Origin of the sequence: Pseudomonas sp. TWP3-2 (assembly GCF_049897765.1) — a bacterium.
Taxonomy (GTDB): domain Bacteria; phylum Pseudomonadota; class Gammaproteobacteria; order Pseudomonadales; family Pseudomonadaceae; genus Aquipseudomonas.
Genome location: NZ_JAFCWW010000027.1, coordinates 1 through 57,671, shown reverse-complemented (window position 1 = coordinate 57,671; position 57,671 = coordinate 1). Strand labels below are relative to the sequence as shown.

Here is a 57,671-nt window from a genome sequence, read left to right as displayed (position 1 = left end):
GGCCCATGCACTGGCGAGTCAGCTCTTTATCGAGGCGATAAATGATCGAAGACGTCAGCGCAGTGAACGTCGCCTGTGAAGGCGTATCCGCCAGAATACTCTGCTCACCCATCACCTCGCTCGGGCCCATGCGCCCGGCTTCAGCCTGGCCGTTGCCGTCGGTCACCGTTGCGCTGACCACGCCCGTGGCAATCACAAACAGACTGTCCGGCACTTCATTCAGATCGAGCACCACTTGGCCGGCGCTGTACTGCTGCGCGACCATCGATTCGGCCAGGCGATCACGTTCATCAGGGCTCAAAGAACGGAAGATTTTCACTTCGTCGAGCAACGCACGGGCGCGGGTCGAAGGTTCGATCACGCCGTCGGGATGGCGGGAAATTCCCGCGGCTTCGAGATGGCGGTGGGCGAGGTCAAACAGTTGATTGCGCACTTCGCTTTTCTTGCCCAGCTCGGCGATAAAACCGCTGGCCACGTATTCGGACATTTCCTCGCCGGCCTCTTTCAACACGACTTTGGGTGCAGGCGACAACAACAGACTGCTGCTGCCTTGCAACGTGCGGTCGAGGGCATCGAGTACGCGGCGCGGGCGGATGTGGTTCGGCACTTTGATGCTGATCGACACGCCATGCATGTTGTTCGGGCGGCTCAGGTTGACGATCTTGGCCTTGGCCGCCACCGAGTTCGGCACCACGGCCATGGTCCCGGCGCTGGTCAGCAAATGCGTGGCGCGCCAATCGATGTCGAGCACCTTGCCTTCGACGCCGTCGATCACCACGAAATCGTCCACCTGATACGGCTTGGTGGTGTTGAGCACGATCCCGGAAAACACGTCAGCCAAAGTACTTTGCAACGCGAGACCGACGACGATGGCGACCACGCCGGAGGTTGCGAGCAAGCCTTTGACCGGCAGTTCGAGCACGTAACCTGCAGCAGCGACGATGGCCACCAGAAACACCAATGCACCGATCACATCTTGCAGCAAGCGACCGCTGTGACCGATGCGCCGCATCAGCAACAGGCCAATCACTTCAGTCAGCACGCGCGCCGCGTACAGCCACCAGAGAATTCCCAAGGCCGTCGCACCGAGTTGCGCCACACGGTCATCTGCGAACAACGGAGCCTGCAACGGGCTGACGCCGGCATTGATGATCAGCGCACTGAACGCCAGAAACAGCACCAACCGCAGACCGACCCGCGGCGCGCGATGCTTGAACGGAGCGAGGTGCCAGAGTGCGGTGTCGAGCACCAGCAGCAGGGCGCTCCAGGACAGCAGGTGGGTGTAGAAGAAGGACATGGGGATTCTCCGAGCCGGATGGAAATCTGTGGCGAGGGAGCTTGCTCCCGCTTGAGTGCGCAGCACTCACAAAATCTCCAATGTTTTGTAGATTCTGGGGTCGCTTCGCAACCCAGCGGGAGCAAGCTCCCTCGCCACAAAAAGCAGCTTTGCCACACACAGGTGGCAAAGCCTTGGGACTCAGTTCAGATGAGTCTTGAGTTCAGCTGCAGCCTGACGTACCGCCGCTTTCACTTCAGGAATCTGACTCAGCGGATTCAGCAGACCGAAGTCATGAATCATCCCGTTGTAGCGCACCGAAGTCACCGGTACACCCGCCGCGTCGAGGTGGCGAGCGTAACCTTCGCCTTCATCACGCAGCACGTCGAACTCTGCGGTCTGCACCAGCGCGGCGGGCAGGCCTTTGAGCTGTTCGGCGCTGGCGTTCAGCGGCGAGGCATGGATCTGCGCGCGCTCGGCCGGGTTGGTGGTGTAGTTGTCCCAGAACCACTGCATCATGCCTTTGGTGAGGAAATGGCCTTCGGCGAATTGCTGGTACGAACCGTCGTCAAACTGCGCGTTGGTCACCGGCCACATCAACAGTTGGAAGCGCAGCGCCGGGGTTTTCTGTTCCTTGGCCATCAACGCCACGACTGCCGCCATGTTGCCGCCGACGCTGTTGCCGGCCACGGCCAGACGCCGGCCGTCGACGCCGATCTCTTTGCCGTGCTCGGCCACCCATTTGGTTGCGGTGTAAGCCTGGTTGATCGCGGTCGGGTACTGCGCTTCCGGCGACGGCGTGTAATCGACGTACACCGCCACTGCACCAGAACCCACAACCAGATCACGAATCAGGCGTTGGTGAGTCGGGAAATCCCCCAGCACCCAGCCGCCACCGTGGAAGAACATGAACACCGGCAACTCGCCTTTGACCTTGGCCGGGCGCACCACTTTCAGGTTGATGGTCTGGCCGTCGACGGTGATCGCCCTGTCGCTGACTTCCACCCCGGACAGATCAACCTTCACCGATGCCTGAGCACCGGTCAGCACTGCACGGGCGTCCTTCGGGCTGAGTTGTTCAAGCGGTTTGCCACCGCCAGCGGCGAGGGCGTTTAGGAAGGCTTGGGTGTTGTGTTCGACACCGGTCGGTTCTGCGGCGAAGGCGTTGCCGATGGACAGGGCAAGGAGGGAAGCGGCCAGGGTCTTTTTAATGTTCATGTTCAATTCCATTTTCGATAAGTTGAGTTGTTGTGTTTTCAAACCGTGGACACAGATTAATAGTGTGCCGTGGTGTGAAAAAGCGGCTATAAAGCGTTTAACTGTCCACCAGAGAGTGACAATGAACCCGTTCGAAGACATGCGTATTTTTTGCCAGGTCATGGACTCCGGCAGCTTCACCGCAGCGGCTGATCAGTTGGGCCTGTCCAAGCAGTTCGTCAGCCGTCGCTTGATGCAGTTGGAGGAGCGCCTCGGCGTGCGCTTGCTCAACCGTTCGACCCGGCGCCTCGACGTCACGCCACTGGGCCAGAGCTATTACGAATCGGCGCTGCGCTTGCTGGGCGAAGTCGAACAGGTCGAGCAGGGCATCGCCGGGCAAACTGCCGAGCCGCGCGGGACAATTCGTCTGAGTGCGCCGTTGTCGTTTGCTGTGGCGCACCTTGGCTGCCTGTTGCCGCTGTTCTTGCAGCGTTATCGCGAAGTCACGGTGGAAGTCGACTTGAGCGACCGCCCGGTGGATCTGCTCGGCGAAGGCTATGACCTGGCGCTGCGCATCGGCGTGCTGGAAGACTCGACGTTGATCGCGCGTCGCATCGCCAGCATCGAGCGTGTGTATTGCGCCAGCCCCGCGTACCTCGCCGAACGCGGCACGCCGCTCAAACCTGAGGACCTGCACAACCATGACTGCTTGCCTTACGGCCACGGGCGTTCGGTGCAATGGCGATTCGATGCGGGGCAGGGCAAGCCGGTATTGGTGAATGTCACTGGCCGCATGCGGGTCAACAACGGCGAGTTGCTCAGGGACGCGGCGGTGCAGGGAATGGGGATTACCTATCTGCCGACGTTCATTGTGGGCGCAGCGCTGAAGGATGGGCGGCTGGTGCCGGTGCTGGATGACCTGCGCCCTGAGCCCTTGACCCTTTCGGCGGTCTATCCACAACACCGCCAGGCCTCGCGCCCGGTGCAGGCGTTGATCGAGTTTTTGCGCGAACGCCTCAACCAGAACGCAACCACGAACCCCCTGTAGGGGCTACCGCAGGTGGGGCTTACAAGATTGCAACAATCTGGATGGTCGGGCTGATCTAGACTCGGGCCGCTCAATCACGAGCATCGTCCGGAGTGCGCCATGGAAGTGCCAAACAACAAAAACGCCATCGAAAGCAATCGACAGGCGTGGAACGATTCAGCCCGCCATCACCAGGAGTCGCCTGACTGGCAGGCGCTCTTGAACGATGTGGCGCAGGCCGATTTCTCCTGCCTCGACGACACCTTGCGCGGGTTGCTGGAACAGGTCGGGGTTGACGGCAAGGACGTGATTCAACTGGGCTGCAACAACGGTCGTGAAAGTCTTTCGCTGTTTGCGTTGGGGGCGCGGCAGGTGGTGGGGGTCGATCAGTCGGCCGCATTCCTTGAGCAGGCGCGGGAGATCAACGCGCGCTCACCGTACACTGCCGAATTCATCGAAGCCGATATTCATCACTTGCCGACGTCGCTGCATAACCGCTTCGACGTGGCGCTGATCACCATCGGCGTTCTCAACTGGATGCCCGACATTGGCGATTTTTTCCGCCATGTGGCCTCGACTCTCAAGCCGGGCGGTCGTTTGGTGATCTACGAAACCCATCCGTTTCTGGAGATGGTCGACCCTGACGCTGAAGACCCGTTTCGCCTGGCGACGTCGTACTTTCGCGAACAACCGTTCGTGCAGGAACAGCCGATCGTCTATGCGGGCAAGGTCGAGCAGCAGTCAGCGGCATCGTACTGGTTCGTGCACACCCTCGGCGCGATCTTCACAGCGGCCATCGAAGCGGGCCTGAACATCAGCCACTTCAAGGAATACCCGCATTCGAACCGCGAGGAAGTGTACGACCAATACCTGAACTGCGAAGCGCAGATGCCTTTGTGTTTCACTTTGGTTGCCACCAAAAACTGAAGAAAAACGCGGACTGTGTAGGAGCTGCCGAAGGCTGCGATCTTTTGATCTTGCCTCTAAAGATCAAAAGATCGTCGGATCGCGGCCCGAGCCTTCGGCAGCTCCTACATTTTCTACGTGATGGCGGCGCTAAGGCCGCCACATATCCTGGCCTTGAATCAAGCCTGCGCCGCCGCCGTGACCACTGGTCTTTCCGGCTTGCGCAGTGCCTCCAGTCTCGAATCGCTGTAACGGGTTTCGCGGAAGAAACGCCAGTGCCCGAACAGGTCGTAAACATGGGTGATACGCCCTTGTTCCTGATAGCCCAGGCGCATATGCATCTTCAGGGCCTGTACGTTGGCGTTATCGCAGATATCCACCACTTTTTTGAAGCCTCGGGCAGACATGACTTGCCAAAGTGCGACCTGCGCATCGACGGTCAAGCTACTGCCGAAATACTGTCGGGTAATTTCGGCACCGAACTGAAAGTATTCACCGGGTTTGACCGGGAACGTGCAGCGGTAGAAGTGGCGGTCGTAATAGTCGCGAGCGCTGGCCCAGACGAACCCGACGGTGTGACCGTCCTCGTCCAGGTGCATTTGCCCTGTATGCCCTTCCGCGGCCAACTCGGCCATGGTCTGCACGCGGTCACCAAAGTACTTGCTGAATGCCTTGGCGTTTTCCTCGGTGATGTCGACTCTGCGCAAACCTTCACAGGGGCGCAGATTGTGTGGGGCGATCGGCGTGACCAGATCGCGCTCCATCCACAGCAATTCACGGTGAGCGAACACGTAACGTTTCCACAGCGCGCCAAGGGTGCGGCGCAGGCCTTTTTCTTTGATGCGCAGAAGCAGGTTTTCGATGACTTTCATGATGCCCTCCGAGGCGCTAGCCCAGGTGTTGTGGATGGTGTTGTGGATGGTGTTGCCGGTTGAGTTTCGGATGTGTTCGCCGCTGTCGAGTTGCCGGCACGCTGTGCGCGCCATTTTTGCAGGGCCGGTTTGACGCGGTGCCAAAGGCGTAACCCCAGGCCCAGCAGCAAGCCGCTGGGGCGCCACGAGTAAAAGCTCCAGCGCCAGTGCTCCAGTTGCCCGGTCATGCGTTCGTGAAGTTGATGGCTGGAGTTATCCAGGCTGACCCGCGACGCATCGATCCAGCGCCAGTGCTCATCCAGCCCCCAGCGAATCCATTCCTCCAGCAATATCCGGCCGCTACCGAGGTCGGCGTACTGCGGCACAAACGCCAGGTTGTAATCGTAGAGCCGGCCCTGTTCGAGCAGTCCGAGGCGATAGCTGATGCAGCGGCCGTTCAGTTCGAGTACCACCACGCGTACCAGGCCTTGGCCGGCGAGAGCGGTGAAGGCGCGTTCGATCCATTGGCGGCTGCGCGGCGTGGCGAAAATCCCCACGCCTTCATCGCCTTTCCAGCTCACCGCTTCGACTTCGCTGATGGCCTGCAGCAAGGCGCCCATGCTCAGTGCATCCGGGGTGATCCGGCGTATCTGCGCACCGCATGCGGCAATCCGTTTGCGCGCCCGACGCAGCTTGTAGCGCGGGTCGCCGGAGACCTCCTGATGATCGGCGTCGCTGATCAGATGCACCGGCACCCGGCAACTCAGGCGTCGTTCAGCAGTGGAACTGCGCGCCATCCATTCGGTGAGCGCACTTTCTTCACCGGCAGGTTCCGACAGTTCGTTGAGTTGCAGCAGCGCATGGGGCAGACGCTCACGGATCAGCAGCAGCGCCTTGTGCATGTCTTCGCTGCCGAGCAACGACAGCAGGGCCAGACGATCGGCCAGCGGATAACCCAAGTGATGCAAAACGCGAAATGGCACGCCAGCGAAGCGTTCGCGGCTGGTCACCAGTGGCAGGCACAGCTGCAATTGCTCTGCTTCCCAGCCGAGCAGAATGTGCAGGCGCTGGTCCTCGCCCAAGGTCTGTTCTGCCGCGCACAACCAGCCAAGGTGGTTGAACGGCGTGTGGTCGGCCACACGCAGGCGCAGTGCCTCGTAGGCTGTTGCCGGGAAGTCGGCAGCGCACAGGGTCGCGCGCCATTCGAATCGCATCACCATAGGTTCAGGCCGCCGTTGCTTTGACAGGTGGACGGGAAGATGCACCCAGCGCCGCCAGGCGCGAACCGCTATAGCGGGTTTCGCGGTAGAAGCGCCAGCGGCCGAACAGCGTGTAGATATTCATCACCCGCTGTTGTTCGGTATAGCCCATGCGCAGGTGCAGCTTGAGGGCCGGGATGTTTGTCGACTCACAGACATCGACCACTTTGCGGCAGCCTTTCATGGCCATGTCTTTCCACAAGCGCAGTTGCACATCGACTGACAATTCGCTACCCCAGTAGGCGCGGGTCATTTCGCCACCGAATTCGAAGAACTCGCCGGGTTTCACCGGGAACCGGCAACCATAGTGATGCCGATCAAGATAATCGCGCACCGAGCCCCAGATAAACGCCACGGCATCGCCTTGCTCGTCGACATGCATATGCCCGGTGTGACCTTCATTGGCCAGCTCGGCCATGACGCCGACACGGTCACCAAAGTAACGGGTGAAGGCGCTGGCGTTGTCTGCGGTGATGTTCATTACGCGCAGCGGTGGGTAGGGTTTGAGGCTGTGTGGCGGCACGGGACTGACCAGATCGCGCTCCATCCACAACAGTTCCTGATGGGCAAAAATGTACATTCTGCGGATCTTGCTCAAGGTCGCTCGCAGGCCTTTACGACGGATATGTCCGCTGAGTTTTTGCAATACATTCATGGTTTTTTTCCTGATGAGGGTGCCGCGCGCAGCAAGAGGCTCGCGGGGCAGAACATCAAAGGGCGGTTCACGAAGCGCTCCAGTTCAGGGCAAACAGGGTCTGCCCCGGCAATTCGAAACGCACGCGCCCGTTTTCACAGACAAACGGAGCTTCACGGCTGCGACTGTCGGCGCCGAAGTAGTGCAGCGCAGCGTTGTTCAACGGGCAGCCGGCGCCTTTCAGATCGACACGCTGCAACCGCGTGCCTTTGTTCACACCCAGCAGACTGCGCTGCTTTTCGTTGGCCATGGCCAGCACATCGACTTCAAAGGCGTCGTTGTCCAGTTGCAACACGCGTTTGAGCCAGTGTTGCTGGATGAACTGCTGAGCCAGGCCCACTGGTTTCAGTTCGACGCGCCCGTTGTCCAGCACGCGGACCATGCCTTTGCCGTAAGGCGGTTCATCGGCCGCCTGAAACCAGTTGAGCATGCTCAGCAGGCCGTCCTGGGAGGCGTTGATCACCACCGACGTCCACCACAGCGAGGTGTAATGGGTTTCCTGATCGTAGGGGCTCAGGGCCGAGCCACTGGACAGGTTGGTCTGGTCCAGCAACAAGGCTTTGCGCGGCTGACCGTTGGCGTCCAGCCCCACCAGATCAGCGGCGCGGCGCACGCTGTCGCGATAGACACGGGTCGCCAGCAAATCGCGAATCATCCATTCGTGCCAGGCCAAGGCATCGACCTGATCGGCGGATTCACTGAGAAGACGCCGCGCCCAATCAATGCCGCGTTTGTCCGCCGCGTTCTCGGTGAACGGCCCGTTGACCAGCCGCGAACTGGCGGGCATCGCGATACGCACGCCAGCCTTGGCATTGGCCGGGTCGCTGCGAACCTGGCGCGCCATGCTGTTGAAAATCGACTGATATTGCTCGTAGCTGGAATAGTTGAGATTCGGCTCGTCGGCGAACCCGATGTAATGCGTGCCTTTACCGCCCAAAGCGCGGGTGCCGGCGAGCCAGTCGTCGAGGCCGCTGTTGCTTTGCACGTCAGCGCGCAGATCGGCCTTACGCTGGGTGCCAGCGAGCAGGGTGATGTCTTGGTGAATGCCGAAGCGATTCTGATAGAGCTGACGAAAAGCGTCTTCGAAGTGTGGGTCCTTCGCCATGACGTCAACGAAGCTGTAGTAACTCGCTGCGCCAGGTTTCAAGGCATCAAGTGCGGCATGACTGTCCGGCGGCGGCACGAGGTAAGGCAGTGCGATTCCCAGATCCGGCGTGCGGCCGAGGACTTTGTCGTGCAGGGTCAGACGCGTCTGCCCCGGTTCTGCCTGCAAAGGTTTGAGCTGTTGCGGATTCTGCGCAAAAAGATTCGCCGTGCCGTCGAGCCAGAACGCTGCTTTGCCGCTGCCTTTCAAGCGCAGGCGCCAGACTTGCGGTTGTGCGCTGACGGGCAACGCGACTTGATCGAACTGCCAGTAGGCACGATAGGCTTTCAAAGCCAATGACACTTGCTCCCCGTCACCCACCCGCTGCGCTTGCAGGGCGCTCACGCCGCCGTGAAATTTGCCGGCCAGCACCGCATGCTCGCCCGGCGCAATGCTGAAATACAGTTCGGCGCCGGCACGGGTTTCGGCGCTGAAATGCACCTTGGCCGGGGCGAACAGCGCAGCGGTAGTTTCGTCGTGTTCAACGCGGTAGCTGCGAAAACTGTAGCCGGGAATCTCCAACTGATAACTCGCTGCGCCGGGCGCCAGCGGCCAGCTCTGGCTGCCCCGGGTTTCGCTGGCCTTGATCAACCGTTCGCCCTGCAAATTGCCCTTACCGTCGAGCAGATACAGATGCTCTTCGTTGGCTTCGGCCTGCCACGCCGGCACCCAGCGCACGGTCACCGTGTCCGGGCGATCGGCTTGCAGAAACAGGCTGCCGTCGCGAATGTCGCCCCACTGCATCGACGCCGCAAAGGCGTCCAGCGCCAGGCCGAGACCGAGCAGCAGGACCAGGCGATTCATGCTGCTTTCCTGCGTTGCAGCATCGACAGCATCGGGCTGATATCGCTGGGCAGAATGATCAGGGTTTGCCAGAACGCCACGCCGCTCAATCTGCAATAGAGCACCAGCATGGCGACGGTCACCGCCAGATAAGCAATCGACGAAGCCGCTGCTGCGCCGACAATCCCGTAAGTCGGGATCAGTAGCAGGTTCAACGCGAGATTGAGCAGGGCACCAAGGCCCATCAGCAACGACACCGTGCCGGGACGATTCTTGCCGATCAGATCCAGTCGCAGAATGCTCGCGTAGCACAGGCCCAACAGCCCCGGCAGCAATGCGAGCAGCGCCGGATAAGCGGGTTGGTAGGCGACGCCGAACAGCGTGACGATCAGCCATTCACCGATCACCGCCATGCAGATGCAGGCGCCGAGCATCACCGTGGCTGTCAGGCGCAGCGCGAGCGGCGTGACCTTATCCATGCCTTTGTCCTGTTGCAGCAAGCGTTTCATCAGCGGCGTGGTCACTGCTTCCGGGACGATCAGCAGCAGTTCGGCAGCGGCGCTGGCCATCGCGTAATGACCGAGGGCGGTGCTGCCGAGCAGCGCGCCGATGAACAGATAATCCGAGCGCAGGATCACTTGCTGAAACAGCAGATCCGGATGGCTGCGCGCACTGAAGCGCAGCAATTCTTTCTGACTGGCGCGATCCCATTGCAGTTGCAACGGCTGCGCGCGTTTGAGCCACATCCAGCCAACCAGCACCACCAGACTGATGCCGGCCAGCCAACTGATCAGCGCGGCTTCCAGCGCCGCTTCTTTCCACATCCAGAACAGCGCGAGAAACAGCAGCAACGGTGCCAGCGATTCGATCAGCCGCAAGACGTTGAACGCAACTACGCCACCGGACGCGTTGTGCAGCGTCAGCAGACCGCTTTTCAAAACCGTCAACGGTACAGCCAACAGCAATAGCCACGCGAGCAGGCCGAGTTGCACCGTCACATCGAGTTCACTGCCGAACTCGCGCGCCAGTGCGACCACCAGCAGGGTCAACAATCCCGCCAGCAAGCAACCGAACACCAGCACCTGTGCCAGCAGCAAACCCATCGGCCGTTGTTGGGCCGCCTGATAACCGACCGCCGAATTCAAGCCGCCACTGGTGGCCGCGCTGATCAGATCCGGCAAGGTGCTGAGCAGCGCGAACAACCCGCGTTCGCTGGGGCCGAGAATCCGCGCCAGCAGCACATTCCTCAGCAGGCGCAGGGCGATCATCGCCAGTTTGGTGCCCATGCTCAGCGCCAGATGCTTGAGATAGTTGCCTCGACTCATGGTCGCGCCCCGCGAAAGATGCGCAGCGACAGTAGCTCGGGATTGCGCGCGGTGCGCTGACTGACGCCGAAGCGCGGCAGATCCAACGGATCGCCGGCGCCGCGATAGAGGCCGGTGGCGGTGCCGAGGGCAAATGGGTAATCGTGATTGGCGACCTGCTCGCGGACCCGCTCATCGCTGTCGCCGTTGGGGTAGCAATACACCGGCAACGGCCGGTTGCAGCCATTGTGCAAGGCCTCGCGGCTGCGGCTGATTTCCTGGTTGAGCCGCGTATCGTCAAGGCCGGTGAGAATCGCGTGGCTGGCACCGTGTGGGCCGAAACGTACCAGCCCGGAGGCTTCCAGTGCCCGCACCTGATGCCAGTCGAGTGCTTGGGGCAATGACTCTTGCGGGCATTCATCGGTCAGCCGTTCGAGGATTTTTGAATCGAGTTCCTTGAGTCCTTGCAAGTAATGCAAAAGCGCCAGGCTGCGCCGCTGCACATCGATGTCATCCACCAGCACCGGCAGCGGTCGACCGATGGACCGCAGACATTCGATCAGATGCATCCGGGCTTTTTCGCCGTGGCTGTTCCACAGGGTTTCACCGAGGCTTTCCCACCAGAACCGCTGGCGGCTGCCGATGAAGTCGGTGGACAGGAAAATGCTCGCCGGGACCTGATGTTTTTGCAGCAGCGGGAAGGCGTTGACCGCGTTGTCGCGCCAGCCGTCATCGAAGGTCAGCGCCACTTGCGGGCGCTCGGTGCGCAGCGCGTTGGGCTGGAGAATTTCCATCAGCGGCACGCAATCGAAATGCTTGCGCAGCCACACCAACAGATGTTCGAAGGCTTTCGGGCCGACACACAATTCATTACGGTGCGGCAGGTCGGCGGCGCGGTCGGTGGCCAGCACCCGGTGCAGCATCAGAATCACGCCTGCGCCGTGCAGCTGATTACGTCCCACGGACGAGTTGAGATAGAGCCAGCCGCTGGTGCGTTTTATCAGCTGTTTGATCGCCATGGCATGCGTCCTCTCAACGGTTTTGTTCAGGATTCCACTGGGCGTAACGCTGGCCGCGCAGAAACTGCCACAGGCCGATGCTCATGCCCGCCAACGTCACCAGCAGGAATGCCGCGAGGCGAAACGGTTTCGGTAAGCGGTGTTGCGAATCCAGCAGCCCGGCAACCGCGATGGCATAGCCGAACAGTTGCGCGATCAGGCTCAGGCGATAGAAACCGTGCTCGTTCCACAGCCAGAAATTGCTCAGCAGCAGCGGCACCAACAGCACCGGTGCCAGTCGACGGATCAACTTGTGGCTGATCAGGGCCAGCGAATACAGCCCGTGTTTGAGCGGATTGAGCAGTTCGCTGCGTTGCGCCAGGCTTTGCAAACCGCCGACGGTGACCCGCTGACGACGGCGAAATTGTTTGTCCGCTTCATCGACGCCTTGGTCGATCACCTGGGCTTCGGGCACATACACGATGCGTTTGAATTTGATCGGCGCGCAGGTGCTGATGAAGAAATCGTCGTTGACCTCGGCCGGGACGTTTTCAAACAGCTCACGGCGCAGGGCCAGCAGGGCACCGTCGGCCGAGACCATGCAACCGGTGCGGTTTTCCACCCGGCGCAACCAGCCTTCGTAATGCCGATACAGACTGTCGCCGACGCTCAAACCGCCACCGGTGACCGGGATCACCATGTGCCCGGCGCAGGCGCCGACCTGCGGGTCATTCAACGGCGCGAGCAAGTGGCCGAGGGTGTCGCGTGACCATTGGTTGTCGGCATCGGTGAACACCAGAATGTCCCCGGTGCTGAACGCCACGCCGGCATTCAGGGTGGCGGCTTTGCCCTGGCGCGGCAGGTCGAGCACGGTTATGCGCGAGTCCACAATCTTGTGCGCGCAAGCCACGGTGTCATCGGTGGAACCGTCGCTGGCCAGAATGATTTGCAGCGATGCTGGCTGATAATCCTGCGCCAGCAGCGTGCGCAATTTGTGCTCGATATGCCGCGCTTCGTTGTGCGCGGCGATCACGATGCTGACGTTCAGCGGCGGCGCCGGAGTGTGGCGCCACGCCGGGAACAGGGGGGCGAGCACGCTCAGCAGCAGCGGATAGCCGAGGTAGGCGTACACCGGCAGCAACAGGCACATCCAGTAAATGAACTCAGCCACGGGCAGGCCTCCTGGCGTTCCAATGACACACACTTAGAATGAAAGCCGCGCTGGCCAGGTGCAGGCGCAACCAGTGCAGGCCCCACAGCTGCAAGGTCAGGCGAAGGTTGTGATGCTTGCTGCTCTGCCGCACGCTGAGCACAAGACTTGGCAGCAGGGTCAGCATCAGCATGATCATCGCGTGCTGCACCTGGCCGACCAGCAGGGCAACAATCGCCAGAAAATCCAGCACCCAGACCAGCAGCGACAGCAGCGGAAAACGCAGCAGTCGCAGGCTCACACCATGGGTGCGCAGCAACTGCAGGTGACTGCCTTGGCGCCAGAGTTCCTTGCCCATCCATTCGCGCCAGTTCATCTCGTAGCCCCAATGCAGGGCCACGCTTTTGTTGACCGACAACAGTCGCGCCCCGTGTTTGCTCAGGCGCAGGGTGTATTCCTTGTCCTCACCGGTGCGCAGGGTTTCGTTGAAACCGCCGACGTCGTCGAACCAGCGTTTGCGCAGCAGCAGATTGGCGCTGGGCAACCAGTCCACGCTACGAGTGGCTTGATTTGACGGCCGCAGCATGCGCCGTTGCCAGGCCGTTGCGAACCACGGCGCGGCGGCGGGGGTGTGCAGGTCGAGGCCGAATACGTCGCCCTGAGCCTGGGCTTCGAGGTCGAGCAGTTGGGTCAGCCAGTCCTCGGGCATCTCGATGTCGGCGTCGATGAACGCCAGCCATTCACCGCTGGCAACGCTTGCGCCACGGTTGCGCAACGCGCCGATCAGCAGGCCGGGCATGACCAGCACTTGCGCGCCGAAGCTGCGCGCAATCTGTGGCCCTTCATCGTCGGAGCCGTTATCGACCACGATCAACTCGCAGTGGATATTCGCGGCATTCGCGGCTTTCTGTGCGGCCAGCAGAGTGCGACCAATGTGCCGGGCCTCGTTGTACATCGGGATGACGATGCTGATCCGGCTCATGCCCTGGCCTCCGTCTGCGGCGCTTGTTCGGCCTTCAGACGCAGGACACAGGTCAGCGCGAGCATGATCCACAGGTACTTCAGATTCGGCGCGCTGAGGAACATCAGGAACAATGTCAGCGCCACAAAACTCATCCCCAGGTGAGTGATCAAGTCTGCTTGCTGCCACTCTCGGCGCTCCAGCCATGCGCGGCGTGCGCGTATCAGGTTGTAGAACCCCTGGAGGAGCATGCCGACAAACAGCAAACCGGCGGGAATCCCCAATTCGCTGAAGATTTCCAGATAGGTGTTGTGCGCGCGACGGTACAGGTCGCCGATCTTGCGGTTGGCGGAAAACGCCTTGGCGTAACCGGTGGTCGCGTAGTGCAGCGGGAAGGTGCCGGGGCCGGAGCCGAGCAGCGGATTGTCACGGATGATCTGGCTGCCCACCACGATGTACGAAGCGCGGCGGCCAAGGGATTCGTCCTGCGCCTTGGCCCCGGCGCTCAAGATACTCAGCGACTGGATGCGTGCCAGGTAACCGGCCGGCATCGCGTAGATCGCCAGTGGAAGCACGATGGCTGCGCCCAACATGGCAAAACCCAGATGCCGTGGGCGGATGTGCGACAGCTGAGAGCGGTAGTGCCAGGCGCCGATGGCCAGACTCAAGGCCAGTACCACCAGCCCGGAGCGCGATTCGGTTTTGGTCATGCCGCCCAGCAACAACAGGCAGCAGGCGCCCCAGAACAAGCGATGCAGCAGGTTCGGGCTGCGGATCACCAGCAGCAGGCCCAGCGGCACGGCGAAGGCGATCAGCAGGGCGAAGGCATTCGGGTCTTCAAGCAGGCCGGCGGCGCGACCCTTGTCCTGGAATTTGCTGGAAAACATCGCCATGGCGCAGGTCGCGCTGACGCTTAAGGTCACGAGTCGTGCGAACAGGTCGAGGTTCAATTCGCGGCCGATCAGCAGGGTGATCCCGAACAGAATCAGGCCGACGCTGAGCTCACGCAGGTGAGTGATCGACATGCCCATGTTGTCGGTGGTCAGCATGCTCAGCAAATACAGCGCCATGAACCCGAACAGGTAACGCCAGATATTGCTGCGCAGGCGTTCCGACGGGATCTGGTGCAGCGCCAGTTGCAACATCAGGATCAGCGCCAGCGACGCACCGAGGAATTTGCTGCCGGAAAACGCGCTGTCCTTGAAAAAGCCCTCGAACGGCACCAGCGCGGCAATGCCCAGCAGGCCCCAGCTCGGCTTGCGGTACAGCACCGCGACACCGACCAGACCGAGCACCGCACCCGGCGCCAGATAGGGATAAGGACTGACCAGCAGCGCCATGCAGACCACTGCGAGCAGACTGACGATCGAGAGCGGGAAAATCATGCGCGTGCCTCCCGTGCCGTGCGGATGTACAGCTGCGACCAGCGTTCAGCCAGGGCCTTGAGGTCGTAGCGATCCTGTTGCGTGCGTTTGGCGTTGTCGGTCAGTTGCCGCGCCAGGCCCGACTCGCTCAGCAAGGTGTCGAGCTGGCGGGCGAGGGCAACGCTGTCAGCGGGTGCGGCGAGCAAGCCGCTGTGCCGGTTTTCCAGTACGTCGGGAATCCCGCCCACCGCGAAGGCCACCACCGGCACACCGGCCTGCATCGCTTCGAGCAGAATCATTGGCGTGCCCTCGGTGCGCGAGCTGATCACCAGCGCATCGAGGCGCTGCCACCAGCGGCGCATGTCGGTCTGATAACCGGGCAAACGAATACGCTGTTGCAGTCCTGCGGCGTTGATCCGTGCCTGCAAGGTCTCGCGTTCCGGGCCGTCGCCGAGCATCACTGCGTCGAGTTGCGCGTGTTGCAGACACAGCGGGATCAGCGCGTCGAGGAACAGGTCCGGGCCTTTCTCGCTGCTCAAACGGCCAACGTAACCGGCGACGTAGCGTTGCCGATCAACATCCGGGGTCATCCGCGCGCCGGCCGGCAAGCCGTTGGGAATCACTTGCAGCTTGTCGGCGCGTACGCTGGCCTGACGGTGAATCGCGGCAATGCTCTCGGCCACGCACACCACTCGATCCACCGAGGCGGTGCGGCACAGTTGCAGGCTCAGCCAGGTGTAGAACTTCTGCTTGCGGCTGCGCGGGGTGAAACCGTGCTGAGTGATCACCAGTGGCAGGCGCCACAACGTCGCGCCTACCCACCCGAACAACAGCCCTTTGAAATTGTGCGTATTGATCAAAGGTTTTTCGCCACGCCGCTGACGCAATTGCCCCAACAACATGCTTAATCCGGCGCAACCTTGCGCATCGACCCCAGCCTCGCGAAAGCGCGCGATCAATTCTGGCGGCGCATCGAGAAACAGCACTTGATGCTGCCCCGGCGTCGCCAGGCAATGATCCAGCAACATGCGCTCGGCCCCATAGAAGCCGCCGCTGCTGAGCAAATGAATGATCGGCAGGGCGGTCCCCGGGGTGGGCGACATGCTCAATTGCGCACCCAGTGCACGAAGCTTGGCACCGTCCAGCTCTTGTGCGGATTGCCTGGCAGGGCCTGTTGCTCGTTGATCACCAACAGCACCGGCAGGTCGAGTTCGTGACTGATTTGTGCCGGATGTTTGAAGCGATGATCGAAGAACTCGCGCACGTAGACGAACGCGATCGCCAGCAGCAGGCCGGTCAACATGCCGAACGGAATGATCAACATGGGTTTCGGGAACGCCGCTTCGGTCGGTTCGAACGGCGGACTCAACACCCGGGCGTTGGACAGGTCATTGTCCAGGGAGCGCGTGGTGCTGCTTTCGGCAAAGCGTTGCGCGTAGGTCGAGAATGCGGCGTGCAGGGCGCCGATCTCGGTGTCCATCTGCCGCAGTTTGCTCTGGGTTTGCTGCAGTTGATGAATGCGCTCCTTGAACTCGGCAATGCGCGCGGTTTTTTGCTCGATCACCTGGCTGATCACCGACAGATCGACAGCGCGTTCCTGAATCCGGTTGTTGACCACTTTGAGGAATTGCTGGCGAGCGCGGGCGATTTGCTCGCGGGTCAGCAACATTGGTTCACTGCCGGGCTGGAACACTGCCAGATCATTCATGTAGCGGCTGACCAGCGTGGTCAATTGCTCGCCCATCTGCCTGATCTCGCGATCCTCGAACGCGATGTTGTCCACGGTGGTGGTGAAGGTGAAGGGGAAGGTGTAGTCATTGAGTTTGTTGCTGTTGGCAGCGGCGAGGCTGGTTTTCAGGTACTCGAGCCAGCGCTGGCTTTGCAGCAAGCGGTCGCGGGACAGATTGAGTGCCTGCTCCTCGGTATTGATCGCGTTGAGGCGGAAGGTAATTTCCTCTTTCGGGTCAGCCGAACCGACGCCTTCCAGCAAGCTCAGCCGAGCGCCTTCCAGGCCGTCGAGGCGCACCTGGTACTGATGCTTCTTGGTTTCGTAGAACGAGTGCGGCAGCTCGATCGATTGCAGCGCCTGACGGCTGACCAGATAGTTTTGCAGCAGGGCTGCGACAAACGTCGTGCCTTGGGCCGGGTCAGGGAAGCTGTAGACAATCGAGATCACGTTGGAACCCGGCAGGGTTTCGATCTTCAGATTGTCGATGGCTTCTTGGGTCAGGCCGTCGAGCACCGTGTCACGCACCGGATCGGTTTCCATGCCCAGCGTGCTGCGTAGCGGGTTGACCACGTATTCGCGCAGCGGCGAGCTGACATAGCGTTTGAACGGTTCGCCAAGCAGTTTGCTGAACATGCCCGGCGCCGGCGTGTATTCGCCTCTGTCGCGCAGGTCGCTGATGGTCTGACGAATCAGCGCCGGCGAACGCAGGATGTTGCTTTCGGTTTCCATGTCCGCCAGTGACGGCGGGATGAACGTGGCGTTGTCCTGGGTCAGCGAGGTGGTCGCATCGCCCTGAGAAAGTTTTTTCGACTGCACGATCACCTGCGCGGTGATATCGAAGCTCTGTTTGAGCAACAGCGGCAGCACCAGCGCGATCACTGCAAAGATCAGGAAGACACGCTTCACCAGTTGCTTGTTGGCGAAGAAGATCCTGAAGAACTCATGCAGGTAGTTTTCCTTCGGATTCATGGTTGTCACCTGAGAGTCAGTTGTCACTGCCTTTGTTGTCGACGCGGTAGCCGAAGCTGAACCCCACGCCCTGAAACAGCACCACGTCGGCCAGTTGTCTGGCGAGTTCGCCGGCGCTGGCCAATTTGGTTTTTGGCACGTAGAGCATGTCGTCCGGTTGCAGGTAGGCGATTTGCGGCGCCTCGCCCGACAACGCTTTCTCGACGTCGTAATTCATCGCCTGCACCTGATTGCCATTGCGGCGCATGATCACCACCGAATCGAGCCGCGCCTTGACGTTGGTGCCGCGGGCGAGGGTCAGTGCTTCAAGCACCGAAACCGGACGGCGGATCGGGTAGGAGCCGGGTTGCGCGACTTCGCCCAATACGTAGATCTCGTTGCCAGCAGTGGATTTGAGCAGCACATCGACGGTCATCCGCCCCGGCAATTGCGCGTACTTGCTGTTGAGGAAGGCTTCCAGTTGATTGACCGTCATGCCCTGCATCGGCACGGCCCCGATTTCCGGGAAGCTTGCGTAGCCGTCAGTGCCCACGGTGATCTCGCGGCTCATGCCGGTGGCGGGGTGGTTGAGGGCACTTTTGAGATTCTGTTCGTTGCTCAACGGGCTGAGGATTTGCACCGATAGCTGATTGCGGTTGGGCTGGAACAATTGTTTGCGTTGATAGACGCGCTGGATTTCCTGGCGCGCTTCATCGCTGGTCAGCCCGGCAATTTTCACCGAAGTGTTGGCGCCCGGCAGTTCGATGGTGCCGTCCGGCAGCACCAGTTGATTGCCGTTGAGCTGGCTGGCGGCGGTGAAATTCAGGCCGATCTGGTCACCCGACTGCACGCGATAAGCGTCCGAGCCGCTGGTGCTGATGTGAAAGATCACATCCAGCACATCCTTGGGGCGCAGGGTCTGCTCGATTTTCGGCATGTCGCTGGCCTGCGCGTTGGCCGGAGTGGCGGTGAGGATATTCACCGGCATATTGCGGGTCTCGGTATTGCTGGAGCAGCCTGCAAGCGGCAGCAACAGCAGGACAAGCATCTTGGCGTTCATGGCGTCATCCTTCGCGGTTGCTTACAGGTTTTTGTAGAGCCATTTGGGCATGTAGTACTTGCGCCGGTTGAACACGCTACCGACCACTTTGGCCCCGGCTTGCGTCAGCCGTTGCACGGCGGCCTGGGCGACTTCCCAGCGCGTGTCTTCGGCGCGCACCACAAACACCACGCCGTCCACTTGCGTACTCAGCACCAGCGTGTCGGCGGCTGAGTACACCGCATCGCCGTCGATCACCACAAAGCGGTACTGGCTGCCCAACTGATCGAGCAGCGGCCCGAGGCGTTCGGCGGTCAGGTGTTCCATGGTGCGGATCGGCCGGCCGTTGGGCAGCACGTGGAACGGCAGGCTCGACACCTGCACCACGCAGTCCTGCAACAGCGGCGGGCTGTCGGCGCTGAACAACAAATCGCGAAAACCGCGCTCTTTGCTCAGGTTGAGTTGCTGGGTCAGGTTGTTCGCCGACTGGCTCGCATCCACCAGCAACACTTGGCCGCTGCTCATCTGCGCCAGTTGCGCAGCGAGCGCGAGGGCGCTGGTGGTGGTGCCGGCGCCGGGGTTGGCTGCGGTCAGGAACAGGATCCGCAGATCGAGATCCAGCACGGTCGAGGTCAGGTTCGATTCGCTGGGGCTGGCGATGCTCAGGCTTTTGTTGGTTGAACCGTCCATTAGCTTGCTCCGTGGCCGCTGAATACTTTGAAGGGGGTTTTCAACAGAATCTTCAGATCAAGCAAAAGGCTCTGCTCGGCGATGTAGCTGAGGTCCAACTCAACGCGCTGGTCGAAGTCGATATTGCTGCGCCCCGAGATCTGCCACAGGCCGGTCATGCCGGGGTAGATGCTCAGGCGTGCGAGGTGACTGTCCTTGTAGCGATAGGCGTTGAACGAGGTCGGACGCGGGCCGACCAGACGCATGTCGCCGCTGATCACATTGATCAGGTTGGGCAGTTCGTCGAGGCTGGTACGGCGCAGGAAGCCGCCGATACCGGTGATTCGTGGGTCTTGGTCGATCTTGAAATCGATGGCGTCGGCACCGTGCTTGTTCAGGTGGCGCAGCGATTCTTTCAAGTCTTCGGCGTTGGCGACCATGGTGCGGAACTTGTACATGCCGAACTTGCGCCCGCGATAGCCGGTGCGTTTCTGCACGAACATCACCGGGCCTTTGCTGGTGAATTTGATCGCCAGCGCGAGGCCAATCAACAGCGGCGAGATCAGCAGCAGAATCATCAGTGCGCCGAGGCACGCCACCACGCGATTGGTGCGCGACAGTTGCCATGGCCGACCACCGTCGCGGCCGGTGAACCAACCGCGACCCTGGCGATGAATGGCAGCGTCGAGGCGCATGCGTTGCTCGGGATCCAGACGCTTGTCACGGCGCAGCTGTTGAATCGCTAAACCTTGTTCATGTCCAGTCATGGGGTAATCCTCCACTGGTGGTCAGCCGCGAGCGGCGCGTGGGCGAGAGGCAGTCGGGTAGTAATCGCGGAACCAGGCGATGAAGCGCCCGAGTCCTTCGTCCAGCTCTATCCGGGGCTGAAAACCGGTGGCCTGGGCCAAGTCGCTGGCGTCGGCGCAAGTGTTGAGTACGTCGCCCGGCTGCAATGGCAGCAGCTCGACCACGGCTTGCTGGCCGAGGTGTTTTTCGATCAGCGCGAGATAGGTTTTCAACTCGACCGGGTGCTGGCCGCCAATGTTGAACAAGCGCCACGGCGCCATGCTGCTGGCGGGGTCGGGCTGTTCGCGGTTCCACTGCGGATTGGCCTGCGGCGCACGCTCGATCAGCCGTGCAATGCTTTCGATGATGTCGTCGATGTAAGTGAAATCGCGCTGATGCTCGCCGTAATTGAACAGCTGCAACGGCTGGCCCTCGCTGATCGCTTTGGCGAACTGGATCGGCGACATGTCCGGCCGGCCCCACGGCCCGTACACGGTGAAAAAGCGCAAACCGGTGCACGGAATGCCGAACAGATGGCTGTAACTGTGCGCCATCAGTTCATTGGCTTTTTTGGTCGCGGCGTACAGCGACAGTGGGTGGTTGACGCCGTCCTGCACCGAGTACGGCGTGCTCTGGTTGGCGCCGTACACCGAACTCGACGAGGCGTAGATCAGATGCTCGACCGGGTGCTGACGGCAGCACTCGAGCACGTTGAGGAAACCGCTGAGATTGCTGTCCAGATACGCCCGTGGATTCTCCAGCGAATAACGCACCCCGGCCTGCGCCGCGAGGTGGATCACTACTTGTGGACGTTGTTTGGCGAACAGTGCGGCGAGGGCCGAAGCGTCGGCCAGGTCAACCGTTTGCAACTGGAAATCGCCGACCTCACCACGCACCCAGTTCACGCGATCGTGCTTGAGCTGCGGGTCGTAGTAGCCGTTGAAATTATCCAGCCCGAGCACCTGATGCCCGTCGCGGATCAGCCGCAACACGCAATGAGCGCCAATGAAACCGGCAGCACCGGTGACCAGAATCTTCATGGCCGCAGACCTTCGGGCGCGATGTGGCGCAGGCCGATGCCGCTGTAGTGCAGGCCGGCGGCGGCTACTTGTTCCGGGTTGTACAGGTTGCGACCGTCAACGATGACCTTGGAGCGCAGCTTGCCGGCGAGCAATTCGAAATCCACCACGCGGAAGTTTTTCCACTCGGTGCAGATCACCAGCGCGTCGGCATCTTCCAGCGTGTCATCACGGGTGGCGCACAGGTGCAGATCGTTGCGATAGCCGTAGATGCGTCGGCATTCGGACATGGCTTCCGGATCATAGGCCTGCACGCTGGCGCCTTCGGCCCACAATGCGTCCATCAGATAACGGCTCGGCGCTTCGCGCATGTCATCGGTGTTCGGTTTGAACGCCAGGCCCCAGATCGCAATGGATTTGCCGGCCAGACCTTGCGGGAACTGCGCTTTGAGTTTGCTGAACAGGATGTGCCGCTGACTGTCATTGACGTCGGTGACGCTGCGCAGCAATTTCAGCGGCATGCCGTTGTGTTCGGCGGTGTGCAGCAGGGCACGCAGGTCCTTCGGGAAACACGAACCGCCGAAGCCGCAACCGGGGTAGATAAAGTGGTAGCCGATGCGCGGATCGGAACCGATGCCTTTGCGCACCGCTTCGATGTCGGCGCCGAGCAGTTCGGTGAGGTTGGCCAGTTCGTTCATGAAGCTGATGCGCGTGGCGAGCATCGCGTTGGCCGCGTACTTGGTCAGCTCGGCGCTGCGGTTGTCCATGAACATGAGTTTTTCGTGGTTGCGGCAGAACGGCGCGTACAGCTCGCTCATCTGCTCGCGAGCCGCGGCGTCGTCGGTGCCGACGATGATCCGGTCCGGGCGCATGCAGTCGGCGAGGGCGCTGCCTTCCTTGAGAAATTCCGGGTTGGACACCACGCGCACGTTCAACGCGCTTTTGCCGCGCCGCTGCAATTCTGCAACGGCTGCGTCGCGCACCTGATCTGCCGTGCCGACCGGCACGGTGGATTTGATGATCAACGTGCGGTCAGCTTCCATGAAGCTTGCGATCTGCCGCGCCACATTCAGCACATGGCTGAGGTCGGCAGAGCCGTCTTCGTCGGCGGGTGTGCCGACGGCGATGAAAATCAGTTCGGCATGCTCCACCGCATCGCTGGCCTGGGTGCTGAACAACAAGCGCCCGGCCTTGATGTTTTCTTCCAGAGTGCTGGATAAACCTGGCTCGCTAATTGGCGGCACCGCTTGTTGCAGTTGTTTAATCTTGTTCGAGTCTATATCGACGCACAACACGCGATGTCCGACGTCGGCAAGTGCTGCCGCTTGTATCAGGCCAACATAGCCCGTACCAAATACGCTCACGTCCATATTGGCGTGCCTCGTAAGACGGTGGAAGAAGATCAAAATTGAACTGTCAAAAGGGGTATAGCGCAGGGTTGGAAAAGCGTGTCAGCAAAATGACATGTTGCAGATGTATAACACGCCCTGTTTCCGGGGCTATTGGCCATCAAGTGCTTGCTGTATCTGCGTTTGCCGCGGTTTTGACGGGTTTTTCACATTTACAACTAAACGATAGACGGTCGCTAACCAATAAATACAAGCCTTTTAGCAACTTGTGTGTGTCAGATTTGAGTCAACGTTTTTTTGACGCTTTCAGCAAAAGTCCGGCATTTCTTGCGCTTTAATGACCCGGTGCTAGTGTCAGTTTTTGGCCGACAAACTATTGACCAAGCGCCGTCGGGCACGCCATGGAATCGCCATGTTTCGATATTTGAAAGAACTGCTTTTAGTTATTTATCTGCTGCTTTATTTCGAATATTACCTAGAGCGTTTAAACGCCTTGGGGATCGGACTGGCATTACTACTTTTTGGCGCGATGTTTTTGGCGCTGACTTTTGCATTATTACTAACGGCCTATATACGTCAGACTTTCATTCGGCATTTATTCGCATTGGCGATGTTCGCCTCTGCAGTATTTTTTGATGTTTATACGCGGATCACTACCGACTATCTGACCTACAGCAGCTTTGTTTCGCTGGTCTATTCCGGCGGTTTCATCCAGGAAGCGATCTACCAGTATCGCGACGCGATCATCCACGGGGTGCTCAGCGGCTTGCTGCTGTTGTTTGGCATCGGCCTCAAACCACGGCATTCGATGCCGGTGCCGAATGCCTTGCGCGTGGCGGCGCCGATCTGCGGGGTTTTGCTGCTCAGCGCAGTGCTGTTCATGCGCGCCGGGGAGGGCGCACGCGGGCTGCCGATCATGTACACGCCGCTGGCGTATCTGAACCTATTTACCTACGAGGCGCTGCACAACACGGTCGGCCCGCGCGAGCCGGTGAAGCTGGCGCGCACCGGGCCGGCGATTGATCACGACATCGTGCTGATCATCGACGAGAGCATTTCCGGCAACTATCTGGATATCAACGCGCCGTTTGGTGTGCACAGCAACCTTAAACAGCCGCAGCCCGGCGTTGCAGTCTTCAACTACGGCTACGCGGCGTCCATCGCCAATTGCAGCGCCGACACCAACGTCACCCTGCGCTACGGCGGCACCCGCGCCGATTACATGCGCATCAACAGCACGCTGCCGTCGATATGGCAGTACGCCAAACAGGCTGGCCTGCACACCGTCTATATAGATGCCCAGCGCACCGGCGGCAATCTGCAGAACCTGATGAACGATGCCGAGAAAAAGGACATCGACGAGTTTGTGCAATTCGACCAGACCAGCGTGCGCGAGCGCGACATGGCCGCCGCTGCCAAGTTGATCGAACTGCTAAACGACGGCAAACCGCAGCTGGTGCTGATCAACAAGGTCGGCGCGCATTTTCCGGTGCACGATAAATACCCCGACGCATTCATGGCCTACCGTCCGACCTTGCCGCGCGGGCAGTTTGTCGAAATCGCCGACACCGGCAAGCGCGATGGTTTCAACGGTCAACCGGATGACTGGGTGCTGTATCGCAACGCCTACAAAAACACGCTGTTATGGAACGTCGGCGAGTTTTTCTCGCGGGTATTTGCGCAGGCCAATCTGAATAACGCGTTGCTGATCTACACCTCGGATCATGGCCAGGATCTGCACGAACGCGGCAATCCCGGGCTGAATACCCATTGCGGTGGCGATCCGGTGGAGGAGGAGGGTTTGGTGCCGCTGGTGGTGATTCAGGGCGATCAGTTGCAGACGCTGGACTGGTCGGCGCAGTTGGCAGCGAATAAGGATCGCTCCAGTCACTACAACATCTTCCCGACGCTGTTGCAGTTGATGGGCTACGACCTGGCGGGAATTGAGGCGGTGTATGGCAAACCACTGAGCGTGGCGACGGCGGATGAGTTTACGTTCAACTACCGGTTTAACGCGCGGCTGGGGGCGAAGCCTGAGTGGAAGCATATTGATTTGGGCAGCATTGTATTGCCGGGGCAGGCGCCTGCGAGTGTGGCGGTGGAACGGCCCTCACCCTAACATTGCAGCAAGCAATAAACACAACTCGCCCAGTGCGTTTAACTTACACGAACCGTTACTCCATAAAGGCTACAACACCTTGCGCCGTTGCCTACGCGTACGCCAGAATCCGCCGGCTTGTGCGGCTTTGAGGCGGGCTATATCGTTTCCCGGTCACTGAAAAACAGTGATCGGGTTTGGTAGCCCGCTTCGGTACGATCGCATAGCGTCACCTTATTGCAGCCTCTTTTTGCGGCTGAGTTTTATATGGTGGACATGCGTGGGGCTCATTCGTGAGCGCCGGGTTTCCCGTATCGACCGGTCTACCAACCCGCGCATGGCCGCCACCCTTCGTTTGGTAGCGAGGGTGATGGCTCCAATTTTCTCGATACGGAGCTTCATCTATGTTCAAAATCACGCCCAACCCACCGCACACCGATCCAATCCCCTACGACCCCGAACTCGAAGCCGAAAACATGAAAACGGCAACCGAGCGAGCGATCAATCACTACCTCGATCCTGCCACCCACAAGACATCCAAACCTTCACGCAAGCCCGGCCGAATCTTCCTGGTCAATCCCACGGTGGACGACGAAACCCTACTCGTCGAAGCATGCGAAACGCTGTCGTCCGCCACGGACATGGCCCGCGACATCGCCAGTACGATCGATCCGTCACAGCGCAAAGCGATGCTGGTGTTGCAGCAGGTCATCATGCTCAGTGAGCTGCTGGCCAATCGCGTGCTGGATAACCAGCGCATCCCGCAAGCCGGGGGTATCAACTGATGCTCACGACAGCGCCCACTGCCAGAATCATGGCCACGCCCTACACGCCCAGCGTAATGTTCATGGTCAACCCGCAAGCCGACACTGAGTCGTTGCTGGTAAATGCCTGCGAGTCGTTGGCTTCTGCCACGGTCATGCTCGGGGATTTTGCCGGGTTGCTGGAGGGGCCGAACCGCAACACGTTGCTTGGGATTGCGCAGGTGGTGATGTTGGGGGAGTTGGCGGTTAATCGAGTGCTGGATAACGTTGTGCCGAAGGAGTAGTTGCGGTGGGGCTGCTTACTGTTCCTTCAGGGCAAGCCCTCACCCTAACCCTCTCCCAGAGGAGAGGGGACTGACCGAGGTGTTTGGGCGAAATACATCGACCTGAAACATTGAGCCGAACTCAGGTTTGAAAGGCATGAAGATCTGCTCCCTTCCCCCTCGCCCCCTTGGGGGAGAGGGCTGGGGTGAGGGGGCAGCGATTTCCAGCCGTACACAGATTCCAGCCGTACACAGATTCCAGCCCAACCATCCGCTATCCTTCCCCCACACTGACCAATCAGGTGGCGGCATGCTCCACGTCGAAAACCTCTGCAAAACCTACCCGACCCCCCAAGGCCCGCTGCCCGTGCTGCAAGGCATCGACCTGAGCCTGAAATCCGGCAGCAGCCTGGCGCTGATGGGCGAGTCCGGCAGCGGCAAAAGCACGTTGCTGCACCTGATCGCCGGTCTGGACCAGGCCGACAGTGGCAGCATCCGCAGCGGCGAGCATCGGCTGGAACAGATGAACGAGGGCCAACTGGCCAACTGGCGGCGTACCGAAATCGGTCTGGTGTTCCAGCAATACAACCTGATTGGCAGCCTGCGGGTCGAGGACAATCTGGCGTTTCAGGCGCGCCTTGCCGGGCGTCACGATGCGCGTTGGCAACAGCATCTGGTGCAACGTCTCGGTCTGTCCGATTTGCTCAAGCGTTATCCCGAACAACTCTCCGGCGGCCAGCAACAGCGCGTTGCACTCGGCCGGGCGCTGGCCTCGAAACCGAAATTGCTGCTCGCTGACGAGCCCACCGGCAGCCTCGACGAGGCCACCAGCGATGAAGTGCTGCGCCTGTTACTCGAGCTGCTGGATGACACGCCGACCACGTTGCTGATGGTCACCCACAGTCATCGCGTGGCGGCACGGTTGGCCGAGCGCGTCGTGCTTTCCAGCGGCCGTTTGACGTGATGGTATTCCGGCAAACCCTTATCGCGCTGCTCAGCCATTGGCGGCGGCATCCGGTGCAGTTTTTCAGCGTGCTGACCGGGTTGTGGCTGGCCACCAGTCTGCTGACCGGCGTCGAGGCGCTGAACAGTCAGGCGCGTGACAGCTATGCCCGCGCCAGCCAGTTGATCGGCGGCGAGCCGCAGGCCAGCCTGAGTGCGCCGAGCGGCGCGAATTTTTCCCAACAATGGTTTGTCGATCTGCGCCGCCAAGGCTGGCCGGTGTCGCCGGTGTTGCAGGGCCGTTTGATTCTCAAGGATCACGAAACCCAGCGCCTGCAATTGATGGGCATCGAACCGGTTTCGCTGCCGGGCGACAGCGCCGTGGCTGGGCAGGCGATGCCTATCGAACGCATTGTCGAATTCTTCACTCCGCCGGGTAGTACGTGGATTTCACCGGAGACTTTGCAGGCTATGGATCTGCGCGAAGGCGCCACCCCGCAGACCGAAAACGGCCAGACCTTGCCACCGTTGCTGGCGCAAAAAGACATGGCGCCGGGTGTGCTGCTGGTCGATATCGGTGTCGCGCAACACTTGCTCGATCAGCCCGATCAATTGTCTCGGCTGTTATTGCCCAAGGATTTTCACGCTGAGATCCCGGTTGCGTTCAACGGCTTGTTGCAACTCAAAAGCAGCGGTGAGGAAAACAATCTCTCGCGGCTCACCGAGAGCTTTCACCTCAACCTCGATGCGCTGGGATTTCTCTCATTCATCGTCGGCCTGTTTATCGTGCACGCGGCCATCGGTCTGGCGCTGGAACAACGCCGCGGATTGCTGCGCACGCTGAGAGCCTGCGGCGTCAGTGCGCGGATGCTGATCGCCTGTCTGATCTTCGAACTGGGTGCGTTGGCATTGATCGGCGGTGTGTTCGGCGTGATCAGCGGCTATTGGCTGGCCAGCGTGTTGCTGCCGGATGTCGCCGCCAGCCTGCGCGGTTTATATGGCGCGGAAGTGGCGGGGCAGTTGCACTTGAGTCCGTGGTGGTGGTTCAGCGGCATTGGTTTGAGTTTGCTCGGCGCGTTGCTCGCTGGGGCCAACAGTCTGCTGCGCGCGGCGCGTCTGCCGCTGCTGGCGGTGGCCAATCCGCAGGCGTGGCATCAGCAACATGCGCGCTGGTTGCGGCGCCAGGGTTGGGTGGCTGGCGTGTTTGCCGCGATTGCCTTGATCGCGTTGATTTGGGGCAACAGCCTCGGCAGTGGTTTTGTGCTGATGGCCGGGCTGTTACTCGGTGCGGCGCTGGCGTTGCCGGTGTTGCTCAGTGGAGTGTTGAACGGCTTGCTCGGGCGCAGTCGTTCGGTGCTGGGTCAGTGGTTCCTCGCCGATTGTCGTCAGCAATTGCCGGCGCTGAGTCTGGCGTTGATGGCGCTGCTGTTGGCGATGGCGGCGAATATCGGCGCCGGCAGCATGACCGCCGGTTTCCGCCAGACCTTCAATGACTGGCTCGAACAGCGCCTGAGTGCCGAGCTGTACCTCAACCCGAGCAATCCGGCTCAGGCGCGGGAAATGTATGGCTGGCTCAAACAGCAACCGAGCGTGAGCGCGGTGCTGCCGAACTGGCAAGTCTCGGTGACGTTGCAAGGCTGGCCAGCGGACGTGTACGGCGTGATTGACCATCCTTACTATCGTCAGCACTGGCCTCTGCTTGAAGCACATGGCGAGCATCCGTGGTCGGCGCTGGCCACCGATGATGCGGTGATGCTTAGCGAACAACTGGCACGACGCCTGAAAGTTGCACCGGGCGATCACCTGACGATTCCCACGCCGGGCGGTTCTTGGTCGCCGCGCATCGTCGGGATCTACGCCGACTACGGCAATCCCAAGGGCCATGTGCTGGTCAGCAGCAATCATCTGCTGCACGGCTGGCCACAGTTGACGCCGAACCGTTTCAACATGCGCATTGATCCAGCGAAAATTCCCGCGCTGCTGAGTGCCGTGCAGGCACGCTTTGAACTCGACGACAGTCGCATTGTCGATCAGGCGCGGCTCAAGGGTTGGTCGGTGCAAGTGTTCGATCGCACCTTCGCCGCGACCGCCGCGCTCAACAGCCTGACGCTCGCGGTCGCGGGTGTGGCGCTGTTCATCAGCTTGCTGACGCAAAGTCAAAGTCGCCTCGGCCAGCTCGCGCCGCTGTGGGCGCTGGGCGTCACGCGTCGACAATTGATGCTGCTCAACCTCGGCCAGACCTGGTTGCTGGCGGTGCTGACGTTGGTGTTGGCATTGCCGTTGGGGATTGCGTTGGCGTGGTGTCTGGACGCGGTGATCAATGTGCAGGCGTTTGGCTGGCGCCTGCCGCTGCGGGTGTTCCCGTGGCAACTGTTGCAACTGATGGGGCTGGCGCTGTTGGCGACATTGCTGGCGTCGGCGTGGCCGCTTTATTCGCTGTACCGCACGCAACCGGCGGATCTGTTGAGGACGTTTGCTCATGAGGATTAACGTCGTACTGCTGTTGCTTGCGCTGTTTTTGAGCGGCTGCGATAAACCCGCACCCGAGCAAAAAGGCTTCGCCGGGATGGGCGATCAGGCGCAGGCCTTCACGCCAGTGGTACCGGGGCGGGTGTTCAGCTTCCCGGCGGATCACGGTGCGCATGATGGATTTCGCATTGAATGGTGGTACGTCACCGCCAATCTGAAGGATCAGCAGGGCAACGAATTCGGCGTGCAATGGACGTTGTTCCGCAGCGCGTTGAACGCGAGTGCCGGGCAACCGGGCTGGGCGAATCAGACCATCTGGCTCGGGCATGCGGCGGTGACTTCGGCAACTGCGCATCACGCTGCCGAGCGTTATGCGCGAGGCGGCGTCGGGCAGGCTGGTGTGCAACTGACGCCGTTCGATGCGTGGATCGACGATTGGCGGTTTGTCAGTCAGGCCAGCGATTCGCTGACTGACTTGCAGCTCAGCGCCCGTGACAAAAACTTCAGCTATCAACTGCGCCTGACCTCGAGCCGGCCGCTAGTGTTGCAAGGCGACAAGGGCTTCAGTCAGAAATCCGAACAGGGCCAGGCTTCGTACTACTACAGTCAGCCGTTTTTTCAGGCCAGCGGCACCTTGGTAATCGACGGCAAAAGCTACAGCGTCAGCGGCCCGGCCTGGCTTGATCGCGAATGGAGCAGTCAGCCGTTGACGGCCAATCAGACGGGTTGGGACTGGTTCTCCCTGCATCTCGACAGTGGCGAGCATGTGATGCTTTATCGCATGCGGCAGAAGGAGGGAGCGCCGTATCTTACCGGTACATGGATTGCCGCAGATGGCCGGGCCGAGACCCTGCATGCCGGGCAGATCAAGCTTACTGCGCAGGACACTGTGACGGTTTCCGGGCGTTCGATGCCGGTGCGTTGGACGATCGCTATCCCTTCGAAACGGTTGGACATCACTCTTGATGCACTCAACCCTCAGGCCTGGATGGATTTGCGCATTCCCTATTGGGAAGGGCCGGTGCGCTTGAGTGGCAGTCATGGCGGGCGCGGCTATCTGGAGATGACCGGCTACTAAGGGGCAGCATTTTTCGGAGCGTCTATGCTCCTTGGCACGCATTGCGCTGGAACCGATTCTGCGCCGTGCGCTGCCATCCATCACAGGGAATGTACCGCTTATGAAGCTCAAAGCACTGACTCACGCCATCGCCCTCGCTACTGTTCTGTCCGCTGCCAGCCTGTCGGCAGTGGCTGCCGATATTCCATTGTCCGCCACGGTCGAGGCTGACCAGGTCACCACCAAAGTGCTGGCGGTTGACCCGGCCAATCATCAGGTTGTCCTTGAAGGCGCTGAAGGCCGCCAGGTGCACGTCCAGCTTAGCGACAAGGCGAAAAACCTTGCCAATCTCAGGGTTGGCGATCAGGTGAAGGTCGAAGTTACCCGTGCTGTCGCTGCTTATTTGGACACCGACGTGGATAAAGGTCTGCCTGGCTCTACCGAACGTACCGGTGAGTTGCGCAACGCGCCGGGCAGCAGCAACCCGGGCGGCGAGGCATTCCGCCAAGTCCAGGTGCAACTGAAAATCACCAAAATTGATCTGAACAAACATCAGGTCACGCTGGAAAACCCATCCGGCCAATCGAAAACCCTCGACGTCGTGAGGCCTGAGGTTCAAGCCAAGCTCAAAGACCTGAAAGTCGGGCAGAGCGTGGTAGTGACTTACACCGATATCTTGAAAGTGACCAGTCAACACGAAAGTTGAGTACAAGCTCTACAGAATGATTGTTCTTGTACAGGTAGTTGTATGAGAACAATCATATGAAATGTTCGAGCTGGATATTTTCTTGAAGTTTGTCGGTAAATATCGGTCACACATTGCTGTTAACGTTTTAGTACACAAATTTCATGTTCGGGAATGACGACATATCTGCCAACTTCCATTAAAATCCCTCCCGTTCGCCCAGTGTCAGGGCTCTTTACCGGTGCATGGATTGCCAGGCCATTACACTGGGCGAACACCTCCTCGGAGCAGAGGCAAAAAATTCAGACAAAAAAAGGGCGACTATTAAGTCGCCCTTTTTTATTGTCCGCTGTTATTTATCCGCAACTCAGTTATGGCTCGTCTGGCCCATGCCGCGTTCCAGCTGGAGGCGCTTGAGCGTCTCCTGATACATCTTGGTGCGGCGGTGATTTTTGCCGTAGGTGCCCGCCGCGGCGACCGTGCCTGCCTGAATATGGTCGAGATAGCGAAAAATCTTGCGGTGAGAGAGGAACTTGATTCCGTAGCCTTGGCTAAGCATACGGTCTTGCAGGGTATAACCGGGCACTCGGTCATCCATGGAGAAATGCAAACCGCGCGACTTCATCAAACGGCAATTCCACAAGGTGCAGAAGCTCTTGAGATGAGTTTCTCGATAAGGCTTTGGTTCTTTTGAGGGCAAGCCCATGCTCGTTCTCGCCCGACGATAGTAGTGTTTGACAAAGCGCGAACTTAAACGCCATGTATCTCTTAAGATGCCGCGATCAAGTTGCTCTACACAACCGACAGCCGCCATGTCCGGCGCCTTCATGCATTCGCGCATCATCAGTGCAAAGATGTCTTTGTCGTAGACAAAGGTATCGGTGTGCAGCAAAAACAAATAGTCGGTTTCAACTTTTTCCAATGCCAGATCGAGCGCTTTACCATGAGCGATATGGCCATGTTCCTTCCCCGGCGAAGGACGTTCGATCAGATTGATCCAGTCGAGCGAACGCAAGTAATCCAGACTCTCGTCAGCGGAGTCGTTGTCTACGACCCACACCGGAATTTGATGCTGCGTGACGTGTTGGTGCAAAAGCTCCAGGCACATCTTCGTGAGATCCGCCGTTTTGTAATTCACCAAGACGAGACTGAAATTCGACTGCTGTCTGGTTGGTAAATCAAACGTTCTCATAGGTATGACTCATCCGCAGCTTATGGGCTTGTTCTGCCGCGGATTGTATTGAGGCAACCTTAGCTCAAACTTAATTTTCACCGCGAAGCCATGCGCAGCCCCGGCAGATTCACGCTAAAATCCGCCGCCATTGCTCAGCTCAAGGAAGAAAACGGCAGCCGCCGTTGCGTCACGGATGAAACCACTTTCCCTTTACCACCCGGCCCTGTACTGGATGCGCGTGTGGCAAAAAAGACTGTTCCGGCAGATCGCCTGGCGCTACTCGCGTAAACGCTATGCGATGCCTATTGCGTTGGCCGAGCGCTTGCCGTTTCGCTACCTGAAACACACCTCAAAACTGATCCGCAAACTCGGCGACTCCGACCTGGCGTTGCAACACAACAAAGTCATTAACCTAAGACTGGCGGTCGCCGCCATCGACGGCGTAATCATCGCCCCCGGCGAACACTTCTCCTTCTGCCGCCTGGTCGGCCGCCCGACCCGCAAACGCGGCTATGTCGAAGGCATGGAGCTGTCCTTCGGCGAAGCGCGTACCGGTGTCGGCGGCGGCATTTGCCAACTGAGCAACCTCATCCACTGGATGGCCATTCATTCACCTCTAGTGGTGATCGAGCGCTCCAACCACAGTTTCGACCCGTTTCCGGATGAAGGTCGGGTGCTGCCGTTTGGCTCCGGTGCGGCGATTTTCTACAACTACGTTGATCTGGTGCTGCACAACCCGACGGATCGCAGTTTTCAGCTGAAGTTGAATGTCGCGCAGACGCAGCTGGAGGGGGAGTTGTTGTGTGATCAGGCACGGGAATTCCGCTATCACGTGTTTCAAGAAGCGCATCGGTTCGTTCGGGATGGCGGGCGGGTGTTTCGGGAGAATGAGATTTGGCGGGAGGTGCGGGAGAAAGGGCAGATTGGCGAGTTGGTGAAGCGTGAACGGCTTTATCGGAATCGGGTGGTGGTGAAATATGAAATCGCTGAAGCTTTGATCGAGGACAAGCTGGGCAGTGGGGGATGAATACCACTGGGAGCGCGAGCGTTCCATGGTATTCATCCAAAGCGCTAAGCTAATGTCCGATGCTGTTGAAGGACCGGACCGAGGTCGGCAGATAGCCGACCGGTTATTTGGCGCGGCCAGCCCAAAGTGATCAGTTCACCGCAACTTGGCCACGGCGTTTAAGGCGGCGCCGTACGACAAAGGCGATAACCACCACGAACAGTGCGGTCACACTGAAGAAAATGGTGTTGAACCACGGGAACGGTTGGTCACGGTGGGTCGTCGGTTCGATGTGCGTGATATTGGGGAAGACCGACAGGATCTGAATCCGCCAACCGTAGTAGCGGATGAGCGCCAGTTGCGCCGTATCACGCGAATAGCCCTGGGCCTTGGCCTGGATGTCGGCCGAGTCAAATTTAAAGTACCAAGGGAAGCTCCAGCCGGTATCTTCATTGCGATACACCACGACCTTCTTCGTGTCCGGGTCCTCGGTATTGATAAAGTAGACATCCCGGGTCGGGCCGTCCGCAGGGTTCTCGGCATTGATGACCCCGTCGTCATCGACGCGTTTGACTTCGACGCCGGTGATCAGCACTACCTCGTGTTGAGGTAGCACGTAATAAAGCCCAAGCGCAGAGGCACTCAGCGCCAGAACGAGTGCCCCGAGAACCAATCCTTTTAACCACTTCATGTGCACACTCCGATTGTAATGGACGCAATTCTGCCGCAATTCTGCGGAGCGAGTGTAGGTGTTTGGTTCTGAAAAGGCCTGATATGGGGGCGGGGACATTTGTTGAAACGATTTCCCCTTCGGCCAAAAAAGGGGAGGCTTTATCGGAATCGGGTGGTGGTGAAGTATGAAATCGCTGAAGCCGTGGTGGAGGGCGGGGGCGAACGGCCGGACGCCTGCGGCAGGATGAATTAAGTTGCCACGCCACGATCTGTTCCGGGCTTGAACATCAGGTGTTCATCTACAAGCCTGTTCCTGCAACGGGTGACAAATTGCAGTGCTGCGCCGGAATCTTTGAGGAAGAGCTCGAATTCCTCTTCGCTTATTGCGTAATACTCCTCGTAATCGGCCATGCGATTGCTCACCGGAATGCAGACGTAAGACGTCCCCGTCGTCTCTTCTATGCCGAGGGTGAAACGCTCGATCGTGTTCACAAGGATGTCGTTGAATTTCATGGAGTTGACCGTAATCGTGTTTGTGGCTTATTCAATACACCACATTCCTTGCCAGCAGGCTTACAGGCAAATAATGGACCAGGTTGCAGCCTTTGGCGAAGTAAACTCTGCTTCCCTTGAAAAATTCAGGGGCTGGTTCTGGTCTAGCGCGGTGTCAGAAGTGCTTTTCATATTGCTTCAGCATGATCTAGCCGTACAGGTATAAAAGTTCGTCGATCAAGCTCAGTTCGTTCAGGGTGAAGGCCAGGTGCGGATTTTGTCGGATGGACTCCAGGAAGGCTCTGATAGGGACTTGGCGAGATGGGTCGTCGATTATGTTTAATAGTTGATCAGCCTCTGAGGGGTTAGTTTTAAGGTGAGCTGCTATTAGTGTTTTCAGTGAGTTTCGAGCTTGTTCATCGGTCAACATGCGGCTTCTCTGTCCCCTTTCCTTTCTGTTACTCATCCTCCTCCCAAGAATTATGTGTATCTATTGCTGCATCCAACCATGCATAGAAATTTTCATAAGATCCATGAAGCTCCCAGCCATCAGAAGCGTAAGCATGAATTATGACTACCTTTGGGTCGCCGGATGTATCATTGCCATCAAAGCAAGCAATGTCATCATTTGCATTGAATCTGGCAAACGGTATCAAGTCTCTCTTTGGGTAAAGTTTCTTTAGAGTGTGATGCCAGTAGTTAACATCTCCCTCTCCAAAAAAAATGAACCACCACGGCTCTATATCAATCTCCGGGTTAGAGCTGATTGTTTGTATGAAGCTGTTTGGATAAGAAAATTCTTCTCGATCTACAATGTTTAAATGAAAATTCATTCTTTTTCACTCAGTTTAGGCAGTTCATGCGAGCCATATGGAGTCTCTTGTCCGAATCGTTTCGGAGACTGTTTGCCGACGCTCAATTCGATAGCCTCTCCCCATGTATCTGGTTTCTGCCTTTTACGGCGAAACGCTGCTGTTCAGGCTCCGAGACAGGGTCATTATAACCGCGCTCCTCAGCTTCTACTTTAATGCCAGCCTCCCGGGCAGTTCGTGCACGGGTGTTACCCATGCTCGCAAGGTGACCATCAGGCATCCGCACCACGTCAATAGGATCTCCTTGCCAGCCGTTTTTTCTCATGCTTGAAACCAACTCATCATATGTATAGTTAGTCCCCGCTCTGTCAATTTTGTTGTACGAAACAGATGTTTGAGAAAACCTTATTTCGTTGGGGTCAATCGATTTAACTTTGGGGCAGTAAGCCAAATTAGCACTCAACCCCAACGGATCCACCCACCCCGTAGGATTAGGCACGTATTGGTAGCTGTTCAACCCACCCGCAAGCTTGATCGGATCCGGCGTCAGAAACCGTCCAACCCCCGCATTGTGCCATTCGGGACAGATTTATTTTTCTGCCATTCGGGACAGATTTATTTTTCAATTGGAAAATAAATCTGTCCCCTTTACGGTCGTCCCCTTTACGGTCTATAAAAAAATACAGACGGTTATATGAGCTCTTGGCCTCAGTGAGGAGAGTCAATCCTCTTCGTCCAATTTATTCGACCGTCCTGGGTGGTAAGTAACTCCCAGTGATTCCGTCACTTCTATCACAGCCATGGTGTATCTGGATCTAGAGGATCGATCACCAAATCCGGGCTCAAACTTACGAAGTACTATCAAGATGAGCAAATGTGCGTTGTTTGCAGTCAGATATTTTAGGATTAAATCTGACCGGCAACTCAGCTGGGTGCCACTGGACCGGTGTTCTTCGTAACGGTCGGCTGCTTGATTCCAGATATCGGAGTGCACCACGACAGCACCTGACGGGTCTACCCATCGATGTCCAAGGGAATCTGCCATGGCGATTTGAGCGAAAGCATTTACGTTTCTGGCAAGTTTCAACCGCGAAGCCGCCTGCACTACTCCTAGTGTATCGGATGCATCTATTCCCTCATCGCAATCAGAATCGACGATCCAGGGCCTGAAGGGGAGATGCGATTGCTCAGCCTCAGGATCCGCATCCTCATACTCAACTAGCCGAGGGATGTAGGCTTGGAAGGGATCCTCACCGGCAAGTTCGTATGCGACAAGCGCGCTTTCCTCGGCAGGGACCATTGCAGACCGGATGTGAACGTTGATGCCATCGATAGATTTCCACTCGCCATCAACCACTAGCCATTCACCCATTGCGCTACCGATGCCCAGCAGCGATTGCAGTGTGCTTGATGTTCCAGTTAGGCCCACAGTGCCCTCGTTTGCTTCCCGTAGATTGATGCGAGTGGCTAAAGGTCGGCTGTCCGTGGCGTCGGCCAACCAGAGCCCATCCTTACGAGTCAACACTCGTCGATTCAACCAATCCTCCCAAGGATCTTGCTCGTCATAGGGCCCCTGAACCACCGGGAGCTGGGAAAGAAACTCTCCGGCTACCGCATGCAAGGCATGCCAACACAACTGCTCACCATAAGTATGATGGTCGGTGGAGAATGTGTGATGGCCTCTACGGCGGTACACAGTGCGCCCACCCTGATCCGACATATGAGTGATTTCAGAATCATGTTTTCTCACCCATTGATTTATTGCGTCTTCCGCGTACCAATGCGCCTTGCCAAACATCCCACCTAGCTGTGTTACATCGTACTTGCCAAAGTCATAATCGAGATGCAGTGACTTGAGGGGCTTCGACGCGCCCTCAGGCCTAGCTTTATAAAACGAGTTGCCGAGATGCTTGCTCGACTTAGTCACTGGATAGGGGGAGTGATTGACATGTTCAAGCTCGGTTAATTTCGAGTGCTCAAGTGCGAGGCTGCCAGTGCGGCTGCATGTGAGCAGTGCTTGCGCCGAGAAGTGTTTAAAAAGCACATGAGGGTTTTTTGCATCCAGGGCAGTTCGCTCAATGAGGGCTCGGTGTTTACTTATCGCTGCAGGCTCATCCAAGGCAATTCGCGCCAGCGCAATCATGAGCCAGAGCTTCGCATGAAGATGAAAGAACGGTAATTCCGCGGCTTGAAAACACGCCGCATCGGTTGCATCAAACTTCATCACAACCTTGTCCAGAATATCTGTACGACCGAGCCTTACCGCAACCCTGAGGCTGTGCGCGGCCATCCACCGTCTTTCAGCCTGAGGCGCACCAAGCGCGAACCAGATTAGGCAAGCGGCCGCATCAGCTTGATCTCCTGACGAGTAGAGAGCGGATTGCCAGGGACCGTCCACTACCGATGACGCTAATTTGGCTGCTCCTGCGTTCAATAATCGATGCATGGCCGCTTGACCGACACCTTCTGTAGCCGACGGATTGACGTTTGTTGCCAGGCTTAACCAAATGGATGCCGGAACATCGAAACTGGGTCGGGAAAACTCCTTGATCAAAGCTAGGATTAGTATCGGACGATTCATACCTGAAATCGCCGAAAGCTCATCGATATCAGAGATGCTCAGACGACCATATGAAATAAATTCATCCGCACACTGCCGGATAATGATTTCAGCGCAGTCGTGTAGCGCGTTTACAAGAGCATTGGATGCTTGCGACCAAGCGCTTTTGCAGTCGCTGAGAATGCGAAGCTTCTCATGGAGCTTCAGTTGTTCATGGCGAGCAATCACAATGACGTATTGCGACCACATACCATAGGGAATCTTCGCTCCAATTTGCTCGAAAAAGTCTCGCTGCGTACCCCATCCCCAACCATTTAGCTCATGTAGTTTTCTCAGCGCGTCTGCGAGGGAAAGCTCGTCCACCGGGTCTGTCTCGAGAACAAGTGACGCAAGCAGCGTTTCGGCAGCAACCTGCTCTTGATGACGTTGTTCGACATCGACGGGTTGGGGTGAGCCTTTCCAGTTGTTCAAGTCGTTATATTCACGAGTGGACACTTCAATCCGCTCAGCCAGTGAAGTCAGGTACTCATGCTCGCGGGACATCTCACCGAACGTAGACTTCGCCAATCCAGCCAAGGCGCGTGGTACCGCCGCGCCGAATCCGTGAGGATTGTTTTGCTGGTACTGTTTGATCAACTCTTCCGTAAGCTCCTTCTGCCCCCCTAACTGTCGACGCTCAAACGAGTCAATCAATTGCTCAGTACCGCACACATAGAGTTCTGCCGGATTAGCTATGCGAAGGATTGCCAGTGCCGCTGCCGGATCGATTTTCCCCAAGTGGATCAACGCCCGGATATAAGGAAGGAGTGTGTAATCAAGCGTGACCCTACCGCGATCTTCCCACCGCCCAAGCTTGGCTAACCCTTTCACGCCCGAAACATTAGCCATCGCCATGCCATACAGGCCCCAATCGAACTTGTTTTCCTCCTCCCCTAAATTTAATTCACATATGTTGGAAAGCGTATGGCTGTCCTCATCGGATAGCTCCTCCCCATTCAGGGAGCCTGCAAACTGCATCAACTCATTCACGAACTGATAGTCGCCAGAGCCGACGGCATCCATCTGTTCCAGGCCGCGATGAAAATAAACAACCGCCTCCTGCTGGCTGGCTGGAGATACTGCTCGCGCTAAGTCAGCGAATAACGTCGCTCGCTGCTTGACCTCATCTTCTCGTTCGATGGCCAGTTTGGCGGTGTTGGCTGTTGTCCCCGCCAAAACGTGAAGCCCGGGACGGGTGGCCAGCACACCCACGATGCTGATCAGATGCGAAATATCGATAACGTCGCGGGCCTTTACTGCCTCTAAGTAATTGACGACCTGAACGTGCTCTAGCGCAGGCGCGGCTTCAAACACTAGCGTCAGAAGCCGATCGGCCACTAGAAGTCGTTGGCGTTGCGCGTTAGTACCTCCGGATTGGTAATCTTGGCAGCGAAGCAGCTCTGGCCAAAGTTTGATTAGTGGAGTCAAGCAACGCTCACTTTCAAGCGTGTTACCAAAGCAGGCGGTAAATGCACGGGAAATCGTTAACCAGTGACCCAGATGGTGCGCCAAGAACCGAACGGCAGCATTTTTCGTGTCGGCAGAGATACCCATCTCTTGATTGTCCTTGGCGAGTGACTCCTTAGCATGCTTCTCGAGCTCAGCCTTCAAAACTGCCACGAGCTCCGCCCCTTGAAGGGGGGTAGGCATGTGTAAGATTAGATCCGCCAGTTCCTGAGGGAGCAGATGTCGCTCAAGAAGCTCAGTTTCATCTGCGATGCAGAGCAGTGCCTGCTTTGCCAGAAATGCATAAACCTCTCCAGACCAATATTCGTTCATGTACAGGTATAGCGAAGGAGGAGGTATCGGTGTGGCAGCTAGAATCCGGCGTGCATCTATTTTCATTCCTTGCATCTGGGCTATTGATGCCGCTCGTAACAAGCCACGGATGATTCGCGGTTGTTTGTAGCTATAATCTTTTTCCCCCAACCGCACCTGTCCGGCTTTTTCGCAAGCTTGTGCGAGCCTGCTGATCAGGACTTGTTGAAGGGATTGATTCTCCTCAACAAACGGAATCAGAGCTGTCAGCGCTCCTGGGCCCAATAGGTCCGATTTCAAGAAAGCGTCTAGAACGCAGTGCTTGAGGCTGCCCATTTCAGCGCCTAGCCGTAACAAGGGAACTAGCGTTTCGGCTACCTCAAAGGCATACCAATCCATCCATACCGTGAGATCGCGTGCCGCACGCTCACTCTCCCCGTTGACCAGATAGCCAAAAGGCAAAGCAGCCATGTCCAAGACGGTAGGATCCGCTCTGTCGTGCTGTAGCTGATTTTTTCGGTCTTGTTCAAGCCAGTGGTTCCTCCACTCTCTAACCCGATGCGCGTGGTGATAAGCATCTGCCAAATCACCGCCAAGACCATAAGCGATCGTCAACCGCGCGTGACGGGTACCTGGCCAATGAGTACGCAACTCAAAAAGACGCCGAATTGGGTCAACATCCCCTGAAAAGATCGTGAGATCAGGATTGTCGAGAATGTAATCCGTACCACGTTGATCCACTGCGGCAAGCGTCGACAACTCCACTAGAAGTGGAACTAAGCGGTTCGCTTCATCCCTCTCCGCCGCGTAGGCTACTGCAGCTCGCAAGCGCGCGTGTCGAATGGCCTGGCGACTCACAGCGCTTTTGATGGCGATCGGGGTTCGCTCATCAAAAGCGAGGTCGAACAAACGTTCGCCGTCTTCCAGTTGCTGCAACAGGTCGGGCAATGTGGTCGCGGCATAGATCGACGTGGCCTGCATGCCGAGAAGGTTATTTGCAAGACTGCGTAAGGTCTCCTTGTCTGCACAGTGCTGGTCTCGGATGAGAGTCTCTGTGGGCTCATCCCGGAACATTAGTCCATGTTTGGTATGTTCTAACAGTGGGGACAGGTCAGCTGCAAAACTAGCGATGGCTCCCTCCGCCAGTCCGCTCGCCTCAGCAAATTCCCGCACGGGAACCGGTGGCGGCAGAGACGCCAAGCCGGTCAAAAACATATTGATATCAGGGTCACGATAGCCCTGCTTGCGCGCTTGTTTTAGCGCGGACTCAATGCGTTTGTGCAACAGCTCATCTAACTGGACGACGTTGTCTCGTTCGGATGTCGCCAGAACTTCGAGACCATCCGCGACCAAGTGCTCAAGTACGCGAGCGTTACCTCGCGATCGAGACTGAGCAACTTGAATATTATCTTCGCTGTACTTGTCCAGCCGGGTTCGCAAGAACGCGCCGGTCTCATCGATCGTGAATGGCTGTAACTCAAACTGTTCACATATAGCGTCGCCAGTCGCAACGGCCCGTCGATGGGTGCGTGAGCTCACCACCAACTGAACGCCAGGAATCGAACCACCGTCAGTTAAGCTGGAGAGCAGAAGCGCAGGGAAAGATGACTCACCGCGATCTCTGGCTTGTTCGCCGGCGTTGTCAATCGCATCCAACAACAGGATGAGTTGTCGATCATCCCGGAAACGTCGAATCGTCTCTGCGGCTTGATTCATTCGCAGGCGAAACACCCGAATTAGGTCATCGCTGTTATCCGTGCTCGGTAGTAGAGGGTCACAAAAGCCTCGGCAAGCCAATTCATTTACGATATGAACCATGCCTTTTCGCGGGAGATGCCGAGCATCGCCGGGTGTGCGGTACTGCCCCATACCAAAACAATCGAAGAGAACAATTTCATGGGTTGTTGCAAGCCGGCCCGCAATGGAGTTCATGAAGACCGTTTTACCGATACCGCCATCCGCATGGATGAGCAGAGGGACGGTAAGTTGCGGGATCTTCGCGACGGCCTCGGACAGTTGGCAGCGTTCTAAAACGTCGCCAACATCTGGGAAACTTGCGGGGCATGGCAGGAGATCGCGTTCATCTTGCAGTTCTAAGGCTGTCAGAATGTCAGCACGTGATATAACGTTTCGCCGTTGATTGGCAAGATTCGCTTTATCACGAGCCAGCTCCCTGATGGAGTTGAGCCGTACTCTTGCCTGAGGATCACGCGCAGCGGCCCAGTCCGCTAGGATCAGTGCCAAACGATGCTTGCTTTCCCGCAAATCTCCGCGAATCCCCGTAAAATGCAGCCGGCTGACAAACTCCACCAAATCTTTGCCCTTGAGTTTACAAGCTGCCGTGACTTGTTCTGCCTGTTCTTTCGCTGTGCCCGTCAACGCTGTTCCGGCAATAATTCCAGCGACCGCGTCGTCCAGCTCGGAGAGAATAGGACGATTAGTCACTAGCTCGAAACGAAGTTTGTCTCGCGCTTTAACAGTGCCATATTTGGTTTTATGAGATCGATAGGTCTTGGCGAATTTATCAATGGTTTTCTTTGCGTCAGCCGCACGAAATGCTTTGTCTTCCGACGCTTTCGAGTACTTGACCTGCACCACGACGATCTGGTGCGCATTTTCGAATGAGGCAGCATCTCCATAGTACAAAACGGCATCGGCAATCTCATTTCCCGCGTCCGCTGCCCCTTTTTGATCGAGAGGGGAAAAGCCCTCGATCGCAACCCCAATGAATTTGTCTTTCGGCAGCACCAACCCCAGACATTTACGTGCCACCCACGCCTCGTGGAATTCATGACCGTCCCGGGATGCACGGACGCTGTCCATTTTTTCTCGCATTTTAGCCATGGCGATCGAAGCACTCCCTGCTAGCTTTTCTGGGTGTTAAGTACCGATCATGACATTTTCTACCAACGCGGCCTATCCGAAGGCGCCGTTAGGGAAGATCTTGCCGCAGCGGGTGAATCGCCCGGAGTTTGGTAGACACTTTCAAGCCTCGAAAATAGACCGTTGAGTAGTTGCTATGGGCAAGCAATAATGAAATGAATGAATCGAAACTATTCGAATCATGGATCCGCAAGCAGCATCCTGATTTCGAGTTGGCTGGGCGATGAGGTTAACCCAGTGCCCACGAAAACCCCTATGCATTACTAGGGAACGTATCTTTGCAGTTGAACTCAATTCACAAACTTTCGAGTTCAAATAAACATCCTTTGGCTTTTAATCTTTTGATCTCTTCGTCAAATTTGTATTTGGGCAGATCGCTGTTTTTTATGTCGTATTCCTGCCTCAATAGTCGAAATAGTTTTCCAATGTTTTTCTTGGTTTTCTCATCAAGGCTTTCAATTAGGTCATAGCTATCGCTGGCTAGAAACGGAATCTTGCTTTTTAATGTGTAGTAAGCGCTTATGTTTGAGAGCAATCCTTCCGCATCCGAATAATCTTCGTTTAAATATTTGGCGTAATCTTCAAATATTTTTGTCAAAAGGCTTTGTGGCGCTTTTTGATTTTTTAAAACACTGCACATTTCCTGCCAGTTGCTCACATGCAGGTGGTCACCCCAATCGGAACCTCTAGCGAAATAAATCCCTTCACCTTTGAAGAACTCGGAAATTTCATGCTGATCTAAGGCGGTTTCAAATGTGGTTTTCATTGAAGCTTTTCCCAATCGTCGAAGTTTTTCAGTAGTGTCCCAATGTCACTGTTGTGGGTAACGTTTTCTGAGCCGATCAGTGCGGCTTCTTTTGTACCACTTTTCGTTGCACCACCAGGAACCCATTCGTTGGGGTAAGCGCCATTTTCCCTGCCGTTTGGCATCTCGTACTTGAAGCGAGGATCATCTGGTTTGATTTTAACGATATAGATGCCGTCATCTTCAAGACTCTTCGCACCAAGAATCAGCTCCTTGTTTAGGACTCTCCAGTCGTTACCCGCTGCTCGATGTTTGGCGACAACTTCTTCCATCTCAGACAAGAGCCCGACAAATTTTCGTTGAGGGAAGGTTGGGTAACTGGAACCCGTGATCCAACTTTCGATCACTACGAAGGATCCCCCTCTTTTGCAAAAAGCTCTCTGTGAGCGTTGATATAGCTGTCGGGAAGATAATCACCGGGATTAGGCGGCCGATCAGCCTTATTCATATCAAGTATTTCATCGAACTTTTCCTGACTCATCGGCAAATGGTCAGGCTTGGTGGCGTTGGCCGAGTTCGTCGGTAGCTTGCAATCAGGTCCAGGACAGGTCGTACTCAGTCCCAACGGATCCACCCACCCCGTAGGGTTAGGCACGTACTGGGAGTTGTTCAACCCACCCGCAAGCTTGATTGGATCCGGCGTCAGAAAACGTCCGGTCCCCGGATTGTAGTAGCGGTGCCGGTTGTAATGTAACCCTGTCTCAGCATCGAAATACTGGCCTTGAAAGCGCAACGGGTTGTCGATTTCGCTGACGTCCAGCGTCGCGAGGTTTCCGTAGGCACGATATTTCGCGGACCACATGATCTCGCCGCTGTCGTCGGTGAGTTCCTGCGGAGTGCCGAGGTGGTCGAGTTGGTAGTAGAACGGCGTGGCCTTTAGTGGACCCTCGCCGTCGAGCATCGCCAAGGGGCGGAAGCTGCCGGGTTCGTAGATGTAGGTGCGATAGCGGTTGTCGGCGCTCTCGGCGATCAGACGTTCGCCCTGCCACAGGAATTCGGTGGTATGGCTGTCGACGGTTTTTTCGATACGGCGGCCGAAGGCATCGTATTTGTATGCCGCCGTACTGCCTCCCGGCAGACTTACACCGATCAGACGATGTTGGCAGTCATAGCGGTATTCAGTGACGAGTTTCTGGTTCGCGCCGCGCCGCTCGCGGATCAGGTTGCCGTAGGCGTCGTAGTCGTAGTGGCGGTCGCCCTGCATCAGCAGGCGGTTGCCTTTGACGTTGGCCAAATTGGCAACAGGCATGTCGGTTTGACCGAGCAGGTTACCTGCGGGGTCGTGGGCAAAACTTTCGGGCGTTGCGCCACGTACGTTGATCAGGCGATCCAGCGGATCGTAGTGGTAGCTGCGATTGCCTTTGCGGCTGTCGTCGATGCCGGCGAGGTTGCCGTTGGCGTCGTAGCTGTAGCGACGCTGGAACAAGCTTTTGTCGCGTTGGCTGACGCTGTGCGCTTGCAGACGACCTTGTTCGTCGTATTGGTATTGGCTGATCAGAAGACCTTGCTGGCGTTGCTGTTCGCGATCGGCGTTGAATTGGTGGGTGGTGAGGCGTGAACCGTTGAGGTCGATGCTGCTGAGCAGGCCGCCGGGCTGGTGGCGATAGTCGAGTTTGCTGCCGTCTGGGAGGCGACAGTGCTTGAGTTGGCCGACACTGTCGTACTCGTAGCGCAGCGTGCCCCAGCCTTGGTGTTCGGTGATCAAGCGATCTTGCAAGTCGTATTCGTAGGCGAGCGGCCAGTGGCCGTCGTCGACGTTGACCAAGCGGAATTCCAGCTGGCTTTGCCACGATGAACGTGGCTGACGAAACCGTTGCTGTACTCATACGAGGTCGGTTCATCCTCCGGCGGAATGACTGCGACCATCAAACCATCTTCGTCGTAGCGGTATTCGGTAACCGCGCCCAGTGGAAGCGATAATGCTCGGCTTCGCCGGCAGCGTTCTTGGCTTCGATCAGGCGGTGCTATGCGTCGTCCTTCTTGCTGCCCAGCGACCGGCTATCACCAACAACCTGTCATTCGTCGCGATTTTTGGGTAAAGGTGATAGTCAAAAGGGGCGCTCGCTAAAGTTTATTTCACCCTCACTACTGATGCAGCCTATGAAGCTGAGGCTGTCTGAGAAAAAGTAGGTGTGTTGAGGTATATCCGAAAAAATTTGTAGTATGTTTTCCAAGCGTGCTGTGCTTGTTCTGTATGCGCTCTCAGTAAGAGAGTCGCCAAGGAAAATTATCTCAGAGATATTCACGTCTCTTATTTTATTTGATATATAAAAGAATGCTTGGGGTTTTTCATTTTTTGCGTAGTTCATGCTGTTTTGGATTGTGCTCCACGCTATTTTAGACCCGGAGAATGGTAGTTTTTCGTTGATGCTAGACACAAAAGTATCATGGATTTCGGGGGCCAATATCTCAAAAAGAATATTGGAGGCTGTTAGATCTTTTTCAAGCTCGTCGTCGAAATAACTCATTTTTTGAATGCCTTGAGCAGTGTTATTACTTTTTTTTCGCTTGCGTTGAAGAGATAGTGTGGAGCAGGTTTTTTACCTGGCCAGACATTCAGTCCCCGGATGGTAGTAGCGGTGCCGGTTGTAATGTAACCCTGTCTCAACATCGAAATACTGGCCTTGAAAGCGCAACAGGTTGTCGATTTCGCTGACGTCCAGCGCCGCGAGGTTTCCGTAGGCACGATATTTCGCGGACCACATGACCTCGGCGCTGTACTTGGTGAGTTCCTGCGGTGTCGGACTCGTAAGTCGCAACGCTGCCGCCAGGCAGGCTGATGGCGCGCAGGCGATGTTGGCAGTCGTAACGGTATTCGGTGACCAGTTTCTGCCCGGTGCCGCGACGTTCGCGGGTCAGGTTGCCGTAGGCAGCGTAGTCTAGTCGTAGCGGCGGCCGCCCTGCATTAGCAGGCGGTTGCTTTAGGCGCCGCCCCTTTGTGTCGCTTTGATTGTACGGCTGATTCCCTTATTTGATGCGTACCTTCTTCAAAGTGTTTTCAAGCGCAATTTTTAGATCAGTCCAGTTTTTTGCTTTTTCGCTATGAATGGGGTTTTCCCAGTCTAAATGTTCTATTAGTGATACCTTGAACGCTCCGGTCTCACTGAATTCTGGATACCAGCCAATATCCAATATTTGTTCGAAAGGAAGGCTCGCTTGAAATAGATCCTCCTTGAGTTCGTCCACTATAAGAGATATTTCAGAGGATTGATCTACCTGAGAGATGTCGTCAAAATTTATGGTGCCGTCTAGTTTTTCTATTTCGTTGATAAGCATTTTTTCTTTATTTTTTTTATATTTTAAGTGCGTCTTCTGACGTTGGATGGTCATGATTCATATATGTACTTGACTTGGCTGTAATTTATTTAGTTGAAAGGCGGGGCGGATTTGTTTTTTAGTAAATAAAAAATCAGTCCGCTATTTTCTCAGCCTCTTTTTTCGATAAAAAATGTATTCCCCTCTGATCTAGCTTTTTTGTAGTGCCTCTATCGAGACAGCAATTCCATAAGTATTTCAAATGTTTTGACAGTTGATTCGCGCTCATCTGGAGATAACATTTTATTGAGGATTTGCTCGTCTGAGTTACAGTCAAAGACATCGACTCCTATCCAGCCCTGTGACCAGAAGTCAATTGTTCCAACTTTTCCACGGCCCTCAAATTCGACTCGCTCTAGGTCGCCGAAGTCTCCCCCTGAGAAAATGCGAGTACTCAAAAGAATATTGAGATAGGTTTGGCTTGAGGTGTTCATTGAAAAATTGGATATTCATTGTTTTTATCCACGATTGTAATGTTGTCCACTGAGGGGAGATGCTGGTCTCCCTGTAGCAAGTTTGAGGTTGGGGCATCAAACTCGGCGTAGACGGAATTGTTGATTGCAGCTCCTTTAAAGTCAGCAGCGCCATTGGTTGAAATGAAAGTTTGCCCGCCAGTTCCTGGACGATTTTATTGCTACTCTGCATTTGAGACAGTTCATCTGGTGACATCCAACGTCCGACCCGAGTTTTGCTACCCATCAACTACTCTCGACTCCCCAAGTTTTAATGATGAACCTGGAACTACCGGTACCTTTTCATCTACTTTTGCCGAGGCCGCTGGGTCAATGATTCCTGGTCTACAGTTTGGTCCCCCAGAACAGTCGGCGTTCAACCCCAGCGGATCCACCCACCCAGTAGGGTTAGGCACGTATTGGGAGTTGTTCAACCCACCCGCAAGCTTGATTGGATCCGGCGTCAGAAAACGTCCAGTCCGCGGATTGTAGTAGCGGTGCCGGTTGGTATGTAACCCTGTCTCAGCATCGAAACACTGGCCTTGAAAGCGCAACGGGTTGTCGATTTCGCTGACGTCCAGCGTCGCGAGGTTTCCGTAGGCACGATATTTCGCGGACCACATGATCTCGCCGCTGTAGTCGGTGAGTTCCTGCGGTGTACCAAGGTGGTCGAGTTCGTAATAGAACGGCGTGGCCTTTCGCGGGCCTTCTCCGTCCAGCATCACCAATGGCCGAAAGCTGCCCGGTTCGTAGATGTAGCTGCGATAGCGGTTTTCCGCGCTTTCCGCGATCAGGCGTTCGCCTTGCCAGAGAAACTCGGTGGTATGGCCATCGACGGTTTTTTCGATACGACGGCCGAAGGCGTCTGTGCTGCCACCCGACAGACTGACGCCGATCAGGCGATGTTGGCAGTCGTAGCGGTATTCGGTGACCAGTTTCTGCCCGGTGCCGCGACGTTCGCGGGTGAGGTTGCCGTAGTCGTCGTAGTCGTAGTGGCGGTCGCCCTGCATCAGCAGGCGGTTGCCTTTGAGGTTCGCCAGATTGGCGACCGGCATGTCGGTCTGGCCGAGCAGGTTACCCGCGGTCGTGGGCGAAAGTTTCCGGAGTCTCGCCACGCACACTTATCAGTCGATCGAGTGGATCATAGTGATAGCTGCGGTTGCCTTGGCGGCTGTGTTGATGCCGGCTAGCTTGCCGCTGGCGTCGTAGTTATAGCGACGCGGGAACAGGTTTTTCTCGAGGCGACAGATTCATTTCTAGTTAAATAAATCTGTTCTCGTTCCCATCCTATTTTCTAAACACAACTTTCAGCTACAGACTCTTGATTTGTTAGAAGATTTGAGCTCTCAGAGTCCCACCGCTTTGTTTTTGGCCCAATTCGCGTGTCAATCTTCGCGTTTTACCCATTTGCCGAGCTGAAGCTCTTGGCCAATTTTCAAAAAATTTTTCTTTGCTTCTCCAAGAGTCATATGATTCGGCCCACTATAGGTGTCAAGGGATAGTGTGCAGTCATCTTCCCATTGGCATAAGTCACAGATGTCGTAGCTTCCATGTGATGAAAGTGTAAGGTATCCGCAGCAAGGGCAACTTTCTAGAAGTTCAACCTGTCCATACACGTTGTACTCTCCAAGATTTAATGAGGAAAGTTTTTCTGCAAGGTATGTGTTGGTTACACCTTTTAAATTTGAATTGAGTGCGATACGGAGAAGTTCGTCGTATTTTTTTTCGTCAATATCGCTTGGTAAGTCGTCACATGCTTTGATTGTGCTCCTCATGTCATCCGACAAAGCAAAGAACTCTGGGTTGCTCTCATCAATTCCCCACCAGTCGAGAAGGATCGATTCCCGTTCGTCGTGATCAAGTGAAGTTAAAATCTCAGTTGAAATTTTATTGATTGCTTGGTGTCGATCAAGTGTGCTCATGCTATAGCCCCTTGGCTAAATCAATGGCAGATTGGAAAGGATCAGCGCTTCTCCCATCATCTCGGTAGAATGTCCTTATTTCCCGAGATTTCAAGTGTCCAACGAATATTCTTCCGGTAGCTGGGTCGTGTTTAATTATCGTTTTTCCTACATTTGTTTCGTTAAATTTTCCCGATTCTTTCGAAAATTCTTTGGCTTGTTTTAGATATTCAGCTTGGCTTATGTCCCCGAATTCTTTCTGGTCGACTACGTGTTTTTGATAATGAGGTTGGAGCTTTCCAGATGAAAATCCCTTCCAATTGACTCCCGCTGCCGTCGGTGGAGGTACGTCGCCGACATCAACCTTGGCCTTTTCCTCAGGTACTTCGGCTCCTTGTCCTGGAATGCATTTATCTCCACCTGGACATGTATTCAACCCCAACGGATCCACCCACCCCGTAGGATTAGGCACGTACTGGTAGTTGTTCAACCCACCCGCAAGTTTGATCGGATCCAGCGTCAGAAACCGTCCGGTCCCCGGATTGTAGTAGCGATGGCGGTTGTAGTGTAGGCCTGTCTCCGCATCGAAATACTGACCCTGGAAGCGTAGCGGATTGTCGATTTCGTTGACGTCCAGCGCAGCGAGGTTGCCGTAGGCGCGGTACCTGGCCGACCACATGATCTCGCCGCTGTAATCGGTGAGTTCCTGCGGTGTGCCAAGGTGGTCGAGTTGGTAGTAAAACGGCGCTGCCTTGCGCGGTCCTTCGCCGTCGAGCATGGCGAGGGGGCGGAAGGTTCCCGGTTCGTAGATGTAGCTGCGATAACGGTTGTCGGCACTTTCGGCGATCAGGAGTTCGCCTTGCCAGAGGAATTCGGCGGTATGACCGTCGACGGTTTTTTCGATACGACGTCCGAAGGCGTCGTATTTGTAGCTGGCTGTGCTTCCGCCCGGCAGGCTGACGCCGATCAGGCGATGTTGCGCGTCGTAGCGGTATTCGGTGACCAGTTTTTGCCCGGTACCGCGACGTTCGCGGGTCAGGTTGCCGTAGGCGTCGTAGTCGTAGTGGCGGTCGCCCTGCATCAGCAGGCGGTTGCCTTTGACGTTCGCCAGATTGGCGACAGGCATGTCGGTCTGGCCGAGCAGATTACCCGCCGGGTCGTGGGCGAAGGTTTCCGGCGTTGCGCCACGCACGCTGATGAGGCGATCAAGTGGATCGTAGTGGTAGCTGCGGTTGCCTTTGCGGCTGTCGTCGATGCCGGCGAGGTTGCCGCTGGCGTCGTAATTGTAGCGACGCTGGAACAGATTTTTTTCGCGTTGGCTGACACTGTGCGCTTGCAGGCGACCCTGGTCGTCGTATTGGTATTGGCTAAGCAGCAAGCCCTGTTGACGCTGTTGTTCACGGCCAGCAGTGAACTGGTGGGTGGTCAGGCGTGAGCCATTGAGGTCGATGCTGCCCAGATGACCGCCCGGTTGGTGGCGATAATCGAGTGTGCTGCCATCCGGCAGGCGGCAGTGACTGAGCTGCCCGACGCTGTCGTATTCGTAACGCGTGGTGCCCCAGCCTTGGTGTTCGGTGATGAGGCGGTCTTGTACGTCGTACTCGTAAGCCAGCGGCCAATGGCCGTCGTCGACATTGACCAGACGACCGAGGGCGTCGTAGCTGTAGTGGATTTCCTCGCCATCGGCCAAAGTCTTCACCAGCAGGCGGCCGGCGGCGTCACGTTGATACTCGGTCAGCAGTTCACTGCCGTCGTCGCCGAACTCGCTTTTTTTGACCAACTGGCCATTAAGGTCGAACTCGTAAGCGGTGCGACGACCGTCGAAGCCGGTTTCCTGCTGGATCAGGCCGTTCGGGAAATAGTCGAGGTGATAGTGCTCACCGCGTTCGTTTTCGATTTCGGTGAGCAGCAGACGTGAGTTGTCGTAGCGGTAACGCAACTGGCTGCCGTCTGATGCGACGGCTTACCAGTTGCAGGTTGTCGGCTTAGTCGTAGCGAGTTACACAAGCGGAAAAACGGACTGATTTATTCGTCAGTTAATAAATCTGCTTCATTTTCTGGTCCTCTTGGTTTCGAATTTTATTAAGCTGACTCAGCTTTTAAGAGCAAGCTGTTTAGCTCGGGTTCTACTTCCTCAGGAGGAGTGTTTTCAATGATTTGTCTAATGTATTTTGCATATTTTTTTTCTATTGGTACTTCCGCCCAGTCGAGTTCGTAGGCTGCTATAGTTTTTACATCTTTATATTTTGAGTTGGACAGCAATAGTTTAAGGATTTCGATCGAACTTTCAGATCGATCCTCACCGAGTGAAACTGCGCACCTTTGCTGCCAGTATTCCGGCTTAAAAAGTATTTCGTTTGCCAGGCGATTCCAGTGTTCATTTGCGAAATCTATTAGAACGGTTTTTGCTACAAGTTCCGTTGTGTACTCTGTCCAGTTCGAGTTTTCAGAGTCGCCGATCCACTCATGCAGCTTTCCATAAATCCCGTCTGTTTTTAGTTCTGTCATGGAGTAGCTCCTGTTGGGTAGGATGAAGTCACCACGCAGTTCTCTTTAATTACTTGCCATTCCACACCGTCAACAATTTTGGTGTGTTCGGTGACTACAGAGCCAGGTTCGTTTCGCAATATTCTGCCTGGTTCTGCTGCTACTTCGTCAGTGGCTCTTAGTATTTTTGCATCGCTCCAATCTTTAGGTGCGAAGGTATGTCTGTTTGGCGACTTCGCGGCAGACCACCCAACTGTTCCATCCTTTCTTTCCAAAATCATTTTAAAATTTTTGACACTTGTAGTTCCGTCTTTATTGTTGCTAACAATATCAAACTGATAATTTGGTGAACTCATTGCCCGCGGTGAATGCCCTCCGACAGGCTTATTGTGTCCAGGGCTCCGAGTACCATATAAAATTTTCTCCTGCATTGCTTTGGGTAACGGCCCAGTATAGGGAGCGTCAGGACTGCCTTCTTTTACTTTCGCGTCCTCCTCGGCTTTGGCTGCACCATTCGATTCATTGTTTTTCGCGTTTGGACACCCATTCAACCCCAACGGATCCACCCACCCCGTAGGATTAGGCACGTACTGGTAGTTATTCAACCCACCCGCAAGCTTGATTGGATCCGGCGTTAAAAACCGACCCGTGCCTGGATTGTAGTAGCGATGGCGGTTGTAGTGTAGGCCCGTCTCCTCATCGAAGTACTGCCCCTGGAAGCGCAGCGGGTTGTCGATTTCGTTGACGTCCAGCGCGGCAAGGTTGCCGTAGGCGCGGTACTTGGCCGACCACATGATTTCGCCGCTGTAATCGGTGAGTTCCTGCGGTGTTCCAAGGTGATCGAGCTGATAGTAGAAGGGTGCAGCCTTGCGCGGTCCTTCGCCGTCGAGCATGGCGAGTGGGCGGAAGGTTCCCGGTTCGTAAATGTAGCTGCGATAACGGTTGTCTGCACTTTCGGCGATCAGGCGTTCGCCTTGCCAGAGGAATTCGGTGGTCTGGCCGTCAACGGTTTTTTCGATACGACGTCCGAAGGCGTCGTATTTGTAGCTGGCTATACTCCCGCCCGGCAGGCTGGCACCGATCAGACGATGTTGCGCGTCGTAGCTGTATTCGGTGACCAGTTTTTGCCCGGTGCCGCGACGTTCGCGAGTGAGATTGCCGTAGGCGTCGTAGTCGTAGTGGCGGTCGCCTTGCATCAGCAGGCGGTTGCCTTTGACATTGGCGAGGTTGGCGGTTCCGTCGTTGTTCTGGCCGAGCAGGTTACCCGCCGGGTCGTGGGCGAAGCTTTCGGGTGTTGCGCCGCGAACGCTGATCAGGCGATCGAGCGGGTCGTAGTGGAAACTGCGGTTGCCTTTGCGACTGTCGTCGATGCCAGCGAGATTGCCGCTGGCGTCGTAGTTGTAGCGACGCTGGAACAAGTTTTTTTCGCGCTGGCTGACGCTGTGTGCCTGGAGGCGACCCTGTTCATCGTATTGGTATTGGCTGAGCAGCAGGCCTTGTTGACGCTGCTGTTCGCGACCGACGATGAACTGGTGAGAGGTCAGCCTCGAGCCGTTGAGATCGATGCTACTGAGCTGACCACCGGGTTGGTGGCGGTAATCGAGTTTGCTGCCGTCGGGGAGGCGACAATGCTTGAGTTGGCCGACGCTGTCGTACTCGTAGCGTGTGGTGCCCCAGCCTTGGTGTTCGGTGATGAGGCGGTCCTGTACATCGTACTCGTAGGCGAGCGGCCAGTGGCCGTCATCGACATTGACCAGACGGCCGAGGGCGTCGTAGCTGTAGTGAATCTGTTCGCCGTCGGCCAGTGTTTTCACCAGCAGTCGACCGGCAGCGTCACGCTGATACTCGGTCAGCAGTTCGCTGCCGTCGTCGCCGAATTCGGTTTTCTTCAGCAGTTGACCGTTCAGATCGTATTCGTACGCGGTGCGACGACCGTCGAACCCGGTTTCCTGCTGGATCAACCCGTTGGAGTAATAGTCGAGCTTGTAGTGCTCGCCGCGTTCGTTTTCGATTTCAGTGAGCAATAAGCCCGCGTTGTCGTAGCGATAGCGCAACTGGCTGCCGTCGGGGTTAATGCGGCGGCTGACCAGATGCAAGTTGTCGGCGTATTCATAGCGGGTGACGCGGCCAAGTTCATCACGTTCGGCAGTAACGCGGCCGTAGGGATTGTAGGTGAAGGCACGGGTCGCGCCGCCGGGGAGGGTGACCTGTGTCAGGCGATCAACCGCATCCCACTGGTACTGAGTGATGGCGCCGGATTCATCCTGACGGGTGATTTGCCGGCCAAGCGCATCGTAGCGGTACTTGCGTTGCCCGCCGTCTGGCAGGCGTTCTTCCAGCAACTGACCGAGATTGTTCCAGCCCAATAGATGGCGGCTACCATCCGGGTGACGGATTTCCAGCAAGCGACCTTGGCGATCATAGCTGTAGTGGGTTTCGTTGCCGTCGGGGTCGGTTTGCTGGGTGATATCGCCCTGACGGTTGCGTTCGTATTTCCAGCGGGCTTTGCCGCGCTGGACATCGATGAGTTGACCGTTGAAGTAGTTGTAACGGGTCGGCGCCCCCTCCGGCGGGAACACCGCGATCAAGCGACCGGCTTCGCTGTACTGATATTCAGTGATCGCGCCCATCGGATCTTTGACGGCTACCAGACGCCCCTGATCATCGTAAGCGTTTTGCGTTTCTCCGCCATCGGCCGCAGTTTCGCTGATCAGACGTGCATTTTCGTCATGCACATAAACTTGCTCACTGCCGTCTGAGTTGTAAGCGGTTACCGAGCCCTTATCGTCCCATTCATAGCGAGCTTCCAGTTGCGAGTAGTTGGCCCAGTGACGGACGCATCGGGATAGCTTGCCTTCCCGTTCCCACTCCCAGAAAAAACTCGCGCCGCCGGCCAGTTGCCGTTCCACAATGACGTGTTGGTCGTTGTAGCGGTAGTGCTCGGCTTCGCCTGCCGCATTGGTTGCGGAAACTAGCTGATTACGAGCGTTGTAGCGGTAGGTCACCATCGTTTGGATAGTCAGCCAAGGATCCTGGCGTTCACCGCGATCGTTATATTCTGCGCGCTGTTGCTGGTGATCGACTGCCACGATGTGGCGATCGTCGTAGCGAAGCAACAGGGACCGTCCGGCACCGTTGTCGATACGCTGAATTCGACCAACAAAGTCATAACTTAGGTGCAGACGGTTTTCATAGGCATCACTGATGGTTGTCAGTCGACCGGCACGGAAATGATAGAAGCGTGATTTTGCACCCGCCTGAGTCAGAATAAGTTCGCCGGGCGCATCGCCAAGGAAAATCGCCGCTTGCGCCAGACTATTCGTGATGGCCGGCCGTTGTTCAGTCGGCATTGGGAAGCGGGTTTGACGGTTTTCATTGTCAGTCCAAAGGACACCTTCGTCGTCGAGTCGCAAGCGATGTGATAGCGAATGACTCCAGCCATGGCCGAGGCGGCTGTCTATTTCCACCGCGCTGCTGCGATACAGACGCGTCCATTCCAACGGCAGCGAACCAATGAGCTCACCGTCGGTAAGGGTGAGCAGTTCCTCGCCGGTGACCATTGAGATTGGGTCATCTTTAGCACAGGTTTCGTTGACGCACTTAGCGGGTTGATCAGCCGGATTTTTCGATTGATCTGAGGCGTTGTCGATCTTTTCTACTTGCTCGGCACGCGAAGCAGCTTCAGTCTTGCCGCGCGCCTGAACCTGAGCATCGGACTCCACTTTTCCTTCGCCGACAGGATGCTTTTGTTTCGGCGGAGTTGCCGTCTCGGCGGGTTTGGGAGCGGCAATCTTAACGTCCGCTTTACGCGCCGGATTGAACGCCGAGTTCCCGTTAAGCAGCAAAGGCTTCGACGCTTCGGCATGTGGTGTGGCCTTGGTCTTGCTGACTCTCATCAGCATGCCGGTGAAGTCTTCAATCAGCTTCACGACTTTGCCGCTGCTCTGCACGCCTTTGATGGCCTTGGTGCCGACACGCACGGCCAGGCCGAGACCACCGGTCAGCACGACACCGACCAGAATGTTCAGCAGAAACTCGGTGCTCATCTGAGCCAGAACTTCGGTGCAGGTCTGCGGCGGCAACATCTGCACCCAGGCAACGATGGCTGCAACGTAAATCCACATCAGTGGCTCATCGCTGGCGATCAGCAAGGCCGTGTGAATGGCCTCTGCCGACGCGTCATAAATCTTCTTGATCTGTTCTTCGGTGAAGAAGTTTTTAAGCTTTTCGTAATTTTCACGAGGGTGTGCGACGAGGTCGTAGAGGCTCTGAATATCGCCCCACAAGCCCATGATCGCTTTTAGAAAACCCTCCCACGCAGCCTCTAGTTCTTGAAGTACGCGACCACCCAGCGAAGCGTCCGTGTGCGCTTGCCAGAGAGGTAGAAAACTGGTGCTCCACTCTGTCTGCAACCAGCCACCCAGTTCGCCGATGACTCCTTGGTAGGAGTTGAACAGGCTGTCGATCTGCGCGCGAGTAGGGTTGGGGAAGAAGGTGATTTCGTACTGTTGATTAGGTTTGAGCCCTGAGACTTCCAGAATGCCCGTCGAATCGATGGTTTTGTTGATCGCCGGCCCGACTTCGTTCTTGCCCACGAAGCGGCCATCAACTACAGGCGTCAGGCGTACTGGTGTGTTGCCGATCGGTACGAAGCGAGCGGATTCGAAGCTGTGTACAAGCACGAGCTTGCCGTTGGCCGGGCAGTTGGCGTACAGAGTGTTCGCCTTCTTGCTGTCCTTGTCCGCCGTGCCGACTTCGTCACCGACCTTGAATTGCTGCTCCGCATCCAGAATGCCACCATACCAAGCCTCTGCGTGCTCGCGGTAATCCGTCAGACACTTCTTGAAGTCGCTGATAATGGCCTGAGCATCAGGCTGTTTGGCCGTAATACCGCCAACAATTCCACCCATCAAAATGCTCATACCACCACCTCACTTTCCAGATGGGCCTTCAGCAGCCCGCTAAAATTTTCTTCCGTGAGCGGCGTGCGTTTTACGAAGCGCGCCACCTTTTTTCGCAGGTTGGATTCGGGGAACGAAAAGTACAGATCTGCGTGCTCTTCTTGCAACCACTGCATCATGTTGCCGATGACCGTTGACGGATTGTCTTTGGTCAAGCCATCCAACAACTCCTTCGGCACCTCCCACCACGGCCAATCCCTCACCTTCGGCAGCGCCCTCGGCCCGACCTCCAGCGCTTGGCCATTGATCAGATACCGCTCAAACATCGGTATCAGCTCCCCGGCCTTTTCCCCGAGTCCATTAAGGATCGGAAAAATATGCCGCCCATCCCAAAACCGAAAAAACACCTCGGTGCCATCCGGCATTTTCACCTGGGTCAGGCTGCGCAAATGCTCGAACACGTCGTTCGGCTCTGAGCGCGACACTGCCAGCCAGCCCCAGTCGAGCGCATCGGTTTCGGCGATCCACGGCAGGAACGCCGAGTTGGCCTTGATCTCGGTGACGTAGGGCATTACCGGCTGCCAGGTGGCGTAGGGCGTGCCGCCCCAGATGGGCGTGGCTTGGGTGGAGGGATCGCTTTGGTACAAGGCTTTAAGCGCCTCGGCATCGCTGGCCGCGCTGATGATCAGGTACAGGCGCTGATCGTTTTGCAGTGGCTGTTGCGCCAGCCATTCCTTGGGTGTCAGTCGTTCAGATGGCACAGGCACCTGCCTTACATTTCTCACACTCTTCACAGAACGGAGCATTGCGTTTGAGGGTGTTGATCTGGGCCGGGGTCAGGACGGCACCCGCCTTGTCGGCGTCGGCCTGTTTGAGTGCGCCGGGCATTAGCGGGGTGGCGCCCGTGCCGCTGCCGGGGCTGCCGCCGGAGTTCATGTTGATGACAGGGCCGCTCATGGTCACGCCGCCGCTGTCGATCTTGATGAAGCTCCCACCACCAATCAGCGTCAGCTCCGCGCCAGCCTCCATCACCACTTTCATGCCGCTGCTCAGGTGGATTTCCTGACCGGCGTCGATGAACTGCCCGGTGCCGATTTTCACGTGCTGATTCACACCCACCGTCAGGTGATCACTGGCCTGCGCTTCGACCTTGCGATCGGCATAAACGGTGTGATGTTCTTCGGCTTTGAATTCCGTGTAGCTGTTCTTTTCGACGGTGTCGTGGCGTTCGTTGCCGACGCGAATCTTCTGGTCGTGCTCGATGTTTTCGTCCCAGTCGCGCTGGGCGTGCAGGAAGATTTGTTCCTGGCCTTTTTTGTCTTCGATACGCAGTTCGTTGAAGCCGCCTCCGCCCATTGAACTCAAGGTCTTGAAGGTGCTGCGCGTCTTGTTCGCCGGCAGGGCGTAGGGGACGGTGTTTTCCTTGTGGTACAGGCAGCCGCTGATCAGCGGTTGATCGGGGTCGCCTTCGAGGAAGGTCACGAGCACTTCCATGCCGATGCGCGGGATGGCGATGCCGCCGTATTGCGCGCCGGCCCAGGCGCTGGAGACGCGCAGCCAGCAGCTGGTTTTGTCATCGGCTTGGCCTTCGCGGTCCCAGTGGAATTGGACTTTGACGCGGCCGTACTGGTCGCAGTGGATCTCTTCACCTTTGGGGCCGGTGACCACGGCGCTTTGGCTGCC

Annotated in this window: 41 protein-coding genes and 7 pseudogenes (1 of these 48 running past the window's edge); 10 read left to right on the top strand and 38 right to left on the bottom strand. The window is 57.0% G+C overall.

The window, feature by feature from the left end:
• Both ACP7EE_RS25650 and ACP7EE_RS25645 read right to left on the bottom strand, forming a co-directional pair.
• On the bottom strand, positions 1-1,297 hold the 5' portion of the coding sequence (locus tag ACP7EE_RS25650) for a mechanosensitive ion channel domain-containing protein (protein WP_426237698.1). 131 nt of this gene lie to the left of the window's left edge; 1,297 of the gene's 1,428 nt are visible here — the first part of the coding sequence; its start codon is at positions 1,295-1,297; the stop codon falls past the left edge of the window.
• Between the two features lie 180 nt (positions 1,298-1,477).
• A complete protein-coding gene (locus tag ACP7EE_RS25645) occupies positions 1,478-2,494 on the bottom strand; it encodes an alpha/beta hydrolase (protein WP_426237696.1) in 1,017 nt (338 codons plus the stop codon).
• 121 nt (positions 2,495-2,615) lie between these two features.
• Here ACP7EE_RS25645 and ACP7EE_RS25640 point away from each other — a divergent pair, with 121 nt between their 5' ends.
• Together ACP7EE_RS25640 and ACP7EE_RS25635 are read left to right on the top strand one after the other, a co-directional pair.
• On the top strand, positions 2,616-3,521 hold the full coding sequence (locus ACP7EE_RS25640; protein ID WP_426237694.1) for a LysR family transcriptional regulator: 906 nt from the start codon (positions 2,616-2,618) through the stop codon (positions 3,519-3,521).
• Positions 3,522-3,620: 99 nt separating this feature from the next.
• Positions 3,621-4,427, top strand: coding sequence for a class I SAM-dependent methyltransferase (locus ACP7EE_RS25635; protein WP_426237692.1), 807 nt, complete (start codon positions 3,621-3,623; stop codon positions 4,425-4,427).
• Positions 4,428-4,585: 158 nt separating this feature from the next.
• On the opposite strand, the gene ACP7EE_RS25630 is transcribed toward ACP7EE_RS25635, so the two are convergent.
• From ACP7EE_RS25630 to ACP7EE_RS25555, 16 genes are all read right to left on the bottom strand, one after another.
• A complete protein-coding gene (locus tag ACP7EE_RS25630) occupies positions 4,586-5,278 on the bottom strand; it encodes an N-acetyltransferase (RefSeq protein ID WP_426237690.1) in 693 nt (230 codons plus the stop codon).
• Positions 5,275-6,477: a GNAT family N-acetyltransferase gene (locus tag ACP7EE_RS25625; RefSeq protein WP_426237688.1), complete on the bottom strand. Its 1,203-nt coding sequence runs from the start codon at positions 6,475-6,477 to the stop codon at positions 5,275-5,277. The genes ACP7EE_RS25630 and ACP7EE_RS25625 overlap by 4 nt, the downstream gene beginning before the upstream one ends.
• 4 nt (positions 6,478-6,481) lie before the next feature.
• On the bottom strand, positions 6,482-7,171 hold the full coding sequence (locus ACP7EE_RS25620) for an N-acetyltransferase (protein ID WP_426237686.1): 690 nt from the start codon (positions 7,169-7,171) through the stop codon (positions 6,482-6,484).
• 67 nt (positions 7,172-7,238) lie between these two features.
• Positions 7,239-9,158: a hypothetical protein gene (locus ACP7EE_RS25615; protein WP_426237684.1), complete on the bottom strand. Its 1,920-nt coding sequence runs from the start codon at positions 9,156-9,158 to the stop codon at positions 7,239-7,241.
• Positions 9,155-10,462, bottom strand: coding sequence for a lipopolysaccharide biosynthesis protein (locus tag ACP7EE_RS25610; RefSeq protein WP_426237682.1), 1,308 nt, complete (start codon positions 10,460-10,462; stop codon positions 9,155-9,157). The genes ACP7EE_RS25615 and ACP7EE_RS25610 overlap by 4 nt, the downstream gene beginning before the upstream one ends.
• On the bottom strand, positions 10,459-11,460 hold the full coding sequence (locus ACP7EE_RS25605) for a polysaccharide deacetylase family protein (protein WP_420649546.1): 1,002 nt from the start codon (positions 11,458-11,460) through the stop codon (positions 10,459-10,461). The genes ACP7EE_RS25610 and ACP7EE_RS25605 overlap by 4 nt, the downstream gene beginning before the upstream one ends.
• 13 nt (positions 11,461-11,473) lie before the next feature.
• Positions 11,474-12,610, bottom strand: coding sequence for a glycosyltransferase family 2 protein (locus tag ACP7EE_RS25600; protein WP_426237679.1), 1,137 nt, complete (start codon positions 12,608-12,610; stop codon positions 11,474-11,476).
• Complete coding sequence (locus ACP7EE_RS25595; RefSeq protein WP_426237677.1) at positions 12,603-13,571, bottom strand: glycosyltransferase; 969 nt, start codon at positions 13,569-13,571, stop codon at positions 12,603-12,605. Before ACP7EE_RS25595 ends, ACP7EE_RS25600 begins: the two co-directional genes overlap by 8 nt.
• The gene (locus tag ACP7EE_RS25590; protein ID WP_426206854.1) at positions 13,568-14,935 is read right to left on the bottom strand and encodes an O-antigen ligase family protein; all 1,368 of its coding nucleotides are present in this window, start codon (positions 14,933-14,935) and stop codon (positions 13,568-13,570) included. Before ACP7EE_RS25590 ends, ACP7EE_RS25595 begins: the two co-directional genes overlap by 4 nt.
• The gene (locus ACP7EE_RS25585; protein WP_426206855.1) at positions 14,932-16,017 is read right to left on the bottom strand and encodes a glycosyltransferase; all 1,086 of its coding nucleotides are present in this window, start codon (positions 16,015-16,017) and stop codon (positions 14,932-14,934) included. The genes ACP7EE_RS25590 and ACP7EE_RS25585 overlap by 4 nt, the downstream gene beginning before the upstream one ends.
• Before the next feature lie 2 nt (positions 16,018-16,019).
• Positions 16,020-17,612: a GumC family protein gene (locus ACP7EE_RS25580; RefSeq protein WP_426206856.1), complete on the bottom strand. Its 1,593-nt coding sequence runs from the start codon at positions 17,610-17,612 to the stop codon at positions 16,020-16,022.
• A gap of 16 nt (positions 17,613-17,628) precedes the next feature.
• Positions 17,629-18,651 carry a polysaccharide biosynthesis/export family protein gene (locus tag ACP7EE_RS25575; protein WP_420649540.1) on the bottom strand — a complete coding sequence of 341 codons (1,023 nt, stop codon included), beginning with the start codon at positions 18,649-18,651 and terminating at the stop codon, positions 17,629-17,631.
• A 21-nt stretch (positions 18,652-18,672) separates the two neighbouring features.
• On the bottom strand, positions 18,673-19,320 hold the full coding sequence (locus tag ACP7EE_RS25570) for a CpsD/CapB family tyrosine-protein kinase (RefSeq protein ID WP_420649539.1): 648 nt from the start codon (positions 19,318-19,320) through the stop codon (positions 18,673-18,675).
• On the bottom strand, positions 19,320-20,066 hold the full coding sequence (locus tag ACP7EE_RS25565) for a sugar transferase (protein WP_420649538.1): 747 nt from the start codon (positions 20,064-20,066) through the stop codon (positions 19,320-19,322). Before ACP7EE_RS25565 ends, ACP7EE_RS25570 begins: the two co-directional genes overlap by 1 nt.
• Before the next feature lie 21 nt (positions 20,067-20,087).
• Entirely contained in the window at positions 20,088-21,125 is a 1,038-nt protein-coding gene (locus ACP7EE_RS25560) for an NAD-dependent epimerase/dehydratase family protein (protein WP_426237672.1), read from the bottom strand.
• Entirely contained in the window at positions 21,122-22,474 is a 1,353-nt protein-coding gene (locus ACP7EE_RS25555) for a UDP-glucose dehydrogenase family protein (RefSeq protein WP_426237670.1), read from the bottom strand. Before ACP7EE_RS25555 ends, ACP7EE_RS25560 begins: the two co-directional genes overlap by 4 nt.
• Before the next feature lie 391 nt (positions 22,475-22,865).
• Here ACP7EE_RS25555 and ACP7EE_RS25550 point away from each other — a divergent pair, with 391 nt between their 5' ends.
• The 7 genes and pseudogenes from ACP7EE_RS25550 (at position 22,866) to ACP7EE_RS25520 (ending at position 30,752) form a co-directional block, all read left to right on the top strand.
• Positions 22,866-24,572, top strand: coding sequence for a sulfatase-like hydrolase/transferase (locus tag ACP7EE_RS25550; protein ID WP_426237668.1), 1,707 nt, complete (start codon positions 22,866-22,868; stop codon positions 24,570-24,572).
• Positions 24,573-24,955: 383 nt separating this feature from the next.
• A complete protein-coding gene (locus ACP7EE_RS25545) occupies positions 24,956-25,336 on the top strand; it encodes a DUF6124 family protein (RefSeq protein WP_426237666.1) in 381 nt (126 codons plus the stop codon).
• A 20-nt stretch (positions 25,337-25,356) separates the two neighbouring features.
• Positions 25,357-25,599: pseudogene (locus tag ACP7EE_RS25540) on the top strand (DUF6124 family protein); the annotation flags it as partial.
• 289 nt (positions 25,600-25,888) lie between these two features.
• A complete protein-coding gene (locus ACP7EE_RS25535) occupies positions 25,889-26,542 on the top strand; it encodes an ABC transporter ATP-binding protein (protein WP_426237664.1) in 654 nt (217 codons plus the stop codon).
• Positions 26,539-29,010, top strand: a complete 2,472-nt coding sequence (locus ACP7EE_RS25530; RefSeq protein ID WP_426237662.1) for an FtsX-like permease family protein — start codon at positions 26,539-26,541, stop codon at positions 29,008-29,010. Before ACP7EE_RS25535 ends, ACP7EE_RS25530 begins: the two co-directional genes overlap by 4 nt.
• Complete coding sequence (locus ACP7EE_RS25525) at positions 29,000-30,067, top strand: lipocalin-like domain-containing protein (RefSeq protein WP_426237660.1); 1,068 nt, start codon at positions 29,000-29,002, stop codon at positions 30,065-30,067. The genes ACP7EE_RS25530 and ACP7EE_RS25525 overlap by 11 nt, the downstream gene beginning before the upstream one ends.
• A 100-nt stretch (positions 30,068-30,167) precedes the next feature.
• A complete protein-coding gene (locus ACP7EE_RS25520) occupies positions 30,168-30,752 on the top strand; it encodes a hypothetical protein (RefSeq protein WP_426237658.1) in 585 nt (194 codons plus the stop codon).
• A 346-nt stretch (positions 30,753-31,098) separates the two neighbouring features.
• Here the strand turns inward: ACP7EE_RS25520 and ACP7EE_RS25515 are convergent, their stop codons facing one another.
• Positions 31,099-31,923 carry a glycosyltransferase gene (locus ACP7EE_RS25515; protein ID WP_426237656.1) on the bottom strand — a complete coding sequence of 275 codons (825 nt, stop codon included), beginning with the start codon at positions 31,921-31,923 and terminating at the stop codon, positions 31,099-31,101.
• A gap of 175 nt (positions 31,924-32,098) precedes the next feature.
• Between ACP7EE_RS25515 and ACP7EE_RS25510 the strand changes: the two genes are divergently transcribed.
• Entirely contained in the window at positions 32,099-32,932 is an 834-nt protein-coding gene (locus ACP7EE_RS25510) for a VanW family protein (protein ID WP_426237700.1), read from the top strand.
• A gap of 130 nt (positions 32,933-33,062) precedes the next feature.
• Here ACP7EE_RS25510 and ACP7EE_RS25505 read toward each other — a convergent pair whose 3' ends face one another.
• From ACP7EE_RS25505 to tssI, 19 genes and pseudogenes are all read right to left on the bottom strand, one after another.
• On the bottom strand, positions 33,063-33,602 hold the full coding sequence (locus tag ACP7EE_RS25505; protein ID WP_426237654.1) for a DUF1523 family protein: 540 nt from the start codon (positions 33,600-33,602) through the stop codon (positions 33,063-33,065).
• Positions 33,603-33,832: 230 nt separating this feature from the next.
• Positions 33,833-34,096, bottom strand: a complete 264-nt coding sequence (locus ACP7EE_RS25500; RefSeq protein WP_426237652.1) for a hypothetical protein — start codon at positions 34,094-34,096, stop codon at positions 33,833-33,835.
• A gap of 437 nt (positions 34,097-34,533) precedes the next feature.
• A complete protein-coding gene (locus ACP7EE_RS25495; protein ID WP_426237650.1) occupies positions 34,534-34,908 on the bottom strand; it encodes a hypothetical protein in 375 nt (124 codons plus the stop codon).
• A pseudogene (locus tag ACP7EE_RS25490) lies at positions 34,905-35,464 on the bottom strand (RHS repeat-associated core domain-containing protein); the annotation flags it as partial. The gene ACP7EE_RS25495 and the pseudogene ACP7EE_RS25490, both read right to left, overlap by 4 nt.
• 144 nt (positions 35,465-35,608) lie before the next feature.
• Positions 35,609-42,088, bottom strand: coding sequence for an NACHT domain-containing protein (locus ACP7EE_RS25485; RefSeq protein ID WP_426237648.1), 6,480 nt, complete (start codon positions 42,086-42,088; stop codon positions 35,609-35,611).
• A 334-nt stretch (positions 42,089-42,422) separates the two neighbouring features.
• On the bottom strand, positions 42,423-42,893 hold the full coding sequence (locus ACP7EE_RS25480) for a hypothetical protein (RefSeq protein WP_426237646.1): 471 nt from the start codon (positions 42,891-42,893) through the stop codon (positions 42,423-42,425).
• Positions 42,890-43,279: a hypothetical protein gene (locus ACP7EE_RS25475; protein WP_426237644.1), complete on the bottom strand. Its 390-nt coding sequence runs from the start codon at positions 43,277-43,279 to the stop codon at positions 42,890-42,892. The genes ACP7EE_RS25480 and ACP7EE_RS25475 overlap by 4 nt, the downstream gene beginning before the upstream one ends.
• A gap of 191 nt (positions 43,280-43,470) precedes the next feature.
• Positions 43,471-44,700, bottom strand: a pseudogene (locus tag ACP7EE_RS25470) (RHS repeat-associated core domain-containing protein); the annotation flags it as partial.
• A 280-nt stretch (positions 44,701-44,980) separates the two neighbouring features.
• Positions 44,981-45,400: a hypothetical protein gene (locus ACP7EE_RS25465; protein ID WP_426237642.1), complete on the bottom strand. Its 420-nt coding sequence runs from the start codon at positions 45,398-45,400 to the stop codon at positions 44,981-44,983.
• Between the two features lie 90 nt (positions 45,401-45,490).
• Positions 45,491-45,850, bottom strand: a pseudogene (locus ACP7EE_RS25460) (RHS repeat domain-containing protein); the annotation flags it as partial.
• 49 nt (positions 45,851-45,899) lie between these two features.
• A complete protein-coding gene (locus ACP7EE_RS25455; RefSeq protein ID WP_426237640.1) occupies positions 45,900-46,262 on the bottom strand; it encodes a hypothetical protein in 363 nt (120 codons plus the stop codon).
• A 415-nt stretch (positions 46,263-46,677) separates the two neighbouring features.
• A pseudogene (locus tag ACP7EE_RS25450) lies at positions 46,678-46,854 on the bottom strand (hypothetical protein); the annotation flags it as partial.
• A gap of 171 nt (positions 46,855-47,025) precedes the next feature.
• Positions 47,026-47,937, bottom strand: a pseudogene (locus tag ACP7EE_RS25445) (RHS repeat domain-containing protein); the annotation flags it as partial.
• A gap of 147 nt (positions 47,938-48,084) precedes the next feature.
• A complete protein-coding gene (locus ACP7EE_RS25440; protein WP_426237638.1) occupies positions 48,085-48,621 on the bottom strand; it encodes a CPCC family cysteine-rich protein in 537 nt (178 codons plus the stop codon).
• A 1-nt stretch (position 48,622) separates the two neighbouring features.
• Positions 48,623-50,585 (bottom strand): annotated as a pseudogene (locus ACP7EE_RS25435) (RHS repeat domain-containing protein); the annotation flags it as partial.
• Between the two features lie 97 nt (positions 50,586-50,682).
• A complete protein-coding gene (locus tag ACP7EE_RS25430; RefSeq protein ID WP_426237636.1) occupies positions 50,683-51,108 on the bottom strand; it encodes a HEAT repeat domain-containing protein in 426 nt (141 codons plus the stop codon).
• Positions 51,105-56,009: an RHS repeat-associated core domain-containing protein gene (locus ACP7EE_RS25425; protein ID WP_426237634.1), complete on the bottom strand. Its 4,905-nt coding sequence runs from the start codon at positions 56,007-56,009 to the stop codon at positions 51,105-51,107. Before ACP7EE_RS25425 ends, ACP7EE_RS25430 begins: the two co-directional genes overlap by 4 nt.
• Positions 56,006-56,749: a DUF4123 domain-containing protein gene (locus ACP7EE_RS25420; protein WP_426237632.1), complete on the bottom strand. Its 744-nt coding sequence runs from the start codon at positions 56,747-56,749 to the stop codon at positions 56,006-56,008. The genes ACP7EE_RS25425 and ACP7EE_RS25420 overlap by 4 nt, the downstream gene beginning before the upstream one ends.
• Positions 56,739-57,671: type VI secretion system tip protein TssI/VgrG (gene tssI / locus ACP7EE_RS25415; RefSeq protein WP_426237630.1), on the bottom strand; the 933-nt coding region annotated here is incomplete at its 5' end. The genes ACP7EE_RS25420 and tssI, both read right to left, overlap by 11 nt.

Excerpts from the sequence above, each read along its gene's own strand:
- ACP7EE_RS25485 (WP_426237648.1), bottom strand. The coding sequence starts at position 42,088 with ATGGCTAAAATGCGAGAAAAAATGGACAGCGTCCGTGCATCCCGGGAC.
- ACP7EE_RS25595 (WP_426237677.1), bottom strand. The coding sequence starts at position 13,571 with ATGAGCCGGATCAGCATCGTCATCCCGATGTACAACGAGGCCCGGCAC.
- ACP7EE_RS25610 (WP_426237682.1), bottom strand. The coding sequence starts at position 10,462 with ATGAGTCGAGGCAACTATCTCAAGCATCTGGCGCTGAGCATGGGCACC.
- ACP7EE_RS25455 (WP_426237640.1), bottom strand. The coding sequence starts at position 46,262 with ATGACCATCCAACGTCAGAAGACGCACTTAAAATATAAAAAAAATAAA.
- ACP7EE_RS25615 (WP_426237684.1), bottom strand. The coding sequence starts at position 9,158 with ATGAATCGCCTGGTCCTGCTGCTCGGTCTCGGCCTGGCGCTGGACGCC.
- ACP7EE_RS25500 (WP_426237652.1), bottom strand. The coding sequence starts at position 34,096 with ATGAAATTCAACGACATCCTTGTGAACACGATCGAGCGTTTCACCCTC.
- ACP7EE_RS25480 (WP_426237646.1), bottom strand. The coding sequence starts at position 42,893 with ATGAAAACCACATTTGAAACCGCCTTAGATCAGCATGAAATTTCCGAG.
- ACP7EE_RS25625 (WP_426237688.1), bottom strand. The coding sequence starts at position 6,477 with ATGGTGATGCGATTCGAATGGCGCGCGACCCTGTGCGCTGCCGACTTC.
- ACP7EE_RS25630 (WP_426237690.1), bottom strand. The coding sequence starts at position 5,278 with ATGAAAGTCATCGAAAACCTGCTTCTGCGCATCAAAGAAAAAGGCCTG.
- ACP7EE_RS25495 (WP_426237650.1), bottom strand. The coding sequence starts at position 34,908 with ATGAATTTTCATTTAAACATTGTAGATCGAGAAGAATTTTCTTATCCA.
- ACP7EE_RS25645 (WP_426237696.1), bottom strand. The coding sequence starts at position 2,494 with ATGAACATTAAAAAGACCCTGGCCGCTTCCCTCCTTGCCCTGTCCATC.
- ACP7EE_RS25590 (WP_426206854.1), bottom strand. The coding sequence starts at position 14,935 with ATGATTTTCCCGCTCTCGATCGTCAGTCTGCTCGCAGTGGTCTGCATG.
- ACP7EE_RS25440 (WP_426237638.1), bottom strand. The coding sequence starts at position 48,621 with ATGAGCACACTTGATCGACACCAAGCAATCAATAAAATTTCAACTGAG.
- ACP7EE_RS25520 (WP_426237658.1), top strand. The coding sequence starts at position 30,168 with ATGAAGCTCAAAGCACTGACTCACGCCATCGCCCTCGCTACTGTTCTG.
- ACP7EE_RS25465 (WP_426237642.1), bottom strand. The coding sequence starts at position 45,400 with ATGAGTTATTTCGACGACGAGCTTGAAAAAGATCTAACAGCCTCCAAT.
- ACP7EE_RS25620 (WP_426237686.1), bottom strand. The coding sequence starts at position 7,171 with ATGAATGTATTGCAAAAACTCAGCGGACATATCCGTCGTAAAGGCCTG.
- ACP7EE_RS25560 (WP_426237672.1), bottom strand. The coding sequence starts at position 21,125 with ATGAAGATTCTGGTCACCGGTGCTGCCGGTTTCATTGGCGCTCATTGC.
- ACP7EE_RS25515 (WP_426237656.1), bottom strand. The coding sequence starts at position 31,923 with ATGAGAACGTTTGATTTACCAACCAGACAGCAGTCGAATTTCAGTCTC.
- ACP7EE_RS25570 (WP_420649539.1), bottom strand. The coding sequence starts at position 19,320 with ATGGACGGTTCAACCAACAAAAGCCTGAGCATCGCCAGCCCCAGCGAA.
- ACP7EE_RS25580 (WP_426206856.1), bottom strand. The coding sequence starts at position 17,612 with ATGAATCCGAAGGAAAACTACCTGCATGAGTTCTTCAGGATCTTCTTC.
- ACP7EE_RS25505 (WP_426237654.1), bottom strand. The coding sequence starts at position 33,602 with ATGAAGTGGTTAAAAGGATTGGTTCTCGGGGCACTCGTTCTGGCGCTG.
- ACP7EE_RS25535 (WP_426237664.1), top strand. The coding sequence starts at position 25,889 with ATGCTCCACGTCGAAAACCTCTGCAAAACCTACCCGACCCCCCAAGGC.
- ACP7EE_RS25525 (WP_426237660.1), top strand. The coding sequence starts at position 29,000 with ATGAGGATTAACGTCGTACTGCTGTTGCTTGCGCTGTTTTTGAGCGGC.
- ACP7EE_RS25550 (WP_426237668.1), top strand. The coding sequence starts at position 22,866 with ATGTTTCGATATTTGAAAGAACTGCTTTTAGTTATTTATCTGCTGCTT.
- ACP7EE_RS25510 (WP_426237700.1), top strand. The coding sequence starts at position 32,099 with ATGAAACCACTTTCCCTTTACCACCCGGCCCTGTACTGGATGCGCGTG.
- ACP7EE_RS25545 (WP_426237666.1), top strand. The coding sequence starts at position 24,956 with ATGTTCAAAATCACGCCCAACCCACCGCACACCGATCCAATCCCCTAC.
- ACP7EE_RS25575 (WP_420649540.1), bottom strand. The coding sequence starts at position 18,651 with ATGAACGCCAAGATGCTTGTCCTGCTGTTGCTGCCGCTTGCAGGCTGC.
- ACP7EE_RS25565 (WP_420649538.1), bottom strand. The coding sequence starts at position 20,066 with ATGACTGGACATGAACAAGGTTTAGCGATTCAACAGCTGCGCCGTGAC.
- ACP7EE_RS25585 (WP_426206855.1), bottom strand. The coding sequence starts at position 16,017 with ATGTCGCCCACCCCGGGGACCGCCCTGCCGATCATTCATTTGCTCAGC.
- ACP7EE_RS25430 (WP_426237636.1), bottom strand. The coding sequence starts at position 51,108 with ATGACAGAACTAAAAACAGACGGGATTTATGGAAAGCTGCATGAGTGG.
- ACP7EE_RS25605 (WP_420649546.1), bottom strand. The coding sequence starts at position 11,460 with ATGGCGATCAAACAGCTGATAAAACGCACCAGCGGCTGGCTCTATCTC.
- ACP7EE_RS25640 (WP_426237694.1), top strand. The coding sequence starts at position 2,616 with ATGAACCCGTTCGAAGACATGCGTATTTTTTGCCAGGTCATGGACTCC.
- ACP7EE_RS25425 (WP_426237634.1), bottom strand. The coding sequence starts at position 56,009 with ATGAGCATTTTGATGGGTGGAATTGTTGGCGGTATTACGGCCAAACAG.
- ACP7EE_RS25555 (WP_426237670.1), bottom strand. The coding sequence starts at position 22,474 with ATGGACGTGAGCGTATTTGGTACGGGCTATGTTGGCCTGATACAAGCG.
- ACP7EE_RS25635 (WP_426237692.1), top strand. The coding sequence starts at position 3,621 with ATGGAAGTGCCAAACAACAAAAACGCCATCGAAAGCAATCGACAGGCG.